Raw genomic sequence first — 57,671 nt, forward strand, 5'->3', positions numbered from 1 at the left:
CCGTCCTCATTTACTCTTGTATGTTTGATATATTCCTCTTTAATTTTAAAGATAATTTCTGTATAATTAACTGTAAACATATATGACTCATCCTTTCTTAATTGTGTGGTTACTTTTATGATACGGTATGAGTCTGTATATGTCTATTTTATTGCAACAAAAAATGTTGGCGGCTACTCTTATATGAGTAGCCCCAACATTTATTATAGAGCCAATAATTACATTGAGACTGTAACAAGTGTTGTTTGTTGCAGTCTTTTTTGTATGTAGTATAGATGGCGTGTACTTATATTTTTATGTATTAGTAGTGTTATGTTGGATATCATTTGTGTTAACTGCCATGTGTTTATGTAAGTATGGAGCAACTAATATCATTAAAATGTTAAGAGAAAATAAAAGGAGTTTTTATAATTTCGTCGAATACTAACAATATCAGTTTCATGTAATACTAAGAGGAGGTATACTATGAATTTTGAAATTCGTAATGGCCACGATTATATTGATGAAGTAAAAGATTTATTTGTAGAGTATGTACGATCCTTAGGTGTGTCCGCTAATTTAAGAGAGTTTCATGGACTGGAAGACAAATATAAAGGTGAAGGTGAAGCCTTGTATATTGCCTTTATCGATAACAAACCAGCGGGTTGTGTCGCATTACGCTATGTTGATAGTAAAACAGCAGCTATGAAACGGTTGTACGTTCGTCCTGCTTTTCGGCATAGCTCTTTAGGTACGAATATGGCTAAAATGGTTGTAGAAGATGCTCGTGAGTTTGGGTATAAAACATTGCTTTTAGATAGTTTACCTAGCATGGAAAATGCAAAAGAGTTATATACTAACTTAGGGTTCAAAAAATTAGATGGAACGAAGAAATCAGTGAAAACTGTTGTTCATTTATCTTTACCTTTATAGAGGCCAAGACTTGATGGATTTGCCATCTATTCTATACATATGTAAAAAGCTGTAGCAAATTATGTATATTTTAATTTGTTTACAGCTTTTTTTGCAGAGAGACTATCTTGAACTTTCATAGTTTAAAATAAAGATGTATTACTGGGTCAGATACTGTATAATAGGGTAAGTACAGATAGTCTATTAATCGAATTAGTTCTATAGGAAGGTGAGACCTTTGAAGGGTAAGCATATTGTAGTAGGTGTAACAGCAGGAATAGCAGCCTATAAAGCAGTAGAGTTAGTAAGCCGTTTATATAAAGCGGGAGCAGAAGTAAAAGTGGTAATGACGAGAAATGCCACTAAATTTGTGAGTCCCCTTGTGTTTGGTGAAATTAGTAAACACAAAGTGGCTGTGGAAATGTTTGAAAATGTACAGGATTGGAATGTAGAGCATATTGCCTATGCAACTTGGGCGGATGCCTATGTCGTAGCACCAGCAACGGCTAATATGATTGCTAAGATGTCCCATGGTATTGCAGATGATATGTTATCTACCCAATTATTGGCCACAACGGCCCCTGTATTTGTATGTCCAGCTATGAATAGTAACATGTATGCTCATCCAACTGTGCAAGAAAATTTAACTATCTTGCGTGGTAGAGGCGTCCATGTGTTAGAACCTGACAGTGGACTCCTAGCATGTGGGGTAGAAGGAAAAGGTCGTTTACCAGAACCGCAAAAAATTATGGACTGGGTGGACTTTCATTTAGGGAAAACAGATCTATTGGAAGGTAAAACTGTGATTGTCAGCGCTGGTGGTACGCAAGAAGCTATTGATCCAGTTCGGTACATTACGAATCGTTCCAGTGGAAAGATGGGATATGCAGTGGCTCTAAAAGCGGCCCAGGCGGGAGCTAAGACAATTTTGGTATCTGCTCCCACAGATCTTGAGGTGCCAATTGGTGTAGAGCGTATCATAGTTCGTTCTGCTACAGAGATGAAAGAGGCTATAGATAGTCACTATGACTCTGCAGATGCTGTGATTATGGCCGCGGCTGTGGCGGACTATCGTGTAGCTGAAGTAGCGGACAATAAAATAAAAAAACAAGAAACTATGACATTAGAGTTGGTAAAAAATCCAGATATATTAGCAAGCTTAGGGAGCCGCAAACAGCATCAAAAGTTAATTGGTTTTGCAGCGGAAACGCAAGATGTCATTACCTATGGAAAAGAAAAAGTGCGCAAAAAGAATTTGGATATGTTAGTAGCTAATGATGTAAGTAAATCCAATGCTGGATTTGATGTAGATACAAATGAAGTGACATTTATCTATCCTGGAGATCAAATTGTAAATTTACCCAATATGTCAAAACTTGATGTAGCAGAACGTATCATTCAAGCCTTGGCAGACCTATAAATGTGTGTTATAATGACTTGTAGTGATTTTAAACTAAGTATTATATGTATGATACAAGTCTCATCAAGAGTAGTGGAGGGAAAGGCCCTGTGAAGCTACAGCAACCATTCCTTAGGGAAAAGGTGCTAAATCCAACGATATTTGATCGGAAGATGGGGATATAATTCCTCATCTTGGGATGAGGAATTTTTTTATTGGAGGTTTATTCATGGCAGAAAAACATGTATTTTTCACTTCTGAATCTGTAACAGAAGGTCATCCAGACAAAATTGCTGACCAAATTTCAGATGCTGTATTGGATGCTATTTTAGAAAAAGATCCAACAGCACACGTTGCCTGTGAAACATTAGTAACTACAGGCCAAGTTCATGTAGTAGGCGAAATTACTACAAAAACGTATGTAGATATTCCTCATATTGTTCGTGATACAATTCGTGAAATCGGATATACACGTGCAAAATTTGGTTTTGATGCTGATACTTGTGGCGTTAACGTAGCGATTGACGAACAATCTGCAGACATTGCGATGGGTGTTGATGAAGCATTAGAATCTCGTGAAGGTGGTAGTGATGCGTTCGATAAAATCGGCGCGGGTGACCAAGGCATGATGTTTGGTTTCGCATCCAATGAAACTGAAGAATTAATGCCTATGCCTATTAGTTTGGCACATCGCTTATCTCGTCAATTGACAAAAGTTCGTAAAGACGGCACATTGGATTATCTTCGTCCAGATGGTAAAACCCAAGTAACTGTTGAATATGTTGATGGAAAACCTAAACGCATTGAAACAATCGTTATTTCTACACAACATGGACCAGAAGTGACATTGGAACAAATCCAAGCAGATATTAAAAAATATGTGATTGATCCAGTTCTTCCAGAAGGATTTATTGATGAAAATACTAAATATTTCATCAACCCAACTGGTCGTTTCGTAATCGGTGGTCCACAAGGTGATGCTGGTTTGACTGGTCGTAAAATTATCGTAGATACGTATGGCGGTATGGCTCGTCATGGTGGTGGAGCTTTCTCCGGTAAAGATCCTACAAAAGTTGACCGTTCCGCAGCATATGCAGCTCGTTATGTAGCTAAAAATATTGTGGCAGCTGGTCTTGCTGATAAATGTGAAGTACAAGTAGCTTACGCAATTGGTGTAGCAAAACCTGTATCTATCATGGTTGAAACATTCGGTACTGCAAAAATCGAAGAAGAAAAAATTTCTGCATTAGTAAGTAAGCATTTTGATCTTCGTCCAGCAGGCATCATTGAAATGTTAGACTTGTTGAAACCACATTACAAAAAAACTGCTGCCTATGGTCATTTTGGTCGTACTGACGTAGACCTTCCATGGGAACGCACAGATAAAGCAGAAGCACTTCGTAAAGAAGCTGGGTTATAATAGATCAATTTGCCCTTCGCTTTTGAATGATACATATATAGAGGATAGAGACGCATGTCTTTGTCCTCTATTTTTGTTATCCCCGTTGTCATGTACATAAACTATCAGCGTTTAGATTGTTATGTGTGTATACTTGTTATAAGAGGAAAAGATTCGTGTACTAACTCATTTGCTTCTATAACCTCGTATATATTCGTCTTAAAAGAAATGTCATGACGTGAAATGTGCAGGACTAGGATATGAAATAGTATGAATCATAGCTATAAACGTGGTATAATGGAGAGTGTTTAGTCAGGAGGTTATGATGCGTTTAGGTGAAATTATTATCAATCGTCCTGCGAAACAATTGAATAAACCTTTAACCTATGAAATACCTGACTCATTCGGGGACGTACCTATTGGAACCCGTGTGGCAGTTCCGTTGGGAGCCTCCAAAGAAGAGGGAATCCTTGTAGGTTATTGTGACATAGAAAATCCACCATTTGTGATTAAACCTATATTAGCCGTATTAGATCCAACGCCTTGGTTTTCATCGGAAATGCTGAGTACAGCTCGTAAGCTAAGTGAGTATTACCTATGTACTTTTGCAGAGGCATTAAGCTTATTTACTGTGGATAAAAGTAAATTAAAATCTTATGACAGACCAAAAATGGAATGGCTTGTGCCTAAGGACTCCTTTCATGTAGAACTATTTGGAGTGAGGAAACAAAAGCAACGTTTGTTGGCAGAATACTTAGTAGAGCATGGAGCAACTTCGGTGAGTGCCTTGCGATTGGCAGGATTTAGTTTGCCTGTCATTAAGCAAGTAAAAGAATCTTCTCATATCGATGTGGAATGGCGCTATGCAATGACGAAAACACGCTACGAGGAAGTTGCAGGTAGCATAGACATTCCTCTGACAGAACCACAGCAGTCTGTATATGATCCTATTCAGGAATGCATTGCTAATCATACAAATAAATCTTTTTTGCTCCATGGTGTAACGGGTAGCGGAAAAACACAAGTGTATCTAAAAGCTGCGCAAGAAACAATTCGACAAGATAAGATTGCTATTATTTTAGTTCCAGAAATTGCTTTAACGACGCAAATTGTAAGACGATTCGTAGAAAAGTTTGGACAAGAAGTTGTGGTTTTCCATAGTCAGTTAACAAAATCAGAACGTTACAACAATTGGGAGCGTTTGCGCCGAAAAGATAGCCATATTATTATTGGGGCTCGTTCTGCAGTGTTTGCACCTACAGAAGACATTGGTCTCATTGTAGTCGATGAGGAACATGATCCATCCTATAAGCAACAGGATATGACTCGTTACGATGCACGTATGGTGGCAAGATGGCGCAGTGAAAGTCATCAATGTCCAATTATATTTGGTTCTGCCACACCGTCTATAGAGGCCTATTATTTAGCTAACCAAGGCATGTATCAATTACTATCTTTGGAACATCGAATTTTTCATCAACCAATGCCTAAGGTAAATGTTGTGGATATGAAAGAGGAAATGTTCTATGGGAATTACTCTGTATTTTCTATGGCGCTAGATACTTTAATCCAAGAAACGCTACAGAAACGGGAGCAAATAATTCTCTTGTTGAATCGTCGAGGACATAGTACCTTTGTGATGTGTCGAGATTGTGGTAAACCTATCCAATGCCCTCACTGTGATATCTCAATGGTGTATCATCAAGCGGGACAGGATTTGCGGTGCCATTACTGCGACCATCATGAAAAAGTACCTCAAATTTGTCCTCATTGTGGTAGCCGTAAGATTAAATTCTTTGGTACAGGCACACAAAAGGTAGAAGAAGAATTAGCAAAGCGATTTCCTCAAGCTAGAATTGCTCGTCTAGATCAAGATACGACATCTAAAAAAGGAGAATCACAGCGCATTTTGGAAGCCTTTGGTGCTGGCCAATATGATATTTTATTGGGTACGCAAATGGTGGCAAAAGGACATGATTTTTCAAATGTTACCGCAGTAGGAATTATTACAGCTGATTCTGTCTTGCACATTCCTGTGTATACGGCTTCTGAAAGAACGTTTAATTTGCTAACACAAGCGGCTGGTCGTGCTGGTCGTGGTGATAAACCAGGAACAGTCGTAGTACAAACCTATAGTCCTGAGCATTATGCTATTCAGCACAGTACGCACCATGATTATGTTAGCTTTTATGAGGAAGAAATAGAGGCTCGAAAGGCTTTGTTGTATCCGCCAATTGGTGAAATGATACAGATTACCTTATTAGATGAAAAGCTCTCAGTAGTACGAACAAGAGCGACAGAATTAGTCAATACGTTGCGTGAGGCTTGTACAGGTCAGCGCATAGATATACTAGGGCCCTATGAAAATGGTGCCGCAAAGATACGAGATATGTATCGACTTTGTATTATGATTCGTGGAATTGATTTATCAAAAATAAAATCATACATGTATCATTCAGATATATTTACATTGCCCCATATCTATATAGATGTGGATCCAGTATAGGAGGGAATATGGCAGTTTTAGAAGTCATGAAAACAGGTCATCCTGTGTTGAAACAAATAGCAGAACCGGTAGAGTTCGTAAATAAAAAAATTCGTCAATTATTAGATGATATGGCAGAAACGATGTATAAAACAGATGGTGTAGGCTTAGCGGCACCGCAAGTCAATGTATCTAAACGAATCATTGTATTAGATGATGGAAATGGATTAATTGAAGTAATCAATCCAGAAATCGTGAAAAAAGAAGGCTCTCAAATAGGTTTAGAAGGTTGTTTGAGCGTACCAGAATTATTTGGTGATGTAGAGCGATATGACAAAATTGAAGTACATGGTATCAATCGAAATAATAAAAAGATTAAGATCAAAGCAGAAGGTTTTTTAGCGCGTATTTTTCAACATGAAATTGACCATTTAAATGGTATTTTATTTGTGGAAAAGTTAGTGAACCCCAATGAGATTTTTATCCATAAAAAGGAACAACAATAATGAATCCATTACGTATAGTTTTCATGGGAACTCCAGATATAGCAGTTCCTACGTTACAGGCTTTAATTGACAGTTCCCACTCAGTAATAGGTGTATTTTGTCAACCAGATAAACCGAAAGGACGAGGCAATAAATTGCAAATGCCACCGACGAAGGAATTGGCGTTACAGTATGATATTCCTGTGTATCAACCGAAATCCTTGCGCAATGAAGAAGCAGAAGAATTGTTGCAAACTTTGGCTCCTGATATTGTCGTAGTTATTGCGTATGGTAAGATTTTACCTCCTTGGCTCATTCATCAGCCTCCATTGGGGTGTATTAATCTACATGCCTCTTTATTGCCGAAATTTAGGGGTGCAGCGCCTATACAATATGCGATTCTTCATGAAGAGTCAGAAACTGGTATGACGATTATGCATATGGACGAAGGATTAGATACAGGTGATACTCTGTTAATGGAACGTATTCCTGTTACAGAAGAGGATACATCTGGTACAATCTTTACAGCTTTGGCAAAATTAGGAGCACAGATGATTGTACCAGCCGTAGATGCTTTACAAGCAGGTACATTAACAAGAGTCCCGCAAAATCATGAAGAAGCTATTGAAACAGGAAAAATTACGAAAGAGATGGGACATCTTAACTTTACAGAACCAGCACATACATTAGCTGCGAAAATAAGAGCTTTCAATCCAAGTCCTGGATGTTATACATTCTTAGAGGGAAAACGGGTTAAGTTCTGGCATGCTAAAGTAGACCCTACCTCTAAGTATGCTCCTGAACACTTACAAGGAGCTTGTGGCTATCCTAAAGAGGGTACAATAGTGCATGTAGATAAAGGGTCTTTCAGTATCTTCACTGGTCACGGGGTCTTACGTGTCACAGAAGTGCAGCCAGAAAATAAAAAACGAATGAATGCAGGTGATTTTGCGCGTGGTCATCAGTTAGCAGTAGGAGCTTGCTTTGGCGATGAATAAATCTTATCGTTTGTATTTAACGGTGACGGCTGTGGCAATGCTATTAATATCACTGGTATGGGGTTGGATAGTTTGGATGATGCATCCTAGCTTATCTCAATGGGGACCTGTTGTCGGGCCTATCGGAGAGAGTGCGCTACTATTCCCCATATTGATAGGGTGGTCCATGTGGATATACATGGCATTAGTTACAATGTACCCTATACAACATCCGATTCTACTACGACTGTCTAATCGTGGGTTATATCTTTTATTTCCGTTGGTAACGGTCTTAGCTAGATGCTTTGGATATACTAAGGATGAAGTGAGTCAATCCTTGATTGCTTTAATCAATCATCTTGTGAGCACTCAAGTATATCGGGTGGAACCAGAACGGTTATTACTACTCACACCGCATTGTATACAATTATCTAGTTGCGTACATAAAGTGACTACAGATGTGCATAATTGTAAGCGTTGTGGCGGGTGCCAAGTAGGAACCTTGCTAGACATTGCAGATACCTATGGATGTCACTTTGTGGTTGTTACAGGTGGCACATTAGCACGTTTGAAAATCAAAGAAATTCGTCCTCAAGCTATTGTGGCAATTGCCTGTGAAAGAGATTTAGTCAGTGGCATGGCAGATGTGTTTCCCATTCCCGTAATAGGTGTCTTAAATGAACGACCTTGTGGTCCCTGTTGTAATACGAGAGTCAATACAGAAGACATTAGACTTGTCATAGAAAGGTTACTGTATGGAAACGAAACAAAAGAAAGAACATAAAAATATTCGGCGCCTAGCTATGAAAGCCTTGGTAGATATACATAGAGATAAGAAGTATGCCAATATTGTATTGCCTCAGTATATGATACAAGAAAGATTAGAAGATTTAGATCGTAGATTCTTTACAGAGTTAGTCTATGGTGTGGTGCGTCGTCAAAACTACTTAGATGCGGTTATCGTTCATTTTACCAAGAAGCCAGTTAAAAAATTATCTCCTTTTGTTTTAGAGATTCTTAGACTTGGAGTGTACCAATTACTCTATATGGATAAGGTGCCATCTAGTGCTGCTGTGAATGAAAGTGTAAAACTAGCAAAAAAAGTGGCTCCTGGTACAGACCGATTTGTCAACGCAGTACTTCGTAATGTAGACAGACAACGCGAAGATATTGGTGTAGATGCTTTAGCTACTTCAGAAGCGGAACGAATTTCCTATATTTATAATCAACCTTTGTGGCTAGTCCATTTGTGGATAGAGCAACGAGGTCTAGAAGAAACAATAGATTTTTGCGAATGGTTCAATGAAACGCCATTATTGACAGCACGCGTGAATACATTACGAATTAGTCGGCATGATTTATTAGAAGAACTTTCAGAGGCAAATTGGGAAGTAGAGCCTAGTCATATGATTCCAGATGCGATTATCATCAAATCTCACAAAGGACAATTGCAGGAAGCAAAATGGGTACAAGAGGGATTGATGACATTCATGGACGAAGCCTCTATGGCTGTAGCTTATGCAGTAGAACCTCAACAACATATGCAGATTTTAGATACCTGTGCAGCACCGGGAGGTAAAACATTGCATATGGCAACCCTCATGGGTAATACAGGAACCATCGTAGCTACGGATATTCATGAGCATAAAGTAGAACTGTTGCAGGCAAATGCCAAACGCATGGGTATGTCTAATGTACAGACTCAACAAGGTGATGCTACAGTAAAAGAGGCACAATGGAAAGATTCTTTTGATGCCGTACTAGTAGATGCGCCATGTTCAGGTCTAGGAATCTTACAGAAGAAACTAGATATGCGGTGGCGAAAAGAAGAATCCCAATTACAAGAATTGCCAAAGTTGCAGCAACAAATATTACAAAATGCTAGTTCCTATGTAAAAGTAGGAGGACACTTAGTATATTCTACATGTACTATCAATACTTTGGAAAATGAAGGGGTTGTGGAAAGATTTTTACAAGATAACCCTAATTTCGTCTTAGAAGATGTGGCTCCACTGTTGCCGTTTGCAGCAGAAGGTTCTATGGTTACTTTATTGCCACACGTATATGATATGGACGGATTTTTTATAGCCCGTTTACGTAAGGAGAGAGCATGATAGAATTAATTGGACTTTCATTGCCAGCTTTAAGTAAATTTGTGACAGATGGAGGGTTTCCCAAATTTAGAGCGAAGCAGATTATGGATTATATCTATCAACGTCACGTATTCTCTATGGAAGATATGTTACAGCTTCCACAGACAATGCGTGAATGGCTTACCACACACTGTACGATTACATTACCTACAGTGGTGCGAGAATCTACTAGTTCTGATGGAAATACAAAAAAATTATTGCTCAGATTTTCTGATGGTCATCAAGTAGAAACGGTACTGATGAAGCAACACTATGGTAACTCTGTGTGTTTGTCATCTCAAGTGGGATGTGCAATGGGATGCATTTTTTGTGCATCTACTACAGAAGGTTTATTCCGAAATCTAACAGTAGCTGAAATTGTAGGTCAGTTATTACTCTTTGAAAGCATCATCAAAGAAGAAGTGCACTCTATCGTTGTCATGGGATCAGGAGAGCCATTACAAAACTTTGATCATACTATGGAAGCATTGCAATTTATTCATGAAAAAGAAAGCTTTAATATAGGCTATCGTCGAATGACGGTGTCCACTTGTGGATTAGTACCGAATATTTATCGCTTTGCAGAACTGGGCTTGCCTATTACATTGGCACTATCCTTGCACGCTACGACAGATGAAAGTCGAAAGAAAATTATGCCTATAGGAGCCACCTATGCGTTACAAGATGTACTAGATGCCGTGGCGGAGTATTATCGACAGACGGATCGCCGTGTGACCTTTGAATATATTTTGATTCAAGATGTGAACTCCTCTGAAAAGGAAGCTCATGAACTAGGTATGATTGCAAAAGAGTTTCCTCATTGTAATGTCAATTTAATTCCTGTCAATGGAAATGAACATATTAATTTATACAAACCGTCTATAAAAGCTATGCAAGAATTTAAGTCTATTGTCGAATCCTACGGCGTGTCTGTGACGATTCGTAAAGAAATGGGTGATGAAATTCAAGCAGCTTGTGGACAGTTGAAAATACAACATCAACAATCTTTGAAAGAAGGGATGTTATGATTAGTTTAGGAATCAGTAAAACTGGATTAGTTCGCCAACGTAATGAAGATCGTTTTTATGCCCAAGGGCCTCTGCTAATTGTAGCAGATGGTATGGGTGGTTATACCGGTGGAGAATATGCTAGTACCATGGTAGTCGATACGATTGTAGAAGTAGTCAATGAGGCTACTGAAATATCTACCGAAGTATTAAAGAATGCCATTCTAAAAGCAAATCGTATGGTCTATGAAAAGAGCCAATCCTACAAAGAGTTGGAAGGTATGGGGACTACAGCAGTTGTTGCATACGTACAAGAAGATATCCTGTATTGGGCGCATGTAGGTGATAGTCGCTTGTACAGGTATGGAGAAGATGGTTTGCACCGTATGACAAAAGATCATTCTATGGTACAGCAATTAGTAGAAGCAGGAACGATTACTGAAGAAGAAGTCATTCATCATCCGAAACGAAATATGTTGACTCGAGCCATCGGAGTGTATGAAACTGTAGAAGTAGATACAGGCGTAGTTGAAGTGCATCAGAATGACCGTATCCTATTATGTAGTGACGGTTTGTCTGGTTATATTGAAGAATCTAAGATTGAACAAGTGCTTTCAGAAGAAAACAATGAAAGTAGAGCTTTGGAAGATTTAGTGCACCTTGTATATGATGCGGGAGCACGAGATAATGTAACAATCGTACTTGGACGTATATAAAGAGGTGACTTATGGATAGACATACATTAGTGGGATTGGTCTTTGACCATCGCTATGAGGTACAACAGAAGATAGGCGTTGGTGGTATGGCCGATGTATATCGTGGGAAAGATACACTATTGGGACGACCTGTGGCTATTAAAATTCTGCATCAAAATTTTGGTAGCGATCAAGACTTTGTGGCCCGTTTTAAACGGGAAGCACAAGCGGCAGGGAAGCTAAATCATCCCAATGTAGTGAGCATGTACGATGTTGGATTTGATCAGGGCTTTCATTACATCATTATGGAATATGTATCTGGATGTACGTTGAAAGAATACATTCAGCATCATGGCGCTCAGGTGACTGTGCAAGAAGCTGTAAAAATTACAGTAGCCATTGCAGAGGGCCTTGAGCATGCCCACATGATGGGCATCGTTCACTGTGACGTAAAGCCACATAATATATTGATTACTGATTCTGGACGTGTAAAGGTAACAGATTTTGGTATTGCCAGAGCGATTAACTCAGCTACGACGATGATGTATACCAATTCTGTGATGGGGTCAGCCCATTATATTTCTCCAGAACAAGCTAGTGGTAAGAGCATCAATGTGAGTACCGATATTTATTCATTAGGGGTTGTCCTTTATGAATTGTTAACGGGAGAAGTTCCTTTTAGAGGGGAAACGCCTGTTAGTGTGGCATTACAACATGTGAAAGACCCTGTAGTAGCACCACGTATTAAGAATGCTATGATTCCACCACAATTAGAGCAAGTGGTATTAATAGCTTTAGAAAAAGAGCCAGGCAAACGGTTTGGATCTATCTCTGAAATGATTCAGGCGTTACGGATGTCATTAGGCTATCGTGGTGGCACATCAGCACGGCCGATGCAACATGACTTTGCGACACAAGTGTTGCCTCCATTGGAGACAGAGGCCTTGGAAGAAGAGGAAGAACAACAAGAAGGCATATTGGCAAAATTAGGTAGCTTGCCACAAAAATATGTCATTGGTGGTGCTGTATTTGCATTCTTACTTGCCTTTTTATGGGCCTTCTTGAGCTTTGGCAACTTCTGGAGTAATTCTACTGTAGACGTACCGAATGTGGTAGGTAAACAGTTAAGTGTAGCTACAAGATTGTTAGAAGAACGACATCTACGGGTATCTAGCTCAGAAGTAACGAATTCGGATGTGCCGGCAGGACAGGTCATTTCACAGAGCCCTGAAGCAGGGGAATCTGTCAAAGAACGGCGTGTGGTACACTTAGTAGTCAGCAAAGGTGCAGGAGATATCACGATACCAGACTTGCAAGGTATGAGCTTTGACCAAGCTAGAGAAAAATTAAAAGCGTTAGGCTTATCAATTGGTAAAATATCTTATGAAAGTGATTCTAGTAAAGAAGATGGTGTAGTGATCAGCCAAGGCCTACAAGCTGGAGGCAAAGCTTCCAAAGGGGCCACTGTAGATATTACGATTAATCAAACTAAATCGACTACTGTAGAGATTCCGAATGTTGTGGGTATGACCATTAAAGAAGCGAAAGAAGCTTTAGGAAATTTAGGCTTAAGCATTAGTAAAATTTCTGGTTCTAATGAAGATTCTGCTGTTGTTACAGCTGTCAGCCCTGCTCCAGGGTCTTCGGTGAAACGAGATGAAAGTATCACATTGGTTGGACAACCAAAAGATGGCAAAAAAGACGGAGCCAATGCGAAACAAGGTACTACGAAAGGTGTTGTGGATGTAACGGTGCCGAATGGACGTGCCTCGCAACATGTGAAATTAGTAGTCATCGATGATGACGGTGGACGTGTTGTCTATGATGGCACTAATGCACCAGGAGATCGCATTGTAAAGAGTGTGTCTGGATCCGGCAATGTACGAGTTCAGATTTACTTAAATAATGCATTAGTACAAGAGCAATCCTTATAGGAGAAACTATGAAACAAGGTGTTGTAATTAAGAATATGAATGGGTACTTTTATGTGCAAACTCCAAGTGGAGATGTACATGAATGTAAGGTTCGAGGACGGTTAAAAAAAGAACGATATTCTCTCTTAGTAGGAGATACGGTGCATATTACAGATGATGGTTGGATTGATTCTATTGAAGAGAGAAGAAATTCTTTACGTAGACCAGCTATTGCCAATATTGACCAAGTCATTGTAGTCGTAGCCGCGCGAGAGCCAGATATTCATCCTTTATTATTGGATCGTTTATTAGTGATGATTCATCATAGTCATATTCCTCCAGTACTAGTGATTAATAAATATGATTTGCATACAGAAGATACGATGAAACTGAAATCTATTTATGAAAATATCGGTTACACTGTACTCTGTACGTCCACGTATACCGGTGAAGGGATTGATGAATTACGCCATGTATTACATGGTAAAATCAGTGCCTTTGCCGGCCCTTCTGGAGTAGGTAAAAGTAGTTTACTCAATGCAGTAGATCCGAATTTTGCCTTTCAAACAGGAGCTGTTAGCGATAAGATTAAACGTGGTCGCCATACGACGCGCCATGCCTCTTTATACAGCTTAGATGAAAGTTCGTTCATCATGGATACACCAGGATTTTCAGCTTTAGAGCATACAGGGATGACTGTAGAAGAGTTAGTGCATACATTCCCCGAGTTTTGTGACCATGATAGGGGATGCAAGTTTAGTCCTTGTTCCCATAGTCATGAACCTATTTGTTCTGTGAAAAATGCCTTAGCTAATGGGCAGATTAGTGAGCAACGATACCAATCCTATTTGACAATTAAATCAGAACTTGAAGATCAAAGGAGACGATAAAATGATTCAAATTGCCCCATCTATGTTATCGGCAGATTTTTCTAATTTGCGAGAAGATATTCGTACTATCGAAGAAGGTGGTGCTGACGTATTACATATTGATGTGATGGATGGACATTTTGTGCCAAACCTAACATTTGGTGCTCCTGTGGTAAAAGCGTTGCGTCCACATACGAAATTGCCTTTTGATGTACATTTAATGGTAGAAAATCCAGGTGATTATGTAGAAGAGTATGCCAAGATAGGGGTGGAGTATTTCACCTTTCATTGGGAAGCTGTGCCACATGTGCATCGTTTGATTCAAGCTATCAAAGCAACTGGTATGAAAGCAGGCGTTTCTTTAAATCCATCTACGCCAGTTTCCTTACTGGAAGATATTGCAGAAGATTTAGATTTAATTTTAATTATGAGTGTAAATCCAGGATTTGGCGGCCAATCGTTTATTCATAATGCAGTGAAGAAAGTAAAGCAAGCTCGAGAACTATTGGACTCGGTAGGCAATACAAAAGCTGTTGTAGAAGTAGATGGTGGTATTAACTTGGAAACAGCTCCATTAGTTCGTGAAGCAGGGGCTACTCTATTAGTGGCCGGATCAGCTGTATTTGGTGCAGCAGATCGTGCAGATATGATTGCTAAACTACGAGGCTAAGATGATTCGAGTAGGTACAGATATCATAGAAATTCATCGTATGGAACAAGCGATTGAAAGGGATAGTTTTTTACAACGAGTATTTACAGAATACGAACGAAACTATGCGTGGGGACGTAACAAACAAGCAGCAGCATCCTTTGCGGGCATTTTTGCGGCTAAAGAAGCGTGTGTAAAAGCCTTGGGGACAGGATTTCGCCATGGTTCGTGGCAAGATATAGAAGTGACGCATGATGCTTGGGGAGCTCCTGTTTTGACTTGTACCGGTTATTTTGGACAACAAATGAAAGCCTTAGGATATGAAACGATGCAAGTTTCTATTAGTCATTGTCGTGAATATGCTACGAGTACTGTCATTGTATATTAGAGGATAGACCTATGCGACTATTAACACCAAAGCAAGTTAACATAGTAGATCAATATATTGAAAGTTTAGGACTTCCAGTATCTCATTTAATGGAACAAGCGGGACGATCTGTTTTTGAGGTAGTACATAGATATATACAAGAAGTAAAGGGGCCCAAGGGAGTTTTATTTCTTTGTGGCATTGGCAATAACGGTGGTGATGCCTTAGTGGCAGCACGATTGTTAACAGAAGTGCCTGAAGTGACGCCCTATGTTGTTGTATGTGGGAATCCAGAAGAAGGTTCTCCTTTGTTTCAACAACAATGGAAGGTGGTACATACTCTAGAAGATACGATTACGATTGTGACTGATGAGATGATGGAGTTTAATGGAAATCTAATACCCTCCCATATATTACGGGATGTAAGTGTTGTGGTAGATGGTGTGTTTGGTACAGGTTTCCATGGTGAACTACCCAAACAGATAGGAACTATCTTTGAGCAATGTAAAGCATGGCGTTGTAATAGTGAGACACGAACATGTATTGCCATCGATATTCCTAGTGGTGTGAACGGCTTAACAGGAAATGCCGACGCCTTTTCATTCAGAGCAGATGAAACAATTACATTGTTAGCTCCTAAAGTGGGAATGCTCATGTATCCAGGGCGTCAATGCGTAGGGAAAATGACTTTAGGCAGTATTGGATATCCTTTTCCCCATCATGCATTAGGGGAATCTGATCAGAATTGTCAGGAAATCTATTGGAACAATGCAGATTCCTTGCATGTAGAGCCTCGTTCTCCTATTGCCCATAAAGGGATAAATGGACATGTCTATATTGTGGGTGGTTCTCCGGGGATTTATGGGGCCCCTATATTAAGTGCTGAAGGAGCATTACGTAGTGGAGCTGGAAAAGTCACTATACTGTCTGGTACAAATGAGTTAGATGCGTTGCGTTCCTTGAGTCGACCTGAAATGATGATTCGTGATTGTAACAATGTAGAACAACTAGATGGGAACAGTACAGTAGTCATTGGCCCTGGTGGTGGCAGGAGTAATACTGATAGGAAACATTTACTTCAATGGATGCAATCTGTTACAGATAGCCACATGGTACTTGATGCAGATGGGCTCATAGCGATTTCTAATGATGTATCGCTGTTAAAACAGTGCTCGTATACATTAGGTAAGAAAGGGTATGTCGTTGTAGTAACACCGCATTTAGGCGAATTCTCTGCTCTTACAGGAAAAAGTATAGGAGACATTAACCAAGATCCTATTGGATATGCTAGTGAATTTGCGAAAGAACACGGCGTATATGTTGTCCTAAAAGGACAACCTACTATAATGGCTACGCCTAATGGTAAGGTGTTTGTAACAACGAATGGTAACCCATATATGGGGACTGGTGGCATGGGTGATGTATTAGCTGGTGTTATTGGTTCTATGTTGAATCAAGAACAGGATCCTACAAATGCAATCAATGTTGCAATATATGCCCATAGTCGAGCCGGAGATATAGCCTTAGAGGACCTTGGTCCTGGGTTTACTCCTACAGAGGTGGCACAGCGAATTGGACGTGTATTACCAACGATAGATGGTTATATGCAGATGATACCTCTGAGATAATCGTGATAATACGTAGAAATTAGAAAGTACTTCAAAATGAAAAAAACAATATATAAATATCTACTCTTGTTAGGTGTGTTGGTAGTATCACTACTTAGCCTACTAGGTTGTGGAAAAGAACTTTCACAGGTGAATGCAAATGTTGCAAAGACAGAAGTCAGTCAATCTACGCAAGCACCAACTGGTACTATGAAAGTTCATGTACTAGATATCGGACAAGGAGATGCAATTTTACTCCAAATTGGTGATAGATTTTCCATGATTGATACAGGTGATATTGAACATAGACCACAGGTGGTCGCCTTATTAAAAAAATATGGTGTGAAGGAATTAGAAAATGTCATTTTGACACATCCTCATGCGGACCATATTGGCGGTTTCTATGCTATTGCCAAAGCAATCCCGATTAAACATGTCTATGATAATGGCATCGATATCGATAGTGGTACCTATAGAACCTATTTAAAAACGATAGAGACAAAACAGATTCATCGTGAAACACTTCATAAAGTTGATCGGTTAGACTTAGGAAATGGAGCGTATTTTGAGGTCTATGCCCCTTGGAAAGGGGAAGTGATGGCTGACAAAAAAGGTGAAGTTCATCAAAATAATAACTCCATTGTAGGTAAGCTGACATTTGGTAAGTTTTCTATGCTTATGACTGGTGACGCGGAAAAAGAAGAAGAAGCACGTCTTATTAAAGAGCAAAATACAAAAATGTCTAGTAAAGTCTTAAAAGTGGGACACCATGGTAGTAATGGTTCCAGTCAAAAAGATTTTATTCGTTCTGTTCGACCAGAAGCAGCTGTTATTTCTGCAGGTTTACATAATTCGTATGGACATCCTGGTGAGAAAGCTATGGCACGTTTATTGGAGGAACATGTAGATATCTATCGTACAGATACAATGGGGACTGTTACCATTCGGACAAATGGTACAGACTATGATATCCAACGAGAACGATAATAGAGTGTATTATATAAGGGTCTAAATTAGGGGAGGTATAGAAATGAAAAACATTTTAATTGTAACAGGTCATACCCACGAAGAAAATTCTGTGGCAAACAAAGAGATTCTCGCGTTGCTTAAAGAAAAATATCCTAAGGCTGAGTTTGATCGTTTGGAAGTGCTCTACGGAGATTACAAGATCAATGTAGAAGCAGAACGTGAAAAGCTGCTGTGGGCAGATACGATTGTGATACAGTCTCCTCTATTTTGGTACTCTTTAACATCGCTGATTATGAGATGGTTTGAAGAAGTGTTTGCTTATGGTTGGGCCTATGGAGCAGATACCTATGCAGTAGCCGGTAAGGATATGGTTGTTGGTCTTACCGCCGCTTGTGGTAATGATGAATATGCGTTGTATGGTGATAAAGGCATTACCATTGATGAAATATTTAAAACCTGTGAAGCTACTTGTAAGTTCTGTAAAATGAATTTTAAAGGAGGTGTCTTCACTGGCAATATGCTATATACAGGTGAAGATGCACAGCTACAAGTGATTCATAGACAAGCAAAAGAGCACTGTGAACAATTAGTTCAGTATATAGAAGCTTAAGGACGCCATAGGTTACATACTATTGTGGTAGATTAAATACGGTGTATAATTTACATTATTAAGACAGTCATTGATACAGGAATGAGGAATATGAATATAATTGTAACAGGCGGTGCCGGTTTCATTGGATCACATCTAGTAGATCGATTGATTCAAGAGGGACATCGTGTACTTGTCATTGACAATTTAAGCAGTGGATTGCGAACATTTGTGAATGAACAAGCTGAATTTTTAGAACTAGATATACGAGATACAAAGATACATGATGTGTTTACAAACTTTCAACCGGACTATGTATTTCATGAGGCAGCGCAAACAGTAGTAGCAGAATCTATGGTACATCCAACAGAAGATTGTGATATCAATCTAATGGGACTATTGAACTTATTACAAGCCTCTGTTAAAGTGGGTGTAAAAAAATTCCTTATGCCATCCTCTGCTGCGGTATATGGTGATTTAGAGGTATTACCTTTGACAGAAGAATTGGCAGGAGTGCCTCGTTCTTGCTATGGATTGACAAAATTAACTACGGAAGGTTATTTGCGTATTTACCAAGAATCTTTTGGATTACCCTATATTTGCTATCGCTATTCTAATGTATATGGACCACGTCAAGGCAATGGCGGTGAAGGTGGTGTTGTTAGCATTTTCTGCGAACATGTGGCAAATGGCGAATCTATCAAAATTTTTGGCGATGGTGAGCAAACGCGTGACTTTGTCTATGTGGATGATGTAGTGGAAGCTAATATATTAGGGTTAGATAATGATGTAACAGGGGTCATCAATGTGAGTACAGAAATTGGAATTTCTGTGAATGATTTAATCGACACATTAGAGCACATTGCTGGCACAACGGTAGAACGTCATTATGAAGAACCGCGCATTGGTGATATTAAACATTCTTTATTGAGTACTGCAAAAGCAAAACAATGTTTAGGGTATATGCCTAAATGGACGTTACAAAGAGGACTGGAAAATACCTATCACTATGTGAAAGATAATAGATAACATCATAAGAGCTTTGCGTAGGCAAAGCTCTTTGTTATTGAGGAGGAACTATGCAAATTAATGCAGCTGTACTGGAAGTGTTTGACTTTACGTCTTCTATGTCTGCTTATTCAGATCATCCTATGGATATTACTGAACCAGAAATACAGAGCTATCTTGAAATGCATGTGATGAAAGCATTACAAGACCCTGGAGCCAGAACTGGTTATATCTCGGACCAAACCCCATGGGGGCGAAAGATTAAACAATTGGAGAATCAAGAAGTAAGCCTTGTAGAGTTTGGTAAAGAACTAGGTGAGACTTTATTTACCTATATGGCACAAGCGATGGATCCATGTGTACTAGATATGATTGTCTGTGAAGCACAAGGAGAGCAAGCTTACCTTTGTGTTCTTCTTTGTAAAGCTCATGATGGATATACTCACCAATTATATTCAGAAGAGGATGGTTCATTAGCAACAAAATTAGTAGAGCATAGAGTCGTATTACCAACAGTGACACAAAAACTATATGCTTTTGCAAGTATTAAACTTTCTGATTTATCCATTCGTCTCTTTGAACCGAAAGGAGAATATGATGGAGAGAAAATGCACTTCTTGGAAGAACGAATCTTTCAGGTTACCACGAATCCGTCTTCTAAAGATACAGTGAAAAAAGTACGCACTGTGGTAGATCGAATTTCTAAAGCTCATGAGCAAGATGGTGTGGCAGCTATGGCTAAAACAAAAGAATTACTAGCTAAGAATGCAGAAGTTTCTGACACATTAGAAGCACGACATATTATTGAGCAAGTGTTTAGTACGAACCCCATTCAGCGAGAAGCAGCTATGAAAGAGCTAGCAGAAGAAGATTTACTTGAACCATTGCCAGTGAGCCGGACCTATGCGACTAAAGTGGGGAAGCAACATAAAATTAAAACGGATACGGGTATTGAACTTTCATTTCCAGTAGAATATATGAATGATCGCGAGTTTATTGAGATTTCAACAAATGAAAATGGTACCTTGCGCATTGAATTAAAAAATATTTCAAAGATTACCAACAAATAGGGGGTCTTATGAGTAAAAAAGGACATAAAAAAACAAATGCATTACGCATACTAGATACTCACCATATTGACTATGAAGTGTTCACCTACGAATGGTCTGAAGAACGTGGAGCTGGTATACACGTAGCTGAATCTTTGCATATTTCGCCTGAACAAGTGTTTAAAACATTGGTGGGGAAAGGCAATGTAACTGGTCATGTGGTGTTCTGCATTCCTGTAGAAGGGGAATTAGATATGAAACAAGCCGCACGAGTGAGTGGAAATAAATCAGTAGAACTGATTGCGGTAAAAGACTTATTACCGTTAACAGGTTACTTACGTGGTGGCTGCTCTCCCTTAGGGATGAAAAAAGCATTTCCCACCTATTTTGATGATAGCATTACATCCATTCCTATGGTCTATGTCAGTGCAGGTCTTAGAGGGATGCAAGTCAAAGTCAATCCACAAGCATTAGTAGACGTAGTAGGTGGCACGATAGCGCCATTGACAATGGGGTAAGTATGGCAAAGAAATATTATGCTGTTCGAGTAGGGCACAATCCGGGAATCTATGTGACATGGTCTGACTGTGAAGTGCAAGTAAAAGGCTTTCCTGGTGCGCAGTATAAGTCTTTCCCTACAGAAGCAGAAGCAAAAGCCTATATGGGCAACGTAAGTATAGCTAATAGTTCGATTGCCAAACAACGTGGAGCAAAGAAAACATCGCTTGGAGCTTCTAAGCGGATGAGCGTAGGGGAATATCTTAAGACACAGACTGATGACATAAGCCAAATAGTGGAGTCAGATCCTTGTGAAGTTCGTGCTTTTATTGACGGAAGTTTTGATAAGCGAAAAGGTGTGGTTGGATCAGGAGGGGTTATCCTTCTTGGTACAGAAGAGATAGAGTTTTCTCTTTCCAGTACAGAACCGAATCATGTAGCATATTGGAATGTGTCTGGGGAATTATTAGCGGCCCTTCATGTAGTGGACTATGCACTAAACCATGGGTATACCTCATGCTCTCTCTATTATGATTACATGGGCATTGAAATGTGGGCTACAGGTAGATGGAAAACAAATAATTCATTAACAACTAACTATGCAAAACGAATGAAAGAAGCTAGCAAACAACTTCGTATCGATTTTCATAAGGTAAAAGCTCACTCTGGTATTGTCTATAACGACCGTGCAGATGCATTAGCAAAGAAAGGAACGCTACTAAAATAACACTGGTAGGAAATTTCTCATAAAATTCCTTTAATCTCTCCATGATTTGATGTACAATAAAAGTACGATTACAATCATACTGTACATAGGAGGAAACTATGAAACGGATTCAATTAGACTCTGGTTTTGTTTATGATTATACAAATATGATGTTACCTGGTGGGGTGACGGAAGCAGATGTAACAAACTTAGGCACTGCGATTTCTGATGCCTTAGCAGCAGCGGAAGAAACTCGTCATCATGGTGTTGTAAAAGGCCATCTATCCAAAGATGGAGAGCCTGAATTAGTACTTTTTCCACAATTGCCGTATGTAGTGGAAGGCCATATTAACAACCCAACAGTGATGGCTCGCCTTGATGCTTTGAAAGAAAAGAAGGTTAGTACTGTAGTCAGCTTTGGTATTGGTGGTTCTTTCCTAGGTGGAAAAGTATTATTTGACGTACATTGTGGGGAGTTTTGGAACTCCATGAGTGATGAAGAACGTAATTACCGCCCACGTATGTATTTCAGTGGTAATAATGTTGACCCTGTACGTACCCAAGAATTAATCAAGCAATTACAAAGAGAATGGAAAGAGCAACAATTTTTAGAAGACCATGCCCATGTACCTAATGAGTATAAAGTGCTATTGGTGCTAATTTCTAAATCTGGTTCTACTATTGAACCAATGACAAACTTCATGATTGTGAAAGAAGCCCTAGAAGTAGCAATGATTAATTATGAAGTGCTAGTTGTAACAGATCCTAGAGATGATGACAAAGAAACGTTATTACATAAGTTAGCTGTTGCAGAAGGTTGGGGAGACTCCATCTTCGCTGTACCTGATGGCATTGGTGGTCGTTTCTCTGTATTCTCTGAAGTAGGGTTGGTAATCGGTGCTTTATTAGGATTTGACATTCATGATTATTTAGAGGGGGCTAAAGCAGCAGATATAGCAGCTAAAGAACAAGATGTCTGGAAGAATCCAGCATTGTTAAGTGCTGTGTTAAAATATATTGGCTCTGAACAATATGGTCGTCATATTGAAGTATTTATGCCTTATGCAGATCGTTTGAAATCCTTATCTGAATGGTATGTACAATTATTAGCGGAATCCTTAGGTAAAGAAAAAGATGATAAATCTGGACACTATGGTCGTACTCCAATTGTAGCGGTAGGTACTACAGACATGCATGCCCAAACACAGGAACATCAAGAAGGTCGCTATGATAAAGTTGTATCTTTTGTAGATGTAGAAAATTGGCATGTGAATCTAACAGTGCCACATATGTATGACCAATATAGTAAACTAGAAGCTTTAGCCGGTCTTGACTTAGGATTTATCAATCGTGCGGCCTTGGCATCTAATGCAGAGTCCTTAGCCAGTGATGGACGATTTAATGGGACCTACCAAGTTCCAACCATGAATGCCTTCCACTTGGGAGAATTGATGTTTACTATGTGCTGGGCCATCTACTTTGAAGGACAATTGGCAGGGGTGGATGCTTTCAATCAACCAGGCGTAGAAGTGTATAAAAAATTATTAGGACCTAAACTTTCAAAAGCATAGGAGAAGTAAGAATGAATATTTTAGTGACAGGTGGCGCTGGGTATATTGGTAGCCATACAGTACGTGCCTTATTAGGAGCAGGACATCAAGTGGTGATTGTAGATAATTTATCTCGAGGCCATAAGGAGTCAATTCCTACAGGAGTACCATTCTATGAAATGGATATTACAGACCCTGCATTAGGTGAGGTTCTAGATACCCATAAAATTGATGGTATCATGCACTTTGCAGCACACTCTCAAGTGGGCGAATCCATGGTAAATCCATCAATCTATTATGAAAATAATGTAGTAGGCTCTTATCGCTTAGTAGAAACAGCTCGTAAACATGGCGTGAATCGATTAGTATTCTCCTCTACAGCAGCTGTCTATGGTGAACCAGAAGTAGTACCTATTACAGAAGATGCGAAATGGAATCCTACCAATGTGTATGGTCGCACAAAATTGATGATTGAAGATATGCTTCGTGACTATAGCAAAATTTATGGATTTCAATTTGTAGCGCTGCGTTACTTTAATGCAGCAGGTGCCGATCCATCTGGTGAAATTGGTGAAGATCATACACCAGAAACACATCTAATTCCACTTATTATTGATGCAGCTTTGGGTAAGCGTGAATCCATCACTGTATTTGGTACAGATTATGATACTGCGGATGGTACATGCGTACGTGATTACGTGCATGTAAATGATTTGGCGTCAGCTCATATTCTAGCTATGGAATATCTGTATAATGGTGGAGAATCAGACGTATTTAACTTAGGTTCAGGTAATGGTTTTAGTGTAAATGAAATCGTAGCTGCTACTAAAGAAGTGACAGGTGTAGATTTCCGCGTTGATTACGGTGAACGTCGTGCTGGGGATCCAGGTACATTAATTGCATCTTCAGAAAAGATTCATGCAAAATTAGGCTGGAAACCAGTTCACAGTACAGTACAAGAAGTGATCCGTGATGCTTGGAATTGGCATCAACTACATCCAAAAGGATATTAATCGTATATAGGAGGACATGATGAAAGTATCATCTGTGAAAGACCTCTACAACCAAATAGAAAGATATATACGTACACACGGTCGTCTCGTTTTCGGGGCGACCGTTTTATTGTGCCTAATTTGCTATCTAGGTTGGAAAGAGTCTGTTTGGTCGGAGGTGGAGCAGTTAGAAAGCCCTGTGCAATCCCATCGTGAAAGTAACAGGGCAGAGGGAGGGAAACAGAGAAATACAGATATAGATTCTGTTTCTTCTGAGGCTAGTCCTAGGAAAAAGCATACTGCTCAAAAAGAGAAACCATCTACAATGAAAGAATCATCTACAATGAAAGAATCATCTACAATGAAAGAATCATCTACAAAAGATGGCTTATCAAATGGCACGCTGATATTCCCTATTCGAAATGTATTACGTCCCTATCCATTAGTGGACACATTTTCTAAGGAGATAGTAGGAATTAAGGGGAAAGAGATGCAAGGGCTAGATAGTAGTGGTATAGATATTAAGGAAAAAGAAATACGTATGGGAAGACATACTAGAGAAGGAAATACAGACCATTTGTATCAACCACTAGAGGTAAAAAGAACGTCTAAACATCATGATCGTGTACATCATCAAGCGCCAGTGGTTCATGTGTTAGGTATCGTGTATGGAGATGCTCCAGTGGGAGTATTAGAGATTAATGGAAATATATATACAGTACATGAAGGAGAACAGGCTGAGGGTGTACAGGTTATCACGGTTGGAGAGACAAAGGTTCAGGTTCAAATTAATGGGTCTATTCGTTGGATAGAATAAAAGCTGGGCGGAAAACTTAAATGTAGTAAAAGGTAGAGATATGAAGGGAGAAAATACATATGTGGATTAGAATAGTAAATTATCTTAAAAGAAAGGTAGTAATCCATATCCATAAACCTATCTATCGCTGGGGAATAGCTTATGCGGTGATAATGATAGTTTTAGGGATTACTCCAGCACAGGCGTTACATATTATGGCTAAAGATATGCCTTTACGAACATTGGTACAAACCATAGCTAGGACGGAGAAACTTTCAGTAGTAGGATTAGATACATTAGAGGGGAATGTTACTTTAGATGTACAAGAAAATTCTGGACAAGAGGCCATTACTAAGTTAGGATCACAGTTAGGTTTTTTAGTCTATGAAGAAGGTGGCACCTTCATCGTAGAGGGGCGCCATGAAGAAAAAGAGCGTCGACATGTGCGTCGAATCGTAGCGGAAATAGGAACGCCTGAGGAATTGAGCAATCTTGTTCAGTCCGTAGTGCCTAAAGAACATGTACAAGTGATGCCAAGCACGAATGAAGTCATCTATTACGGGACAGTTCATGAAATTTTAGAAGTAGAAAAATTACTTCGATCTTGGCATACAGCACCGAAGCAGGTTCAGTTAGATGTGGCGGTATTGGCTATGGAAAAAGGCTATGCAAAAGAACTAGGTGTACAATGGTCATTTCCTGGATTACAAAGTTCAGGGCTTTCCATGAACGGGAAATCTGAATCAGCTATGGAAGGAAATGTTTATATCGGTCATATGCCTAAGAGTACATCGTATTCGTTTTTAGCGCACCCTACAGTCTCTGCTAAAGAAGGAAGTAGTCGTATGGCATTGATTGCAAGACCTAGTATTGTAGCTCTTAATGGAGAGGAAGCAAGCATTCTTATTGGTGAACGCGTGCCGGTGACAGTAGAATCTATCCAAAATGGTGTCACTAGAACTAGTATTCGTTATGAAGAGGCTGGTATACGACTGCGATGTAAGCCCTCTGTACTACAGGGAAATCATATTGATACCATTGTGGAAGCAGAAGTGAGTAACCCTACCTTAGTACCTGAAATGAAAGCTTATCGAATTACCACACGGCAAGCAAAAACAAGAGTGCGCATACCTGATGGAGAAACATTAGTCATTGGTGGATTGATGGATCGACGTACTATGCGTCAATGGCAAAAGGTACCTATCTTGGGAGATATTCCTCTTCTTGGGAAACTATTTCAACATAGTCGTAAAACAAAAGATGAAGTAGAATTATATATTTTAGTGACGGCTAAGGTAATTCAATAAATAAAAAGTTAAAATACTATATATACTTATTCTCTATTCCAATATACCTTATCAATATGATAAGATAAAAATATAGAACATATCGGGTTTTATAGGTATGGTCGTTATGTAATAGAGGTATAGATATGAGAAAAGAAAGAAAAGAACTCTTAACGTTATGGATTACATTGTCTTTGCAATTAGGAACCTATGCAGCACAGGGCATTGTCAGTCAAGAGGTAATGGTGGACAATAGTCAGGCTGTCCCAGTTATACAGATTACCAATCCAGTACATGGTGTATCCCATAATCGGTATGAGTCCTTTTCTACAGATACGGGGGCTATCTTTAACAACGCCACTACACCAACGGTTAGCACCCAGATTGGTCCTGTAAATGCAAACCCTAACTTACGAGAGTCTGCGAGCCTTATTGTCAACGAAGTAGTAGGGACTTCTACATCACAGTTAGCAGGAGCTTTTGAAGTAGCAGGACAGCCTGCGGATGTGGTTATTGCCAATCCGAACGGGATTTCTGTCAAAGGGGTTCATTTTATCAACACCCCAAAAGCCACACTTACTACAGGTGTCCCACACATGGTAGATGGTCGGTTAGAAAATTTTGTTATTGAGAAAGGAAATATTGATGTCACAGGAGGTATCAATGCACCTACAGAACAAAGTGGCTCTAATGTATATACCCCTATTTCAAAGGTGGATTTGTTAGCAAGGACTATACGTATCAATGCAGATGTGGTGGCACAAGATTCTATTCGAGCTATCACAGGACGTAATACAGTGAACTATGCGGATGGAACTGTAACAGCTAGGGAATCTGGTGAAAGTACCCCCACAGGTGTTGCCTTAGATGTAGGGGCTCTTGGTGGTATGTATGGAAATACCATTTCTTTAATCGGTACAGAATCTGGAGTAGGTGTTAATATCAGTGGCTCCATTGATGCCATAGCAGGGAGCCTACACATTGACACAGCAGGCAATCTCACCATCGAACAAGGTGGTTCACAGCAAGAGCCTACTAGCATTCATAGTGCTAAAGAATTGGAAATTCGTAGCCAAGACTTTCATAATCGTGGCACCCTTGTGAGTGATGAAACAGTGACAATACAAAGCGGTACTCTGACCAACGATGGAAACCTACAAGGAAAACAGATTGAGGCCAATGTTACTAATCTACGTGGACAGGGAGTGATTTCCAGCGCAGATAATCTAACTATCCAAGGTACAGACTCTATTGTGTATCAAGGAGGCATGCGCTCTCAGTCTGGGGATATCACTGTACGTGGGAAACAGGTAGAAGTAGATCGAAACCATATACAAGTAGTATCAAAAGATAAGTTGCATATAGAATCGCAAACACCTACACCGGAAACACCTGTAGATATCCTAAAACCAACACTAGAGAATCCTTTACATACACCGACTATACAACCTATCCCACACATACCTAGCAAGGTTGTGGTAGAGGATACACAAGAAGAGTTACCCATTACTGTAGATGTAAATGCTCCTAAGAATCGTCAACCGATCCTAGATACGACGAGGAATGGGATAGATATTCTACACATTGCCGGTGTTGATGGAAACGGTGTTTCTCACAATGCATATACACAGTTTAATGTGAAAGAGAGAGGTCTTATTCTCAATAATGCCACGAAATACACAAAGACTCAATTAGCTGGGTATATAGATAAAAATATGTTTCTAGCTGGGAATGGTGCTAAGACAATCATCAATGAGGTCACTTCTACGAGTCCATCTATTTTGAAGGGATATATAGAAGTGGCAGGAAATCCAGCAGATGTAGTCATTGTGAATCCTAATGGTATGACCGTCAATGGATTAGGCGTGATCAATGGCGCTCATATGACCTTGCAAGGAAAATCTTATATAGACATCGTAGGCAAAGGCTATGGGGGACAGCAGATGGATAGTACTTTCATCAGTGACAATTTACGTAACCGCCGCAGTGAACTATGGGGCCATCACCTTCGTATTGACACAGAAAACCTAGAGAACACAGGTAACATAGCGGCACATACAATGCATATATCTGCTAACACTATGCACAATGCAGGCTTTGTTGAAAGTAAAGACACTCTCCAATTGACTGGAAACGAGCTTGTACAACATAAGGGCATTATGAAGGCGAATCAGACTGTCCATATTTCGGCTAACCATATCCTGAATAGCAACTCCTCTGTGTTAGAAGCTGGTGGCAGTTTACATATCACGGGAGATACGTTACAAAATGATGCATCCCATGTAGTCAGTCATGGTATGATGCACGTAACTGTGGGCAACTTAGAAAACATAAACACAGGGGCTATCATTGCAGAAGATACCTTGCAGATACAAGGAGATACGTTTGCCAATACGAAAGGCATTCTCTTTGCAAAAAACGATACAGAGATAGATATGAAAGAGAATGTGACGAACACCAGTGGATTGTGGCATGTACTAGGTAATTTGCGTGCGCAAGGTCGCCACATTCGGAATATCAACAGCAAAGGTTCTTACTTTGGTTCAGATATGTATGTGGGTGGTAACGCCTATGTACTGGGAAAAGAGAGCTTTGAAAATAGGTCCTCAGATGTCATTGTCAAAGGTGATCTCACTATCAAAGCCCCTAAGATACAAAATCATAAGGATGTGTTTAAGACAGGGTGGACCATTTCAGAAGAAGATAAGTATGAGGGCATACCGCATCTAGACCAGCCAAACTATTATGAGGCAGATAGAAAATACCATAGAACGATTCATACAGGCACCATAGAAGAGGAAACCGCTACATCTAGAATACTGAGCGATGGTACCATCCATATTACAGGAAAAACTGTTCAAAATACACACAGTCAGATAATGGCTAAGGACGGCTTACAGATTACGGCAGATTCTGTTACTAACACAGGATATCAAGGGACGGTTCATTATGATGATATAGGCCGAGATAGACATTACTGGAAGTATAAACAGAAAAAACGTTGGTGGAAACGTAAAAAGTGGGTCTATGGACATACAGATATTCCCTATGAACATCATATAATCTTTGATGCTGAAAGTAGCCCATCCAGTGAACGTATTGCTGTATTAGGCAGTCACGGAACTACGAGGATCCAGTCTAATGCATTTACCAATACAACACTTGAGGCAGATGGAACAGCTTATGCAGTGCGAGATAAAAAAGTTGAAACTGCAGTGGCACCTACAGATATTTCCAAATTAGTGACCCCAGTGTTGGAACCATCAAAACAACTCTACATGACGACGGATCCCCTTGCCGTAGCTAAGGTAGAAGATAACCCTTTATATACAGATAAAAAGCAATTTTTGTCTAGTGACTATATGGTCGCTAGATTACAAGCAGACCCAGAACGAGTGTACAATCGATTGCGCCATGGATATGAAGATCAAGAAATAGCGAAAGAAGAACTCCATCAAAGTGGTCATACCCTTACGAAATATACAGATCATGATCAGTCCTTACTTTCAGGTATACCTAACAGTATGTTACAACCTGGAGATTTGCGCAAAGATGGTAGTATAGTTTTGGGTAAAGATGTGCAGGTAATAAGCCAAAAAGTAGATAATACGGGTAGCATACAAGCAGAGGGCTCTCTGTCCATTACAGGTAATTATGTTCATAACCTCAGTGGGTCTATGAATGGTAATCTAGTTTCTATACGCACAGATATGTTAGAAAATATTTCTGGTCGTATACATGGTAAAGATGGTGTTCACATAGAAGGAAAAGATATCCGGAATGAAACGCAGATAACCACTAATACTTCGTTGGGACATCGACAAGATACAGCGCATGGAAATGCTAGTATCACTAGTGATGGCGGCATCCATATCCAAGGGGATTCCATACGTTCTGTAGGTGCTACTATACAGGGAAATAGTACGGTGAATCTCGCAGGGAAAGATATACAAATCTCTGCTCGTGCCTTACAAAATCGCTACATAGGTAGTGGAGTGACCTTAGACTCTACTAAGAACCTAGGAAGTACCGTACAAGGACATACGGTACAAGTCCAAGGGGGAGAAATCACCTTGCAAGGCTCCCGTATGATGGGACACGCAGTGGATCTTAGAGGGAAGTCTCTACTCCTTACGAATGTAACAGATAGAACTGTATCAGATGTAGCAGTGGGTGCTAGAGGTAGTGACTATTTCAACCGTAAGATGGTTATAGAAGAACAGAATCTAGGAGCGACCATTGAAGGCGAGACTGGTGTTAAGGTGCGTATGGATAACAATGTATCCATGAAAGGAAGCACTATACATAGTAAAACGGGTCTTGTAGATGTACAAGCAGGTCGAGTCTCTATTGCACATGGTACTGAGCGTCATGAAACACTATCTGAAATCCATCAAAAAGATAGAGGGTTCTTATCGTCTACCACACGTGATGTCTACGACCATAAACGTACAGATACAGTCGTAGGCTCTACGATTTCCAGTGGTACTGTTAAGGTAGATGGTAAGCAAGACGTACTAGTTAAAGCCAGCCATATAGTGGGGGATGCAGATGTTACGGTTACAAGTGAAGGCAATTTGACCATTACATCAGCACAGGAAGAATCTGGTGCCACTCATCGTGAGGAAGTACGTAAATCGGGTATCTTTGGTAATGGCGGTCTTAGCCTTACTATTGGAAAACAAAGACAAACAGATACCTATGATGCTACGAGTAGTGTAGCCAAAGGCAGCGTGATTGGAAGTCGCTTTGGTTCTGTCACATTAGGTGCTACAGGATCTACACAAATAGAAGCTAGTGATGTAGCATCTAAAGGGGATATTCAGGTTCAAGGCTCTGGTGTGACAATACGCAATGGTTATACCACATCCCATACAGAAGAAACACATAGATTTTCTAAAAGTGGGCTTACTCTCTCATTGTCGAATCGCTTAGTAGATACTACAACCAATGCAGTAGGTACACTCACACGAGCAAACTCTGTAAAAGACGAACGATTGAAAGCTCTATTAGCCTACAAAACCTATGACGATGCTAAGACATCTATAGAAAAATCTAAACTGAAAGACCAAGCCAAGAGTTTACACCTCAATCTATCTTTAGGCACAGAAAGAAGTGAAGCCTCTACGAATGTAGATAGTAAGATAGCAAAAGCATCGACCGTTGTATCCGATGGACATATTCGTGTTACCACTAAGAAGGATGATATCCGCATAGAAGGAAGCGATGTACAAGGCAAGGACATTACTTTAGACTCTGCGAACGGTATCTATGTGAAAGGCAAAGAAACAACCTCTAAGATGTCACAGAGTATGAAACAGAAGCAAGGATCTCTAGGTATTTCCTATGACCTTTTACAACATCGATTCTCCGATATATCCGTCAATGCCAGTGGCAGTAAAGGTAGTATAGCCGGTACAGACATAGTCCATGATCCTACAAAGATAATAGCAACGAATACCCTTGGAGTGAACACAAAACAGGATGTACACATCAAAGATGGTGTTCTTAAAGGGGAGGCTATCCAAGCAAATATTGGTGGAAATTTAGAGATTCACTCTGTACAAGATACACATGACTATACAGACCATACTACATCTGGTGGCATGGGACTTAGCCTATCTAAGAAAGGTGCATTCAAATCGTTACAAAGCTCCTTGCAACGGACTGATATAGATAGCAAATACACCTCTGTGATTCACCAATCTGGACTCTATGCAGGGAGTACAGGATTCAACATATCCGTAGGCAATACGACCACATTAGAAGGGGCCCTGTTATCTAGTAAAACAGATAGGAACATACTGAAAACAAAACAGTTAGTTATGAAGGATATGGAGAATAGGGCGAAATATAGTGTAACAGGGCATACTTATTTGGGTAAGATAAGTAATAGAATTAATATAGGTAATAAAGCCAATAATAAAATAGATTTTCAATATACTGGCATTCACTTGCCCCCTATAAGTGATGGCATTTCCAATAGAACAAAAACAATTATCGCAAAAGGTAGTATTGTATCAGAAGAGATTAATGTATCCTTAAAAAATGAAAATAGCAACATAGAGGATAATATATATCCACTACCTCAGATTTTTGAAAAGAAAAAAGTTATAGAAAAGTCTGATTATATAGGGAGTATATCAAGTAAAATCTTTACCTTAATTGGTGATATGGCTTATAAAAAACAAAAAAACTTGTTGCAAAAAAAGTTAGAAGCTGAAAAGAGTGGAAATAATTCACTAGCAAATAAACTTGAAAGTAATTATCATAAATGGGGAGATGGAGGTTTATATAAGGTTATTGCTCACGGTATAGCGAGTGGATTTCTCAGCTCATTGAGCGGATATAATATGCTTCAAGGAGGATTTTATGGCTCTATAAATGAGTATAGTAAAAAGCTTCCATCAAATGTATCAAAGGGGCTTTATTCTATATCAAATTTTATAGCAGAAAAGTCGAAAAATCCCTATTACTCGTTAAAAACTTATGCAGATAAATTTAACTGGTTAACACATGAAGAGCAACAAGCATTTTTGAGACAACTTATGGAAGCAGAGAGTGAGAAAAGACGTGCTGAAATAATTGGAATGTATTTTGCTATTAGTAATTATAGGGTTCAACATGGTATTGGTACAGAAGATGAAAAAGATGAAATAATAGATGGTTCTGTAGCCGATAGTATATATACATGGACAAATCCTGAATATTTTAAAAAAGGTCTCAATTATACATTAGCGAAAATGACTGAGCGTAGCCCAGTAAGTGTGCAGTTTTCTAATGATGTTAGAAGGGATATTGAAGCAGGGATTCTATACTCGTCAAAAAATTCATATTTAAATGATGGCGATATTTATGCTGATAGAAGAAATCGAGTAGTAACATCATACGACGGTAATAACTATGTATATATTAATGGAGAGTTTTTGTTTACTAATAGAAATTCTGACTATACTTATAATCAATTTGGAGATTTTTTGGCTGATCATGGATGGAATGTTCAAAGAACGGAGTGGGATGGTGAAGAGGTCAACTATGTTACTTACAATGGAAGAGCTTTTGCTGCTAATCGTCAACCTACGAGTCCTATTTTAACCAAAACAATAGAAACTCTTGCAGGTTCAATAAAAGGATATGATGATGTTGTAGCCTATGGAGTAGGTCATGCTGTAGCTGAAAATGCACTTGGAATTAAACCAATTTCATCGAATAGTACAGAATACCAAGCTGGCAAAGTTATAGGAAATATAGTTGGAGGAGTACAAGGTGGATTTGAAGTAGCTAGTGGTTTATATAAATCTAGTGTAGGATCTATTGGTAATTTAAACTATGGAAGCGCAGTGTTAGGATTTAGTAGTGAAGGTATTGTTTCTACTACACACGGTTTACTTTCATTAAAGAAATTTTCTGGAGAGATAAATCATAATCTTAATACATTATTTATGAAACGGAGTACGAATAGTAAAAATGGTGGAATAGATTCATCACAACCTAGCGATTCAAGAGCTCAAGAGTTTGAAAAATCGATTTCTAAAATGCCAGTAAATGAAAGAATAGGAACAGTACTTGCTAAGTTAAAAGGAATTGCTTCAGATTATGGATGGGAAAAAGTAGGAAGGTCATTAGATGGTAGAATAGTATATAAAGATAATAATGGATTTTATTATACAATAGATACAATGCACGGCAGATTTGAAAAGTTTGATAGAAATATGAAACATATTGATGAGGTAAATATCGATTTAATTCCACAAAACAAACAAAAGAAAAATCGGGTTTTAAAAATTCGATGAGGTATTATAATGAAAAATAAGGATTCCTTTAATCAATGCATTATAAGTAAGAAAGAAATAATGAATCAAACAGAAAATTATAAGTCGTTTGATTTTTTATATTCAGACTGTAAACTTAAAAATCATATAGTAAATAGTTTCGGTCCAGAACTACTTATACAATATGGGCGCCCAAAATTAACTCTTAATGATTGTGATACATTTGTGACAACTATGAAGGTTAAGGTTTATCCTAAGTCCCCATGTTATGAAATTTATTATGAATATGAGGTGATTTTAAGTAATCGTGAAAAGTATGGTATATTTTTTAATAGCCTTAGTTTATATGCAATAACTATGAAGGATGTTTTTTATGATTATTTAAAGGAAAGACAATATATTGAAGAATTATTGAAATTAAATGGTTATAGTAATATTTCTACTGTTGATATACATCAAAGGATTCCTTTAGTGCCCATGGATGAATCAAGGTCAGGTGAGGAATTTTTAGGATGCCAACACTACTTGGGATATATATTGTGTTACGGTGAGGAACTTGGTGATTCTAACGGTAAAATTGCAAAGGATATTGATCAATCTTTAACTAATATTGCAGAAGAAATCATACATTTAGTAAAACACAGTAAATTTATAGACGAGGAGTATGTTGTGGATGAATGTATTCCTAGATGTATGCATTCTCAAGCAATTGAAGAGTTAGATTCCCTATGTAAAAAATATGGAGGGAGTAGACTACCAGATAAAGAACAAAGTTATGTATGGCATATAGGTACCTATTGTACTAATGAAGGAGATATTCAAGTTGTTTCAGCAATATATATATATGTATCGTTGTATATAAAAACGTTTTATATACAGGTACAACAAATAATAACTGTTAGGGACAATGAATTTAATATAATAACTATTAAAAGGAATGTTTTTGGTGACGATGCAGAGGTGTTATTTGATTTCACCACAAAGATGTATTATGAAGCTATAGGTACATTGGAGCGTCTAGGATATGAAAGACAACAAGAAATAAATTATAAGGTATATATAGAAGTGGTTGGAGAAGAAATGAAAAAAGAGGTAGAGATAGGGGAATTGCTATTTGGTCTCCAACGCAATGAATATTCTTGTGTTGATACAATAATCAAGTCTAAAGGATAGGTATTGATTAAAAGATACTAATTTTACTAGTTTTATTACTGTAGAATTAAATAAACGTGTTATAAATCAGGAAAAAGAAGCTTTAATTCAATTTCAAAAAGAATCTAAAGCTACCCATCGTGAGGAAGTACGTAAATCTAGTGTTTTTGGTAATGGCGGTCTTAGCCTTACCATTGGTACACAAAAACAAGCAGATACCTATGATGCTAAGAGCAGTGTAACCAAAGGCAGCGTGATTGGAAGTCGCTTTGGTTCTGTCACCTTAGGTGCTACAGGATCTACACAAATAGAAGCTAGTGATGTAGCATCTAAAGGGGATATTCAGGTTCAAGGCTCTGGCGTGACAATTCGCAATGGTTATACCACATCCCATACAGAAGAAACACATAGATTTTCTAAAAGTGGGCTTACTCTCTCATTGTCGAATCGCTTAGTAGATACTACAACCAATGCAGTAGGTACACTCACACGAGCAAACTCTGTAAAAGACGAACGATTGAAAGCTCTATTAGCCTACAAAACCTATGACGATGCTAAGACATCTATAGAAAAATCTAAACTGAAAGACCAAGCCAAGAGTTTACACCTCAATCTATCTTTAGGCACAGAACGAAGCGAAGCTTCTACGAATGTAGATAGTAAGATAGCAAAAGGATCGACCGTTGTATCCGATGGACATATTCGTATTACCACTAAGAAGGACGATCTTCGCATAGAAGGAAGTGATGTACAAGGCAAGGATATTACCTTAGAGTCGGCGAATAGTATCTATGTGAAGGGCAAAGAAACGACCTCTAAGATGACACAGAGTATGAAACAGAAACAAGCCTCTCTAGGTGTTTCCTATGATCTTTTACAACATCGATTCTTTGATATATCCGTCAATGCTAGTGGCAGTAAAGGCAATATAGTAGGGACAGACATAGTCCATGACCCTACGAAGATAACTGCAACGAATACCCTTGGAGTGAAAACAAAACAGGATTTACACATCAAAGATGGTGTTCTTAAAGGAGAGGCTATCCAAGCAAATGTTGGTGGAAATTTAGAGATTCACTCTGTACAAGATACACATGATTATACAGATCATACTACATCAGGTGGTATGGGACTTAGCCTATCCAAGAAAGGTGGATTTAACTCGTTACAAGGTTCCTTGCAACAGACTGACATAGACAGTACATATACCTCTGTGATTCATCCATCTGGAATGTTTGCAGGAAGTACAGGATTCAACATATCCGTAGGCAATACGACTACATTAGAAGGAGCCTTACTAGCTAGTAAAACAGATGCGAATGCACTGAAAACAAAATATCTAGTTATGAAGGATATGGAGAATAGGGCGAAGTATACCTATGGGTCTAAAGGAGTGTCGTACCTAGCGGATCCAACGATTGGAAAAAGCAGTAAGCAATACAACGAACTTGGATTGATACCTACGATTATGCCTGGGGAACGTGGCAAGGCAAATAGCACAACCTATTCAGCAATCGCTAAAGGAGTGCTAGATGTTGAACATCCTGAGGTGAATCTCAATACCATTCGTAGAAATACGGAAGATTCACTACATACATTAAGCACTATTTTTGATAGGCAAGGTATTGCAGAACGACAAGAAACAGCTAAACTATTCAGCAAGTATATGAATGAAGCAATCCATAGATTTGGTGAAATGAGAGATGCAAGAGGACAACGAATCTATGAAGATGGTTCATCTGAAAAGGTCGCATTGCACGCTCTATCTGGTGCCATTACATCAGCTATTGTAAAAGGAAATCCTACAACTGGTGCCATATCTGGTGGCCTCAATGAAGCATTGATACAATCTATAAGCAAACTAGCGAAGGATCACCCAGCAAGAGCACAACTACTATCTGCTAGCCTTGGCTATACCGTAGATAAGCTATTAGGTGGAGACGGATTAGGAGGTGCTAGCATTGCACAAGCTGGAACGAAGTGGAATCGTTATGGACCTCGTAGAAGATTTAATGGAGAAGTCACAGTACAGTTAGCAGGCGTACTACAAACTAAAGTAGCTAATAAGGAGCCTATAGATTTTCAAGATGTTAAAAATGTAAAATTTAGTATGCTAAATAATTGGGAAGAGGAAGAAGTCTCGATTGAAGATTTACCACATCAATATGTCGTATGGGTAGCCGACAAAAATGGTTTTGGACAAGATTACGTAGTCGATAAAGTTAAAAAAAGGTTAATCCCAATATATGGAGATTTTAAAACCCAGTATATTAGTGTAAATAATAAAAAGAATATTATTTTTACAGGGGATGATGCTATATTAAAAAATGAATTGCATCTATATCCAACCGATGAAAAAAGTGTACCTTTAGGTTACATTATTCAGAATAAACATATTAGAGAGTTTTTTGGTGGTTTTAGAGAAGGCTTTGGAGATGCTTTAGAAAGTGATATAGAAGGGCAAAAAGAGTTTTTAGAAGAATTAATGTTTAATCCACTTGGCGTGATACATGATATGCAAAAATTAGTGGAAAATTTAAGTCAGGTTTCTAATTTGCAACACTATAGAGAACAATTGTCGCAGATAACTAATGAAATGTATCAGATTGCATTGAGCGATGATAATAAGAGAAAAGGAGTCTTGTTAGGTCAAGCAACGGAAATAGTAGCAAGTATTATATTAAGCCCAGATAAAATAAAAATATCAAAGGTTAATTTTTTGAATAAAGTACATAAGATAATGGAATTTACACCTCAACGCATTAAGTTTGAGCAAGCATTTGAAGCTGCTGTTGCTATGGGGAAAATTGTTGATGAAGAAGAAACTCTTATTAAGGTAAATAAAATAAATGCTATTGAAAATAAAGCAGAAGTAATTGGAAAAGAATCTAAATTGACAGCTAAGGATGCAAAAGCTAATAAAAGCATAGAATCAAATAAAAAAGCATCCCCTAAACAATCTACTACTGAAACGGCAAGTCCTACTACAAACACAACAAAATTAGCTGATAGTCCAGATATTTATCGAAATGGTGAGCAATATAAACCGGGAGTGAAAACAAGAGAATTAAAAGAGAATATTGTATATGAGAGCAAAGGGTATTATTACCAAACGGATGAATTAGGTCGTATAAAGGCTGCCCAAGGTGATTTGCGATTAGAAGATGGTGTACGAAATAACGGAGATCAATTAAAAGCAGGTGGTGATGACCGATTACGAGGGGACCATGGTGGACATCTGATAGCTAGAATCTTTGGAGGTTCAGGAGAATTAGATAATCTAGTTGCCATGGATGCAATTGTGAATAGAAGTGATTATAAAACTATGGAAAATCGATGGAAGAATGCATTACAAGAGGGTAAGGAGGTGAAGGTAACGATAGATATAGTATATGATGGAGCAAATAAAAGACCAAAAGAATTTAATATAAATTATATTATCGATAATAATGATGATACATTAACGATTGCAAATGGAGGTTAAGAATGTATGTTGAAAGCAAGAAAAAAGAATCTGAGCTAAAGATTAAACAAGAAGCTTATGATATGGCAAAATTACTTTTTGATGATAATTGGAGTGAAGTTTTAGTATGTAGTCAAAAGTTTCATTCTAGTATGAATGGGGCATTTCTTGTTCTATATGATGATGACACCTTTTTACATCAATATGATTTATGTATGTTTTCTTATTACAAAAAAAGTTGTGTACCTAATATTACTAGAAGATTTTACAAGATAGCAGGAGATACCTTCGATGATAAGAGTATTGATGAAACACGCCCGACGAATCTAATGTTGTTAGATATAAAAAGAAATGGTGAATATTCTGCAAAATATCTTGAGAATTTATCTGACTATGAATATTACGGCACGCCACTCTCAGTATGGAAATATAAAAAAGTAGGAGTTCTTGATGAGGAGTATGGAAAAGAAGAGGTTACTAAATTTATAAAAGAATTTAATATTACTCCAGAGAGGGTTTTGAAGAATAAAGTCCTTGCAGTTCCTTTCAACACATTAATAGAGAATATATTGGTTAAGAATATATATTATCTGGCTCCATTTTTGAAGAGTAATACTACTAAAGTTTATTTTCATCTGGATATTATTCAAAAAAAATATAATCTTAAGATGTATCTTCAAATGAATGATGATACATGGAAAGTGATAGATAATATACAAAAATTACAGGGAAATCTATGTGAACAACAAATCAAGAATACTTGTTTGGAATGGGCAGATGAGTTTTATATAGTACATACAAGGTCTGGTAGAAACACTAGCTCCTATATAGACTACATCTGTGACATTTCCACCGGCGAACTCTCTTATGTATATGACAATATAACAGAAGATAATTTTACTGATGAACTAGCTTTGGTAAATGCCTGGGAAGAACGGTATTTCTCCCCAGATGGGGAACCATTGCATACGCATGCAGTAGCACCTCATGAGAGATGTATCACAGGGACTATGCACATAGATATGTCTCAGTTTATTGAGGAGGAGGTAGAGGAAATGGCTAGTGTAGATCCAGCTATAGAATTTACAGGGGAAGATATTCACGATTTGATTCCACAATATCTTCAAAATAGTTACGATATTTTGTATTCTATTTTGCCAGGTACATATCATCGGGTATACCTATATGTAGAGAATGATGGAACGGTATGCCGTCAACTAGGGTATATCATTGTCGACGGTGAATATCTTACTTTTGAGGAGATGGTGGATCGGAAGGTGGTTTCTAAGGCGACTTATGATGCTACGATGGAACAACTAACACTGTGGTCGAATTACATGCGAAATGCATTTATTGCATGCCATCTTGAACCATGGACGGTGTTCTCCTATATGATAGATGAAGAACGACATATTTCCACTAACTTTGGTTACGATGTATTAGCAGAACAAACCTATGATAATGAACTCTTTGACCTATGGTCTTATGAAAAACTAGGCATTAAGAGTTCTAACTTATCTGAAGAGAAAATAGCATCTATTGTTCCAGAAAATGAATATGCCAAATTTTAATATGAAGGAGTCTAGGATTGACAAATCATAAAATAGTTACAGGCCTTGCTTGTTTGTGTATAGGGGCGCTTTCTCATAGTGTTCATGCTAATACTATAGACGAGCAAGGTAAGCTGCTAGACCAGATGGAGCGTTCTATATCTCATGTAGAGCAAAAGGGAACGCCGTCTTTCACAGTTCTTACAGAGGGGATTGTACCTCAAAATATAAATCAACTGTCTAGTGATGAACTAGAATTTTTAATTCATCATATTGAGCTATCTCAGGTTCCACCAGAGTTTAGTTTTCTGCAAACGATGGTGGCTAAGAAAGAACATCAATTGTATGGGGTAGAAACAATTAATACCTTGTTGCAAGAACTGAATACAACCTTACTAGATAGAGGGTATGTGACTTCTAAGGTCTATATGGAGCCTCAAAATATAGGGAGTGGAACACTTCGGTTATCCTTGCTGGTAGGAACCATAGAGGAGATACAATTTAAGGGCGTAGCAGGTAATTATACAAATGCATTAGCCTTTCATAAGGGGCATATTTTAAACATACGGAAGATAGAACAAACTGTAGATAATTTAAATGCAGTGCCCCATCAGAAGGCTAAGGTACAGTTACAACCGAGAAGTAAGTTAGGTACATCTATAGTGGTATTTCAGATAGAAAATAAATCTAAAGTAGAGGTCACCACAGGATTCGATAATTTTGGTAATGAAGGGACAGGGCGCTTTCAAGGAAATATGTCTATTACAGTAGGCAGACCATTAGATCGTAGTGATACCTTATACTATAGCTTAACAAAATCTAGACACTCAGATAGTATCAATACGAGCAAATCCAGTTATGTATCATATCAAATACCTATTGGAAATGATAGCATTACCCTTAGCCATTCTAATTCAGACTATCAACAACGGGTTGCTTATGCCATTAAACCGTTTATTTCTAGCGGTAACTTTACTAGCGATGAATTACGATGGAATCACGTATTGCATAGGAATAGCCAACAGATTACAGAATTAGTACAAGATCTTACACATAAGACAAGGCATTCGTTTATCAATGGTAGTGAAATTGATGTGCAACGGAGAAATACCACGTCTTGGTCCATAGGAATACATCAAAAACGATATAGCAAGAAGGGAAGTTTAGATTGGTTAGTGCAATATGAAAAAGGTGTTCCTTGGTGGGCTAGTCCTGGACCGACAGATCATTTAGAGGAAGCTACGACACAGTATCATATATATACGGGGAAAGTGAACTATCAACGTGCATTGACACTTTGGAATCGAAAAGCTACCTATACAATAGAAGCAAAAGGACAGTATACGAATAGTAAGCTCTATAGCAGTGAGTTCTTTACCATTGGTGGATGGTATACGGTGCGTGGGTTTACCGGTGATAGAAATCTAGCCGCAGAACGAGGGTTTTATGTACGGAACACCTTGGATGTATCATTAAATCAGAATCATACAGTGTATATAGGTTTGGATTATGGTAAAGTGTACGGAAAATCTACGGAAGATATATTGGGTACAGAGTTGTGGGGTGGAGCCATTGGAATGAAAGGACACTATGGAAGTGCTAACTATAATCTATTCTTGTCCACACCGTTACAAGTACCAAACGGTTTTACAGTGCCACACCGAGTCCTAGGAATACAGATGAGTGTAGCATTCTAAAGATTTGATAGGATTATTCCCTATAGAAATGGCAACATATAATAGGCTGCGGCATCTCTTTCAATTGTTTAGTACCTACTAACTTCGGTTGAGGGGATTCAGTATTTTGCCTTGCAAAAGGTGGGGATTATTACTATAATAAAGGATAGATTGAAATGTTTCTTTCACAGGAGGTTACCATGAGCTATGTAAAACAGCAAGACCCAAAAGTTCAAGAAATGATTGAACTAGAGTTGGGTCGTCAACGCAACAAATTAGAAATGATTGCATCGGAAAACTTTGTGTCTCAAGCTGTGATGGAAGCACAAGGTAGCGTATTGACAAATAAATACGCAGAAGGATATCCACATAAACGCTATTACGGTGGATGTGAATATGTCGACATGGTAGAAGAGTTGGCTATTGAAAGAGCGAAACAACTGTTCGGCGCAGAACATGTGAATGTACAACCTCATTCTGGTTCTCAAGCTAACTTTGGCGTATATTTTGCGTTATTAGAGCCAGGTGACACTATTATGGGTATGAATTTATCCCATGGTGGACATTTAACACATGGATCTCCAGTGAATGTATCTGGTAAATATTTCAACATCATTCCTTACGGTGTAGATGCTGAAACTGGACGAATTGATTACGAAGAAATGCGTAAAATTGCGCAAGAACATAAGCCTAAAATGATTATCGGTGGTGGCAGCGCCTACTCCCGTCAAATCGACTTCAAAACAATGGCGGATATTGCTCATGAAGTAGGAGCTATTTTCATGGTAGATATGGCACATTTTGCTGGATTAGTGGCAGCAGGATTGCATCCAAACCCTGTGGAGTATGCTGATATTGTAACTACTACTACACATAAAACATTGCGAGGACCACGTGGTGGCATGATTATGTGTAAAGAAGAATATGCAAAAGCCATTGATAAATCTATTTTCCCTGGTATTCAAGGTGGTCCTTTGATGCATGTCATCGCTGCTAAAGCAGTAGCATTTGGTGAAGCTTTACAACCAGAATTTAAGGAATATGCAAAACAAGTCATTGTAAATGCCCAAACATTAGCTGAAGCATTACAACAAGAAGGCTTTACTATCGTATCTGGTGGCACTGATACACATGTATTATTGGTCGACTTACGTACTGTTGGTTTAACTGGTAAAGTGGCTGAGCATGTGTTGGATGAAGTGGGCATTACATGTAACAAAAATACAATCCCATTTGATCCAGAAAGCCCATTTGTTACATCTGGTATCCGTCTAGGTACACCAGCATTAACAACTAGAGGTTTGAACGCAGAAGATATGAAAGAAATTGCAAGTATTATTTCTTCAGTATTGAAACAACCAGAAGATACTGCTGTATTAGCAGAGGCTAAACAACGTGTAGCAGCACTTTGTGAAAAATACCCAATGTATGCGTAATTAATAAAAAGGAAGTAAGTAAAATGAACGTAAATGTAATGACACATCCTTTGATTCAACATAAAGTAACGTTGATTCGCTCCGTAGAAACTGGTACAAAAGATTTCCGCCAATTATTAGAAGAAATTGCTTTGTTAATGGGTTATGAAATTACACGTGATTTACCATTAGAAGATGTAGAAGTACAAACTCCATTGGTGAAAGCTATCGGTAAACAAATTGCTGGTAAAAAGTTGGGTATCGTTCCCATCCTTCGGGCAGGCCTTGGTATGGTGAATGGTTTGTTAGAATTAATGCCAATGGCAAAAGTAGGCCATGTAGGTATGTATCGTGACCCAGAAACATTAAAGCCAATAGAGTACTATTGCAAATTACCATCTGACTTGGCTGATCGTCGCATTATTGTGACAGATCCAATGCTAGCCACAGGTGGTAGTGCAGCTGCCGCGATTTCTTTATTGAAAGAAAAAGGTGCTAAAGAAATTCAATTAATGTGTCTAGTAGCAGCCCCAGAAGGTGTAGAAGTTGTGAACAAAGCGCATCCTGACGTACGCATCTATGTAGCTGCATTAGATGAAAAATTAAATGACCATGGATATATTCTACCTGGTCTTGGTGATGCGGGAGATCGTATTTTCGGTACGAAATAAACGGTGTTGCCCAAAGAGTAGTGCGCGTTTCTTTTCAGTGACGCGCATTATTTTTGTAAGAAAGGGTATATATGGCAAAAAAGAAAACAGTTTTTTTCTGCTCAGAGTGTGGAAATGAATCATCGAAATGGTTTGGCCGTTGTACGGCATGTGGTGCTTGGAATACGGCAGTAGAAGAAGAACTGCAACCGGAAGTTAAAACAAAACATGTAGCGTCGTATCGACCGGTTCAAGATGAAGATAATAAGCCGAAGGCTTTGACAGAGATTGAGGTAGGCGCTATTGCCCGAATTACTTCCGGATATGGAGAAATTGATCGTGTTCTTGGCGGGGGTATTGTACCTGGTGCGTTAATCTTGCTAGGTGGGGATCCGGGTATTGGTAAGTCTACCTTACTATTGCAAGTATCTGGTCGTATTGCAGAAGAGTCTGGTAAGGTTCTGTATGCATCTGGAGAAGAATCAGATATGCAGTTAAAATTAAGAGCGCATCGACTAGGCATCAACTCTTCCAATCTGTTAGTGCAGGCAGAAACTAATTTAGATACCATATTGAATGAGGCGAAACGAAGTCAACCAATGCTACTTGTGATTGACTCTATCCAAACTATGTATGTAGGTTCTGTAGAATCTGCACCGGGGAGTGTCAGTCAAGTTCGTGAATGTACGGCTAGATTGCTACGCTTTGCAAAAGATCAAGATATTCCAGTGATTATTATTGGTCATGTTACCAAAGATGGTACTATTGCAGGTCCTCGTATGCTAGAGCATATGGTGGACGTAGTATTGTATTTTGAAGGAGAACGGTCCTATCAATTTCGTATTTTACGAGGTATTAAAAACCGCTTCGGATCGACTTCGGAATCAGGATTATTTACCATGGAAGAAGAAGGGTTAGGAGAACTCCTCAACCCATCAGCGACTCTATTAGCAGAGCGGTCAGAAGAAGAGACGGGTTCTGCCATCATGGCTTACTTAGAAGGAGTACGACCTATCTTAGTAGAAGTACAGAGCTTAGTGGTATCCACTGCCTTTGGTATGCCACGGAGAACAGCCATTGGGTATGATTTAAATAAGCTGATTTTGCTCCTAGCCGTATTAGAAAAACGTTGTGGCTTTACATTAGGTAACAAAGATGTGTATGTCACTATCATTGGGGGCTTAAAAATTAATGAACCGGCATGTGATTTAGCGATGGCAGTGGCGATTATCTCTAATTTAAAAAACAAGCCAGTACCTCCAGATATGGTGATCTTAGGTGAAGTAGGATTGACCGGCAATATTCGTAGTATTCCACGCATAGAACAACGGATAGGAGAAGCAAAAAAACTTGGATTTAAACAATTTATTATCCCTGCTGGAAATGTAAAACAATTAAAAGGAATACAAGACGGTATCTCTATAAAAGGCGTTACCAGTATTCAAGAAGTAATGAAAAGTATATTCTAAACCTATTTGCTGAGTTCTTATTATGATTCATTCATGAGAATCACAGATAGGTATATTATACTTTTATAAAAAGGAGGAGGTGACCATATGATCTATAATTTATTACGCTATGCTATTGCTATCTTATTTGGTAGTATGGGGTACGTCGGAGCAGACGCACTATCAACGCTTATGGTACCTATATGGGATGAAAAGATGCTACAAATGGGCGTATTTGGGATATCTGTAATTATGATATTGTACTATACCCTAAGTATCTTATTAGCTGCTTTTATCGGTTATTTAGTGTCCCAGTATATTTTACGCTTGGGCTTAAGCGTAGCAAAACAAATTGAACGTATTTTAAGTCGAGTTCCTAGTCAACAACTAGTAGCTGGCACGATCGGATTATTATTTGGACTCATTATTGCTAATTTAATTGGTATGGCTTTTGAACGTGTTCCAATTATTGGCTCATACTTACCTATCGTGCTCAGTGCTGTATTGGGATATATAGGGATTCGTTTGGGCATGGATAAGGGGCCTGACTTATATAAAGCCATGGTATCTTATACATTTAGAGGATTACTCAATAAGGGTAGATCACCTAAAGAATCAAAAGATAAAAATGCCCCACCTCAAACTTGTTCTGCTAAGGTCTTAGATACATCGGTGGTCATTGATGGTCGAATTTTAGATATTGTAAATACAGGATTTTTAGAAGGTCCTTTCATAGTACCTGTATTTGTTCTAGAAGAATTGCAAAAACTGTCTGATTCTGCGGATACTATGAAACGGAATAGAGGTAGACGAGGGCTTGACTTACTACAGACAATGCGTGAAAAATTAAAAGAATCTATGGAAATCATTGATGTTGACTATGAAGATCTGTCAGAAGTAGATTTGAAATTGATTCGCCTTAGTATGGATAAACATTGGAAACTGATAACTAATGATTTTAATCTTAATAAAATAGCTACCTTGCAAGGTGTTGAGGTGTTGAACCTAAATGATTTAGCGAATGCGATCAAGCCGAAAATGATGAGCGGTGAAACCTTACAAGTACGCATTATGAAAGCTGGTAAAGAACCACATCAAGGAGTTGCTTATTTAGATGATGGTACTATGATTGTTGTGGAAAATGGTGTAGACTATGTGGATCAAACGGTAAATGTTGTAGTTACCTCTGTCTTACAAACTAGTGCGGGACGAATGATTTTTGCCCGTGTAGAGGAATCAAATTCCTAGAAAGGGAGTACCATGATTAGTTGTATCTTATTAGCGGCAGGTGCAGGGCGCCGAATGGGCTATACAGATAATAAAGTATGTATGCCATTGGGACAGTATACAGTGCTACAATGGAATTTACATCATATGAAACAATGGGAAGGTTTAGAAGAAGTCATTGTGGTTGTATCGGAACAAGCTCAATTTTCTATTCAAGAACAAGTGGAAGCTATGCAGGTACCGTGGATGGTGCAATATGTGATTGGTGGAGCAGAACGACAAGACTCTGTAGCAGCTGGACTTTCACAGGTAGCAAATGAAGCAGAAATCATACTTGTTCATGACGGAGCAAGACCATTGGCGAAGAAAGAGTTAGTTCATCGAGTAGTTGAGGGAGCTAAAGCATATGGAGCTGCGGTGCCCGCCATCCCTGTGGTAGATACGATAAAACGTGTGAATGCTGAGGGATATGTAGAAGAAACGTTACTACGTTCTGAATTATATAGAATGCAAACACCACAAGGGTTTCAAACAGCTGTTTTATTAGATGCTTATGTCTATGCGGAAGAACACAGATATAAAGGAACCGATGATGTATCCTTAGTAGAGTTTCAAGGAAAGCCAGTACATATCGTAGAAGGGGACAGAAAAAATATTAAATTAACGGTCCCTGAAGATGTGGCGATTGCTAAGAAGTATTTAGGAGTGGAACCGATGATGCGAATTGGTTATGGTTATGATATCCACCGTTTCAAAGAGGGACGACCTTGTGTATTAGGAGGAGTATCAATCGATAGCCCTATTGGTCCTGATGGGCATTCTGATGCGGATGTGTTGATTCATGCTCTTATGGATGCAATGCTAGGTGCTGCAGGTATGCGAGACATTGGGTATTATTTTCCTCCAGAAGATGATGCTTTCAAAGGGATTTCTAGTAGGCTATTATTAGAAAAAGTGGTACAATTATTAAAGGACTCAAATTTTGGAATCTACAATGCAGATATCATGGTCATTGCAGAAGCTCCTAAATTGAAGCCTCATATCGAAAAAATGAAAGAAAATCTAAGTGTGGATTTAGGTATCCCGCTTAGTAGAATTAGTATTAAAGCAACGACAAATGAAGGGTTAGGTGCCTTGGGAAGAACAGAAGGTATAGCCGCACAAGCTGTTGTTTCAATGTATGAAAGAGAGGAGTTATAACTCATGAAAGTTCGTTTTGCACCGAGTCCAACCGGTCCATTTCATATTGGTGGAGCTCGCTCCGCATTATTTAACTATTTATTAGCTCGTAAAGAGCAAGGTACATTCTTATTGCGCGTGGAAGATACAGACCAAGCTCGTTCTACTCGTGAAAGCGAAGAAAATATTAAGGCTGCTCTTAAATGGCTTGGGATGGACTGGGATGAAGGCGTTGACGTAGGGGGTGAAGCAGGACCATATCGTCAAACAGAACGCTTAGATATTTATGACCAAGTGACGAAACAATTATTAGAATCTGGTCATGCTTACGAATGCTATTGTTCCCAAGAAGAATTAGATTCCGTTCGGGAAGAGCAATTAGGTCTTGGTGAAACTCCAAAATATAATGGTCATTGCCATCATTTAACAGAAGAACAAAAGGCTGCTTACAAAGCAGAAGGACGTAAACCAACCATCCGTTTACGTGTTCCATTGCACGAAACAGTAGCTTTTGACGATATGGTTCGTGGTCATGTATCCTTTGATTCTAATGGTATTGGAGATTTCGTTATCGTAAAATCCGACGGTATTCCTGTCTATAACTATGCGGTTGTGGTGGACGATCACACTATGGGTATTTCTCACGTTATCCGTGCAGAAGAACATTTATCGAACACACCACGTCAAATCGTGATCTATAAAGCTTTAGGTTGGGATGTACCAACATTTGGTCATATTTCCTTGATCATGGGTAAAGATGGCAAAAAAATGAGTAAACGACATGGTGCTACCTCTGTTGAACAATACCGTGAGTTGGGATACTTACCAGAAGCGATTGTGAACTTCTTAGCCTTACTTGGCTGGGCTCCTGAAGGTGAGGAAGAACTATTCACTAAGGAAGAGTTGTGTCAAAAATTCTCTATGGATCGCGTAGCGAAAAACCCTGCTGTTTTTGACATTGATAAATTGAATTATATTAACTTCAATTACATGAAACAATTGACACCAGAAGCATTGTATGAATTATGTTTGCCTCATTTGGTGAAAGCTGGCTACGCTAGTGAAAGTCCATCTATAGAGGAACAAGCATGGCTCACAATGCTTTGTACTTGCGTGAAAGACCATATTAGTTATGGTGCTCAAATCGTAGATGAAGTAAATATGTTCTTCCAAGATGATATCCTAGAAGATGCAGAACATGCAGAAGAGATTGCAGCTGTGAAAGCAGAAGAATCGTATTCAACAGTAATTGGGGCTTTCAAAGAAAAAATTGAAGCTATGGATGAGATTACCCCAGATGCTGTCAAAGCAGCAATCAAAGCGATTATGAAAGAAACAGGATTAAAAGGCAAATTTGTATTTATGCCAATTCGCATTGCTACCACAGGTCAAATGCACGGTCCTGATTTGAATTATATTATTACCTTATTTGGAAAAGAGAAAGTGCTTCGCCGTTTAGGCTAAGCGCATACAAGGAGGCTATTTCTAATGAGAGAACTGACCGTTTTCAACACGATGACTCGTGAAAAATCAGTATTCCAACCTGTAAAAGAGGGGGAAGTTAGCATCTATGTATGTGGAGTAACACCATATAATCATCCTCATATTGGTAATGCACGCCCTTTCGTGACTTGGGACACCATTCGTCGCTATTTAAGCCATGTAGGCTATAAAGTAACATATATCCAAAACTTTACAGATGTGGATGACAAAATCATCAATACATCTAATGGTGAAGGGGTAGCATGGAATGTAATTTCCAATCGCTATATTGATGCATACTATGATGTAATGGATGCCTTACATGTGCGTCGTGCTGATGTATATCCTCGCGTATCTACGCATATGGAAGAAATCATTGCCATGGTTTCTACATTGATTGACAATGGATATGCCTATGCAGTAGATGGTGATGTGTACTATCGTGTAGAGAAATTTGAGCATTATGGTAAACTATCTGGTCGTACTTTAGACGATATGGAAGCTGGTGCTCGTGTAGATGTAGATGACCGTAAGGAAAATCCAATGGACTTTGCCTTATGGAAAGCGGCAAAACCAGGCGAACCATTCTGGGAAAGCCCTTGGGGGCAAGGCCGACCAGGTTGGCACATTGAATGTTCCGCCATGAGTCAAAAATATTTGGGCGAAGAGTTTGACTTCCATGGCGGTGGATCTGACTTAATTTTCCCTCATCATGAAAATGAAATTGCCCAATCTGAAGGATGCTCTGAACACCATCCAGCCGTACGTTATTGGGTACACAATGGTTTCATTACGATTAATCAAGAAAAAATGAGTAAATCCTTGAACAATTTCTTCTTGGTGAAAGATATTTTAGAACAATATAGTGCAGATGCATTGCGTTTCTTCTTGTTGAGCACACATTATCGTAGTCCATTGGACTTTAGTGATGAACGCTTAGATGAAGCGACTAAGGCTATTGAACGATTCCAAACCGTGATTGACAACTTACTGTACTTAGAAAGTCGTCCAGAAGGATTGTGTGAACTGGAAGCAGCAGAATTATTGAAAAATGCTCGTAACTATAAAGAAGAGTTTGAAGCAGCTATGAGCGATGATTTCAATACAGCGCTAGCAACAGCACCAATCTATGGTTTGGCAAAAGAAATTAACATCTATTACCAATCTGTTCAAAGCTGTGATGGCACTGTATGCCATAGTACTATTGGGGAAGTGAAAGAAATCTTCAAATTGATGTTAGATATTCTTGGATTGCTAGAAGATGGCTGGAAAGGTCAAGAAACTAGCAACGAAGAATATAATCAATTAATGGAAGTCATCTTGAATATTCGTCAATGTGCACGTGACCAAAAACAATGGGGCATTGCAGACTCCATTCGTGATGAATTGGCCAATATTGGAATTGTCATCGAAGATTCCCCACAAGGGGCACGGTGGAAAAAACGTGAACTTTAATCGATATAAACAGCTACGATCTATGGCGATTGATAAATTAAAATCTTCAGTGAAAGTAGAAGCAAATGGAGAGGGTCCTTTAGAGGACTCTCTTATGCTTGCTTATATTGGAGATGGTGTATATACCTTATTTATTAGAAATCGTGTAGTAGAAACGGGCATTACAAAAACACAAATACTTCATGATGTAGTGACGTCATTTATCAATGCAAAAGCACAGGCGAAAGTATTACAGGCCTTAGAGCCAACTCTGACAGAGGAAGAGTTATTAGTGGCAAAACGGGCTCGGAATAGTAATGTGCATGTACCCAAAAGTGCTAGTGTACAGGAATACCGCATGAGTACAGCCTTTGAGGCATTGTTGGGGTATACCTATCGCAAGGGGGATGAAGAGAGACTTACTACTCTCATGGAATTCGCTTTTGCTGAAACGTTGTCACGTATGTAGTATGAATATAAATACGCCATAGGCTTCTATCAAATGCTATGCATTGAAGTCTGTGGCGTTTTCTTAATCTTTGGAATGGAAGAGCACGGCATATTCCTTCAGAAACGGCATTTCATGATGTTTCTTCAGGAACACGCCGTGCTCTTCTAGGTCTTCGGCTAATTATCAGAAAGCCACAGACTTCTTATAGCAGATACAAATATATCTTCATGGAAGTCTATGGCGTATTTCTCTAAAAGTATATAAGGTGACAACGTTTCGGCGGATGGTGCTCAGAGGAGAGGGAAGTGCGCCACACATTCTTCCACAAACTGATTCTACGGTAGGTTTGCTCCGGAACATGTGGCGTTCTTCTAGGTTTTCGACTAATCATCAAAAAACCATAGACTTCTTATAGCAGATACAATATATCTTTATGGAATTCTATGGCGTATTACTCTAAAAGTATATATGGTAACAACGTTACAGTGGAATGCTCATGTGTTATGTTGGGAGTTGTCTTGTTTTAGTGGTATAATAGAGTAACAGCTTAGTGGTTTCTAAGCTGTTATATTGAACTTGATAATATAAAAGATGTACTTTTCATATTAATATGTTTAGAATGTATGTATAGATACTATTTGTAGTTAGTATGCTTAGTAATGTGAATCGCAATATGTTTAGTAAGATGTTACTGCGTATTGTTAGGTTTGCTTTCAGGAAAGTTTGAGGTTTTCATGGATACGTTTATTGTGGGTCGTAATGCTGTGCGTGAAGCGCTGAAGTCTGATCGTGGGATTCATCGTATTTTAGTGGCAGAAGGTAAGCAAGGTGGTTCGCTTTCAGAGATATTGGGTTTGGCAAAGTCTAAGGGTATCGAGGTTCGTCGCGTGAAGGAACGGGATTTACAGAAGTATACTAGTGATGTGCCGAATCAAGGTGTGGTAGCCTTGGTGAATGCGGTGAAGTTCCAAGAGTTACAAGATGTGTTGCTGGCATGCACGGAAGAACATCCGTTGTTAATTTTAACGGATGGTGTGGAAGATCCTCATAATATGGGTGCTATCATTCGTACAGCTGAATGTGTAGGTGCTACGGCGGTACTGATTCCTAAACGTCATAATGCGCCTATTAATGCAACGGTTAGCAAAACATCTGCAGGAGCTGTAGAATCGATTCCATTGGTACAAATTGGTAATGTAGCACAGACCATTGAGCAATTGAAAGCACAAGGCTTCTGGGTGATGGGGGCTCATATGGATGGGACTGTGATGTATGATGTGAATATGACAGGTCCTATTGTATTGGTCATTGGTAATGAGGGAAAAGGTCTAAGTCGGTTGACCAAGGAATTGTGTGATGTGTTGGTAACGATTCCGATGTTTGGGACAATTAACTCATTAAATGCTTCTGTAGCGGCAGCGGTCCTTTTATATGAAGCGAGACGTCAACGATAATAGGTATACTATGAAAAAAGATATTTTAATTGTAGATGGCTATAATGTTATATTTGATTGGTCTGACTTGAAATCACTCAGCAAGGAGTCTTTAGAACATGCCCGATTAGAATTACGTCATAGATTACTCAATTATGGGACCTATAAGGGATATAAAATTATTCTTGTATTTGATGGTAAGCACGCACCTTTTACAGCAGATGAACAGCGTATATCTGCAGATTTCATTGAAGTCTTTACAGGTACCCATGAGACGGCAGATGCTTATATTGAGCGTGAAGTCTTTAGTAAAAAGGGTCAATATAAGACAATCTACGTCGTAACAAGTGATGGGGAAGAACAAAGTCAAATTTTAGGATTTGGAGGATTACGCATATCAGCACGTGAATTACGTCATCAAATTGACTTAGCTAAACAAGAAGAACGTAAACGCTATACAGGGCATCATAGACGAGATGCTATGACATTACAACGTAATGAATTAGGTGCACATATTGATGGGGATGTGGCGGAAAAGCTTGAACGAATGCGACGAGGGGAGCTATGAGAGTAGCTCCTTTTGTTATGTTTGCCTTGATAATTTTTATAGAGGAATACTAGAATCAGTAGATACATGCATACATATTAGTATCTTACGGCGGATCTAGAACATAGAGATGATATATAAAAAAGAGGGTTAACTAAGAGAAATGGTATTTCTCCTTGTTAACCCTCTTTCAGAGTTCATTATAGAGCATTTACTTTAGCTGCTAAATTGGATTTTTTGCGAGCTGCAGTATTTTTATGAAGAACGCCTTTGGAGGCTGCTTTATCAATTACGCTTGTAGCATGAACTAGTGCTTTTTTAGCTTCTTCTACAGCGCCTGCTTGAGCAGCTTCTACAGTCTTACGAGTAGCTGTACGAATTTGAGATTTTACAGCAGAGTTTTTCGCACGACGTTCAGCATCCGTTTTTACGCTTCTAATACTGGATTTAATATTTGGCAATTGAGTCACCTCCTTGTGATTTACTGTATTATTACTAAAGTAGTATATCATAGGGCGTACAGTTTTGCAACTATTTTTATATTTACTCTAAGGAATATTGGCTTATATAGCAAGGGTTCATATAGGAATAACCTCTATTTTCATCACTCATGAGAGCAGGAAATATGATATAATTAATGATACATAAATCTATTAATAGGAGATGCTAATATGAAAAAATTAATGGTTATAGATGGCAGTAGTTTATTATATCGTGCATTTTTTGCACTTCCACCACTGCAAAATGCTCTAGGAGTTCCTACCAATGCGGTGTATGGATTCTTAACAATGCTTACAAAATTGTATGAAGAAATCAATCCTGATTATATTGCAGTTGCCTTTGATAAAGGTAAACAAACATTCCGTATGGATATTTACGAAGACTATAAAGGTACACGTCAAAGTGCACCAGATGAATTGCGCCCACAATTTAACTTGATCCGTGAAGTCTTAGAATCCTTAGGTATCATTGTCATTGAAGAAGAAGGATTTGAAGGCGATGATATCATTGGCTCGTTGAGTAAAAAATGGGGATCTTCAGACCTTGCTGTTCATATCATTACTGGTGATAGAGATAATCTGCAACTAGTCGATGAGTATACTAGTGTATTTTTAACAAAAAAAGGCATCACTGATATGCTTCATGTGACTATGGCTAATATGGAAGAACTGTATGGCTATGGCCCTCAAATGGTTATTGAAATGAAATCTCTTATGGGAGATTCTTCGGATAATATCCCAGGTGTGCCTGGTGTTGGTGAAAAAACAGCCCTTAAACTATTGAATCAATATGGTACGTTAGAGGGCGTGTATGAGCATATTGAGGAACAAAAAGGAAAACTGAAAGAACGATTAGTAGACAACAAAGACTTAGCGTTTATTTCGCATCAACTAGCTACCATCAAAACAGATATGGATATGCCTTATGAACTAGAGCAATTTGTTCCTGTAGTACATCGTAGTGAAGTGACACCCTTATTTGAAAAGTTAGGTTTTCACGCAGTAACACCAAGACTACTAAAAGCGATGGGTGTGGCAGAAGAAGGAACTTTATTCGATCAATTCTTAGCTCCACCAGTAGAAGAAATTGAATTAACGCATGTCACGGAAGTGCCACGAGAATTTTATGAAGATAAAGTGATTAGCCTTGTCTTGAAAGAAGCGGGAACACATCCATTTAGGACGATAGAAGCCTTATATCTATATAATGGAGATACCCAATTAGTTGTGAATGGATTTGTAGATGTAGCACATGTGGAAACAGTCTTTGAAGGGGCTAAGGAACTTGTTACAGATAATGCAAAGTTGTTATTTGAAGTGTTAGGTACTGAAACAACAGGTCGTATTTCAATTTTGAAAGAAGAAACTGTTCATATCAAAGATCTCACATTAATGGCGTATTTACTCGATCCTACACGAGCAAACTATGGTATGACTTATTTATGCGAACGTTTTGGACAATCTTCTATTCCTGCTACGGAAAATGAAACAGAGTGGGCTCTACAAGCACAAGCTTTATACCATATGCACGAGAAGGCTACGGAAGAGATGGAGACTGCTGGTGTATGGGACCTATATAGAGATATTGAACTACCATTATTACGTACTCTATGTGTACTAGAAAAAAATGGCATTTACATGGATGTAGACCAATTACACACTACATTGGAACGCTTCAAAGTAGAGGTTAGTGAACTACAAAACAAGATATTTACATTGGCTGGAGAAACTTTCAACATTAATTCGCCAAAACAATTGGGTGTTATCTTGTTTGAAAAATTACAATTGCCAGTGATTAAGAAAACAAAAACAGGTTATTCTACGGATGCGGAAGTCCTAGATATGCTTAGAAATGACCATGAAATTGTAGAACAAATTCTGGCCTATCGGTCAGTGGTAAAATTGGTATCTACCTACTTAGAAGGGTTTGAAGGACTTGTGAATCCTCATACTAACCGGATTCATACTTCTTTTAATCAAATGGTAACAGCTACTGGTCGTTTAAGTAGTTCCGATCCGAATTTGCAAAATATTCCTGTACGCAGTGAAAAAGGCCGAGAAATTCGAGCTTTATTTAAACCTCATGATGGATATGATATGTTAGTCAGCGCCGATTATTCTCAAATTGAATTGCGCATTTTAGCGCATTTGTCTGAGGATCCAGCGTTGATTCAAGCGTTCCAAAATGGTGAAGATATTCATCGTTTTACAGCAGCAGAAGTGTTGGGTAAATCCCTAGAAGAGGTAACACCACTAGAACGGTCTCATGCAAAGGCTATCAACTTCGGTATTATTTATGGTATAAGTGACTTTGGCTTGTCTCGTGACTTAGGTATTACGAGAGCAGAAGCAAAAGAATATATTGAGTTATATTTCAGTCGTTATCCACAAATTAAAGGGTACATGGACCGCATGGTGCAAGAAGCCCATGAAACTGGATCTGTACGCACTATGTTTGGCCGTGTTCGCCCATTGCCTGATATTAATAGCCGTAACTTTAACCGTCGATCCTTTGCGGAGCGTACAGCTATGAATACGCCAATTCAAGGGACAGCAGCAGACATTATTAAGTTAGCCATGAACCAAGTAGAACAAGCGCTAGAAGAGCAAAACTTGCAATCCCGTATTTTATTACAGGTACATGATGAACTAGTGCTAGAAGTAGTAGAATCGGAACAAGAGCAAGTAGAAACTCTGTTGCGTAATTGCATGGAACAAGTAGTGACATTACGAGTGCCATTGCAGGTAGATGTGCACAGTGCACAGAACTGGGCAGATGTAAAATAGTAGGCTTTTATAATTTCGATGCTATCGTTTGTGTATAGAATAGTTAAGTATGAGTAGAATCAAATGTGGGGTGTAAATATGTATAAAATCGGACTCACAGGAGGCATTGCCTCTGGTAAAAGTACAGTGTTACGATGGTTACAAAAAAAAGGTGTTCCCTATATTGATGCAGATGTAGTGGCTAGAGAAGTTGTTGAGCCAGGAACGCCAGGTTTACAGGAATTGATACAGGCTTTTGGACCTAATACAGTGCTAGAAGATGGCACATTAAATCGAGCTTATATTGGTAGCCTTGTATTTTCTGATTCAAAAGCCTTAGAAACTATCAATTCTATATTGCAACCTCACATTAGACATCGTATACAAGAATTGACAGAAGAGTGGGAAGCAAAAGGAAAACAAGCTATTATCTATGATATACCATTGATGTTTGAAACAGATTGGCATACGCAGATGGATGAGATTTGGTTGGTCTATGTGAATCCTGCTACTCAGTTAGAACGGCTGATGAAACGCAATGGTTATTCTGAACAAGAAGCATTAGATAGAATCCACAGCCAAATGAGTTTAGATGAAAAGCGTGCATTGAGCACAGTAATTATTGATAATTCAGGGACTATGAAACAGTTAGAAAAACAATTACGAAAATTGTGGAAAACGGCGAAAATCCACTTTCATAAGGAGGAACTATGAGAGTATCCACAGCATTTGCGTGGCTAATCGTGGTCCTGACAGCCTATTATGTGCAATATGGACAACCCTATTTAGCAAGACAATATGCATATCCGTTAGTGTATGAAAGCACTGTATTAAAATATTCAGGAACGTATCATGTTAGACCATCTATGGTAGCTGCTGTTATTTATACAGAAAGTAAATTTGATACAAACGCAAAATCTTTGCCAGGTGCCTTAGGGTTAATGCAGTTGATGCCAGAAACAGCCCATTGGATAGGGGAACAATTAAACCAGCCTAGTATATCAGACCAAGATATCAAAGAACCACATACGAATATCCAACTGGGAACTTGGTATCTATCGCATTTATTAGATGAGTTTAAAGGCAATGAAATCTTGGCATTGGCGGCGTACAATGCAGGGCGTGGTCATGTAGAGGAATGGATGCAAACCTATGGTTGGGATGATAATTTCGCTGATATAGACAAAATTCCATTTCCAGAAACAAAA

At 38.7% G+C, this 57,671-nt stretch carries 44 protein-coding genes and 1 riboswitch (1 of these 45 running past the window's edge); of the genes, 43 read left to right on the forward strand and 1 reads right to left on the reverse strand.

From position 1 onward, the window contains the following. Positions 1 to 465 precede the first annotated feature (465 nt). The 40 genes from EO116_RS04510 to EO116_RS04705 all read left to right on the forward strand — a co-directional run bounded on the left by EO116_RS04510 (position 466) and on the right by EO116_RS04705 (position 53,218). Positions 466 to 912 carry a GNAT family N-acetyltransferase gene (locus tag EO116_RS04510; protein WP_127160824.1) on the forward strand — a complete coding sequence of 149 codons (447 nt, stop codon included), beginning with the start codon at positions 466 to 468 and terminating at the stop codon, positions 910 to 912. A gap of 217 nt (positions 913 to 1,129) precedes the next feature. Beyond that, entirely contained in the window at positions 1,130 to 2,311 is a 1,182-nt protein-coding gene (gene coaBC, locus EO116_RS04515; RefSeq protein WP_127160825.1) for a bifunctional phosphopantothenoylcysteine decarboxylase/phosphopantothenate--cysteine ligase CoaBC, read from the forward strand. 57 nt (positions 2,312 to 2,368) lie between these two features. Then, positions 2,369 to 2,470, forward strand: a riboswitch (SAM riboswitch). Between the two features lie 49 nt (positions 2,471 to 2,519). Continuing rightward, entirely contained in the window at positions 2,520 to 3,710 is a 1,191-nt protein-coding gene (gene metK, locus EO116_RS04520; RefSeq protein ID WP_127160826.1) for a methionine adenosyltransferase, read from the forward strand. A 304-nt stretch (positions 3,711 to 4,014) separates the two neighbouring features. After that, a complete protein-coding gene (gene priA / locus EO116_RS04525; protein ID WP_127160827.1) occupies positions 4,015 to 6,195 on the forward strand; it encodes a primosomal protein N' in 2,181 nt (726 codons plus the stop codon). A gap of 8 nt (positions 6,196 to 6,203) precedes the next feature. Next, positions 6,204 to 6,680 carry a peptide deformylase gene (gene def, locus EO116_RS04530; RefSeq protein WP_126938717.1) on the forward strand — a complete coding sequence of 159 codons (477 nt, stop codon included), beginning with the start codon at positions 6,204 to 6,206 and terminating at the stop codon, positions 6,678 to 6,680. Beyond that, on the forward strand, positions 6,680 to 7,657 hold the full coding sequence (gene fmt / locus EO116_RS04535) for a methionyl-tRNA formyltransferase (protein ID WP_127160828.1): 978 nt from the start codon (positions 6,680 to 6,682) through the stop codon (positions 7,655 to 7,657). Before def ends, fmt begins: the two co-directional genes overlap by 1 nt. A 178-nt stretch (positions 7,658 to 7,835) precedes the next feature. After that, a complete protein-coding gene (locus EO116_RS04540) occupies positions 7,836 to 8,420 on the forward strand; it encodes a DUF116 domain-containing protein (protein ID WP_240629132.1) in 585 nt (194 codons plus the stop codon). Continuing rightward, positions 8,392 to 9,750, forward strand: coding sequence for a 16S rRNA (cytosine(967)-C(5))-methyltransferase RsmB (gene rsmB, locus EO116_RS04545; RefSeq protein WP_127160829.1), 1,359 nt, complete (start codon positions 8,392 to 8,394; stop codon positions 9,748 to 9,750). The genes EO116_RS04540 and rsmB overlap by 29 nt, the downstream gene beginning before the upstream one ends. Further along, complete coding sequence (gene rlmN, locus EO116_RS04550) at positions 9,747 to 10,796, forward strand: 23S rRNA (adenine(2503)-C(2))-methyltransferase RlmN (RefSeq protein WP_127160830.1); 1,050 nt, start codon at positions 9,747 to 9,749, stop codon at positions 10,794 to 10,796. The genes rsmB and rlmN overlap by 4 nt, the downstream gene beginning before the upstream one ends. Then, entirely contained in the window at positions 10,793 to 11,491 is a 699-nt protein-coding gene (locus tag EO116_RS04555; protein WP_127160831.1) for a Stp1/IreP family PP2C-type Ser/Thr phosphatase, read from the forward strand. The genes rlmN and EO116_RS04555 overlap by 4 nt, the downstream gene beginning before the upstream one ends. A gap of 11 nt (positions 11,492 to 11,502) precedes the next feature. Then, on the forward strand, positions 11,503 to 13,404 hold the full coding sequence (pknB, locus tag EO116_RS04560; RefSeq protein ID WP_127160832.1) for a Stk1 family PASTA domain-containing Ser/Thr kinase: 1,902 nt from the start codon (positions 11,503 to 11,505) through the stop codon (positions 13,402 to 13,404). An 8-nt stretch (positions 13,405 to 13,412) separates the two neighbouring features. Beyond that, positions 13,413 to 14,273, forward strand: a complete 861-nt coding sequence (gene rsgA / locus EO116_RS04565; protein ID WP_127160833.1) for a ribosome small subunit-dependent GTPase A — start codon at positions 13,413 to 13,415, stop codon at positions 14,271 to 14,273. Between the two features lies 1 nt (position 14,274). Then, the gene (rpe, locus tag EO116_RS04570; protein ID WP_127160834.1) at positions 14,275 to 14,922 is read left to right on the forward strand and encodes a ribulose-phosphate 3-epimerase; all 648 of its coding nucleotides are present in this window, start codon (positions 14,275 to 14,277) and stop codon (positions 14,920 to 14,922) included. Positions 14,923 to 14,926: 4 nt separating this feature from the next. Beyond that, positions 14,927 to 15,289: a holo-ACP synthase gene (gene acpS / locus EO116_RS04575; protein ID WP_164726075.1), complete on the forward strand. Its 363-nt coding sequence runs from the start codon at positions 14,927 to 14,929 to the stop codon at positions 15,287 to 15,289. An 11-nt stretch (positions 15,290 to 15,300) separates the two neighbouring features. Beyond that, positions 15,301 to 16,896 (forward strand): NAD(P)H-hydrate dehydratase, encoded by a 1,596-nt coding sequence (locus EO116_RS04580; RefSeq protein WP_127160836.1) that lies wholly within the window; start codon positions 15,301 to 15,303, stop codon positions 16,894 to 16,896. 36 nt (positions 16,897 to 16,932) lie between these two features. Then, complete coding sequence (locus EO116_RS04585; protein ID WP_127160837.1) at positions 16,933 to 17,862, forward strand: ComEC/Rec2 family competence protein; 930 nt, start codon at positions 16,933 to 16,935, stop codon at positions 17,860 to 17,862. A gap of 43 nt (positions 17,863 to 17,905) precedes the next feature. Then, positions 17,906 to 18,454 (forward strand): NAD(P)H-dependent oxidoreductase, encoded by a 549-nt coding sequence (locus EO116_RS04590; RefSeq protein WP_127160838.1) that lies wholly within the window; start codon positions 17,906 to 17,908, stop codon positions 18,452 to 18,454. A 90-nt stretch (positions 18,455 to 18,544) separates the two neighbouring features. Continuing rightward, on the forward strand, positions 18,545 to 19,462 hold the full coding sequence (locus tag EO116_RS04595; protein WP_127160839.1) for an NAD-dependent epimerase/dehydratase family protein: 918 nt from the start codon (positions 18,545 to 18,547) through the stop codon (positions 19,460 to 19,462). 50 nt (positions 19,463 to 19,512) lie between these two features. Then, the gene (locus EO116_RS04600; RefSeq protein ID WP_127160840.1) at positions 19,513 to 20,511 is read left to right on the forward strand and encodes a nucleoid-associated protein; all 999 of its coding nucleotides are present in this window, start codon (positions 19,513 to 19,515) and stop codon (positions 20,509 to 20,511) included. 8 nt (positions 20,512 to 20,519) lie between these two features. Beyond that, positions 20,520 to 21,008, forward strand: a complete 489-nt coding sequence (gene ybaK, locus EO116_RS04605; protein ID WP_127160841.1) for a Cys-tRNA(Pro) deacylase — start codon at positions 20,520 to 20,522, stop codon at positions 21,006 to 21,008. A gap of 2 nt (positions 21,009 to 21,010) precedes the next feature. Beyond that, positions 21,011 to 21,715 (forward strand): viroplasmin family protein, encoded by a 705-nt coding sequence (locus EO116_RS04610; RefSeq protein WP_127160842.1) that lies wholly within the window; start codon positions 21,011 to 21,013, stop codon positions 21,713 to 21,715. A gap of 98 nt (positions 21,716 to 21,813) precedes the next feature. After that, on the forward strand, positions 21,814 to 23,265 hold the full coding sequence (locus tag EO116_RS04615; protein WP_126940742.1) for a glucose-6-phosphate isomerase: 1,452 nt from the start codon (positions 21,814 to 21,816) through the stop codon (positions 23,263 to 23,265). A gap of 11 nt (positions 23,266 to 23,276) precedes the next feature. Then, positions 23,277 to 24,257 (forward strand): UDP-glucose 4-epimerase GalE, encoded by a 981-nt coding sequence (galE, locus tag EO116_RS04620; RefSeq protein WP_127160843.1) that lies wholly within the window; start codon positions 23,277 to 23,279, stop codon positions 24,255 to 24,257. Between the two features lie 19 nt (positions 24,258 to 24,276). After that, positions 24,277 to 25,053, forward strand: a complete 777-nt coding sequence (locus EO116_RS04625; RefSeq protein ID WP_127160844.1) for a hypothetical protein — start codon at positions 24,277 to 24,279, stop codon at positions 25,051 to 25,053. Positions 25,054 to 25,205: 152 nt separating this feature from the next. Further along, positions 25,206 to 26,339, forward strand: coding sequence for a type II secretion system protein GspD (locus EO116_RS04630; RefSeq protein WP_164726073.1), 1,134 nt, complete (start codon positions 25,206 to 25,208; stop codon positions 26,337 to 26,339). Positions 26,340 to 26,464: 125 nt separating this feature from the next. Next, positions 26,465 to 34,111 carry a filamentous hemagglutinin N-terminal domain-containing protein gene (locus EO116_RS04635; protein WP_127160846.1) on the forward strand — a complete coding sequence of 2,549 codons (7,647 nt, stop codon included), beginning with the start codon at positions 26,465 to 26,467 and terminating at the stop codon, positions 34,109 to 34,111. A 9-nt stretch (positions 34,112 to 34,120) separates the two neighbouring features. After that, entirely contained in the window at positions 34,121 to 35,263 is a 1,143-nt protein-coding gene (locus tag EO116_RS04640; protein ID WP_127160847.1) for a hypothetical protein, read from the forward strand. 232 nt (positions 35,264 to 35,495) lie between these two features. Further along, positions 35,496 to 38,726 (forward strand): DNA/RNA non-specific endonuclease, encoded by a 3,231-nt coding sequence (locus EO116_RS04645; protein ID WP_127160848.1) that lies wholly within the window; start codon positions 35,496 to 35,498, stop codon positions 38,724 to 38,726. Between the two features lie 2 nt (positions 38,727 to 38,728). Further along, positions 38,729 to 40,276 carry an immunity protein YezG family protein gene (locus tag EO116_RS04650; protein WP_127160849.1) on the forward strand — a complete coding sequence of 516 codons (1,548 nt, stop codon included), beginning with the start codon at positions 38,729 to 38,731 and terminating at the stop codon, positions 40,274 to 40,276. 17 nt (positions 40,277 to 40,293) lie between these two features. Next, the gene (locus EO116_RS04655) at positions 40,294 to 41,952 is read left to right on the forward strand and encodes a ShlB/FhaC/HecB family hemolysin secretion/activation protein (protein ID WP_127160850.1); all 1,659 of its coding nucleotides are present in this window, start codon (positions 40,294 to 40,296) and stop codon (positions 41,950 to 41,952) included. A gap of 179 nt (positions 41,953 to 42,131) precedes the next feature. Beyond that, positions 42,132 to 43,367, forward strand: coding sequence for a serine hydroxymethyltransferase (gene glyA, locus EO116_RS04660; protein WP_127160851.1), 1,236 nt, complete (start codon positions 42,132 to 42,134; stop codon positions 43,365 to 43,367). 23 nt (positions 43,368 to 43,390) lie between these two features. Then, the gene (upp, locus tag EO116_RS04665) at positions 43,391 to 44,017 is read left to right on the forward strand and encodes a uracil phosphoribosyltransferase (protein ID WP_127160852.1); all 627 of its coding nucleotides are present in this window, start codon (positions 43,391 to 43,393) and stop codon (positions 44,015 to 44,017) included. A gap of 71 nt (positions 44,018 to 44,088) precedes the next feature. Next, positions 44,089 to 45,465: a DNA repair protein RadA gene (gene radA / locus EO116_RS04670; RefSeq protein ID WP_127160853.1), complete on the forward strand. Its 1,377-nt coding sequence runs from the start codon at positions 44,089 to 44,091 to the stop codon at positions 45,463 to 45,465. An 87-nt stretch (positions 45,466 to 45,552) separates the two neighbouring features. Beyond that, a complete protein-coding gene (locus tag EO116_RS04675; protein ID WP_127160854.1) occupies positions 45,553 to 46,692 on the forward strand; it encodes a PIN/TRAM domain-containing protein in 1,140 nt (379 codons plus the stop codon). A 12-nt stretch (positions 46,693 to 46,704) separates the two neighbouring features. Then, a complete protein-coding gene (ispD, locus tag EO116_RS04680; protein ID WP_127160855.1) occupies positions 46,705 to 47,871 on the forward strand; it encodes a 2-C-methyl-D-erythritol 4-phosphate cytidylyltransferase in 1,167 nt (388 codons plus the stop codon). 3 nt (positions 47,872 to 47,874) lie between these two features. After that, entirely contained in the window at positions 47,875 to 49,314 is a 1,440-nt protein-coding gene (gltX, locus tag EO116_RS04685; RefSeq protein WP_127160856.1) for a glutamate--tRNA ligase, read from the forward strand. Positions 49,315 to 49,338: 24 nt separating this feature from the next. Then, complete coding sequence (gene cysS / locus EO116_RS04690; RefSeq protein WP_127160857.1) at positions 49,339 to 50,787, forward strand: cysteine--tRNA ligase; 1,449 nt, start codon at positions 49,339 to 49,341, stop codon at positions 50,785 to 50,787. After that, positions 50,777 to 51,235, forward strand: coding sequence for a Mini-ribonuclease 3 (locus EO116_RS04695; protein WP_164726074.1), 459 nt, complete (start codon positions 50,777 to 50,779; stop codon positions 51,233 to 51,235). The genes cysS and EO116_RS04695 overlap by 11 nt, the downstream gene beginning before the upstream one ends. Before the next feature lie 716 nt (positions 51,236 to 51,951). Beyond that, on the forward strand, positions 51,952 to 52,671 hold the full coding sequence (gene rlmB / locus EO116_RS04700) for a 23S rRNA (guanosine(2251)-2'-O)-methyltransferase RlmB (RefSeq protein WP_127160858.1): 720 nt from the start codon (positions 51,952 to 51,954) through the stop codon (positions 52,669 to 52,671). A gap of 10 nt (positions 52,672 to 52,681) precedes the next feature. Then, positions 52,682 to 53,218, forward strand: coding sequence for an NYN domain-containing protein (locus EO116_RS04705; protein WP_127160859.1), 537 nt, complete (start codon positions 52,682 to 52,684; stop codon positions 53,216 to 53,218). Positions 53,219 to 53,397: 179 nt separating this feature from the next. Here the strand turns inward: EO116_RS04705 and rpsT are convergent, their stop codons facing one another. After that, positions 53,398 to 53,658 carry a 30S ribosomal protein S20 gene (gene rpsT / locus EO116_RS04710; protein WP_009354152.1) on the reverse strand — a complete coding sequence of 87 codons (261 nt, stop codon included), beginning with the start codon at positions 53,656 to 53,658 and terminating at the stop codon, positions 53,398 to 53,400. 210 nt (positions 53,659 to 53,868) lie between these two features. Here rpsT and polA point away from each other — a divergent pair, with 210 nt between their 5' ends. The 3 genes from polA to EO116_RS04725 form a co-directional block, all read left to right on the forward strand. Next, complete coding sequence (polA, locus tag EO116_RS04715; RefSeq protein ID WP_127160860.1) at positions 53,869 to 56,484, forward strand: DNA polymerase I; 2,616 nt, start codon at positions 53,869 to 53,871, stop codon at positions 56,482 to 56,484. A 78-nt stretch (positions 56,485 to 56,562) separates the two neighbouring features. Beyond that, entirely contained in the window at positions 56,563 to 57,177 is a 615-nt protein-coding gene (coaE, locus tag EO116_RS04720) for a dephospho-CoA kinase (RefSeq protein WP_127160861.1), read from the forward strand. Beyond that, positions 57,174 to 57,671: the 5' portion of a lytic transglycosylase domain-containing protein gene (locus tag EO116_RS04725; protein WP_127160862.1), read on the forward strand. It continues 66 nt past the right edge of the window; the window shows 498 of its 564 coding nt (coding positions 1-498); the start codon lies at positions 57,174 to 57,176; its stop codon lies beyond the right edge, outside the window. Before coaE ends, EO116_RS04725 begins: the two co-directional genes overlap by 4 nt.

Source organism: Veillonella sp. VA137, from assembly GCF_003992015.1.
Classification (GTDB): Bacteria; Bacillota; Negativicutes; order Veillonellales; family Veillonellaceae; genus F0422.

Coding starts and splice junctions, on each gene's coding strand:
- EO116_RS04510 (WP_127160824.1), top strand. CDS start 466: ATGAATTTTGAAATTCGTAATGGCCACGATTATATTGATGAAGTAAAA.
- metK (WP_127160826.1), top strand. CDS start 2,520: ATGGCAGAAAAACATGTATTTTTCACTTCTGAATCTGTAACAGAAGGT.
- priA (WP_127160827.1), top strand. CDS start 4,015: ATGCGTTTAGGTGAAATTATTATCAATCGTCCTGCGAAACAATTGAAT.
- def (WP_126938717.1), top strand. CDS start 6,204: ATGGCAGTTTTAGAAGTCATGAAAACAGGTCATCCTGTGTTGAAACAA.
- fmt (WP_127160828.1), top strand. CDS start 6,680: ATGAATCCATTACGTATAGTTTTCATGGGAACTCCAGATATAGCAGTT.
- EO116_RS04540 (WP_240629132.1), top strand. CDS start 7,836: ATGGCATTAGTTACAATGTACCCTATACAACATCCGATTCTACTACGA.
- rsmB (WP_127160829.1), top strand. CDS start 8,392: ATGGAAACGAAACAAAAGAAAGAACATAAAAATATTCGGCGCCTAGCT.
- rlmN (WP_127160830.1), top strand. CDS start 9,747: ATGATAGAATTAATTGGACTTTCATTGCCAGCTTTAAGTAAATTTGTG.
- EO116_RS04555 (WP_127160831.1), top strand. CDS start 10,793: ATGATTAGTTTAGGAATCAGTAAAACTGGATTAGTTCGCCAACGTAAT.
- pknB (WP_127160832.1), top strand. CDS start 11,503: ATGGATAGACATACATTAGTGGGATTGGTCTTTGACCATCGCTATGAG.
- rsgA (WP_127160833.1), top strand. CDS start 13,413: ATGAAACAAGGTGTTGTAATTAAGAATATGAATGGGTACTTTTATGTG.
- rpe (WP_127160834.1), top strand. CDS start 14,275: ATGATTCAAATTGCCCCATCTATGTTATCGGCAGATTTTTCTAATTTG.
- EO116_RS04580 (WP_127160836.1), top strand. CDS start 15,301: ATGCGACTATTAACACCAAAGCAAGTTAACATAGTAGATCAATATATT.
- EO116_RS04585 (WP_127160837.1), top strand. CDS start 16,933: ATGAAAAAAACAATATATAAATATCTACTCTTGTTAGGTGTGTTGGTA.
- EO116_RS04590 (WP_127160838.1), top strand. CDS start 17,906: ATGAAAAACATTTTAATTGTAACAGGTCATACCCACGAAGAAAATTCT.
- EO116_RS04595 (WP_127160839.1), top strand. CDS start 18,545: ATGAATATAATTGTAACAGGCGGTGCCGGTTTCATTGGATCACATCTA.
- EO116_RS04600 (WP_127160840.1), top strand. CDS start 19,513: ATGCAAATTAATGCAGCTGTACTGGAAGTGTTTGACTTTACGTCTTCT.
- ybaK (WP_127160841.1), top strand. CDS start 20,520: ATGAGTAAAAAAGGACATAAAAAAACAAATGCATTACGCATACTAGAT.
- EO116_RS04610 (WP_127160842.1), top strand. CDS start 21,011: ATGGCAAAGAAATATTATGCTGTTCGAGTAGGGCACAATCCGGGAATC.
- EO116_RS04615 (WP_126940742.1), top strand. CDS start 21,814: ATGAAACGGATTCAATTAGACTCTGGTTTTGTTTATGATTATACAAAT.
- galE (WP_127160843.1), top strand. CDS start 23,277: ATGAATATTTTAGTGACAGGTGGCGCTGGGTATATTGGTAGCCATACA.
- EO116_RS04625 (WP_127160844.1), top strand. CDS start 24,277: ATGAAAGTATCATCTGTGAAAGACCTCTACAACCAAATAGAAAGATAT.
- EO116_RS04630 (WP_164726073.1), top strand. CDS start 25,206: ATGATAGTTTTAGGGATTACTCCAGCACAGGCGTTACATATTATGGCT.
- EO116_RS04635 (WP_127160846.1), top strand. CDS start 26,465: ATGAGAAAAGAAAGAAAAGAACTCTTAACGTTATGGATTACATTGTCT.
- EO116_RS04640 (WP_127160847.1), top strand. CDS start 34,121: ATGAAAAATAAGGATTCCTTTAATCAATGCATTATAAGTAAGAAAGAA.
- EO116_RS04650 (WP_127160849.1), top strand. CDS start 38,729: ATGTATGTTGAAAGCAAGAAAAAAGAATCTGAGCTAAAGATTAAACAA.
- glyA (WP_127160851.1), top strand. CDS start 42,132: ATGAGCTATGTAAAACAGCAAGACCCAAAAGTTCAAGAAATGATTGAA.
- upp (WP_127160852.1), top strand. CDS start 43,391: ATGAACGTAAATGTAATGACACATCCTTTGATTCAACATAAAGTAACG.
- radA (WP_127160853.1), top strand. CDS start 44,089: ATGGCAAAAAAGAAAACAGTTTTTTTCTGCTCAGAGTGTGGAAATGAA.
- EO116_RS04675 (WP_127160854.1), top strand. CDS start 45,553: ATGATCTATAATTTATTACGCTATGCTATTGCTATCTTATTTGGTAGT.
- ispD (WP_127160855.1), top strand. CDS start 46,705: ATGATTAGTTGTATCTTATTAGCGGCAGGTGCAGGGCGCCGAATGGGC.
- gltX (WP_127160856.1), top strand. CDS start 47,875: ATGAAAGTTCGTTTTGCACCGAGTCCAACCGGTCCATTTCATATTGGT.
- cysS (WP_127160857.1), top strand. CDS start 49,339: ATGAGAGAACTGACCGTTTTCAACACGATGACTCGTGAAAAATCAGTA.
- rlmB (WP_127160858.1), top strand. CDS start 51,952: ATGGATACGTTTATTGTGGGTCGTAATGCTGTGCGTGAAGCGCTGAAG.
- EO116_RS04705 (WP_127160859.1), top strand. CDS start 52,682: ATGAAAAAAGATATTTTAATTGTAGATGGCTATAATGTTATATTTGAT.
- polA (WP_127160860.1), top strand. CDS start 53,869: ATGAAAAAATTAATGGTTATAGATGGCAGTAGTTTATTATATCGTGCA.
- coaE (WP_127160861.1), top strand. CDS start 56,563: ATGTATAAAATCGGACTCACAGGAGGCATTGCCTCTGGTAAAAGTACA.